Here is a 57671-nt window from a genome sequence, read left to right as displayed (position 1 = left end):
GTATTTTTCAGGCCAAAGGACATGATTATTCTTCACTTGCATTGCTAGGTGATCAGGCTGATGATGCTAAGCGTTTTGAAGGCGGCGACTTTGCCACAATTTACCTTGCACCAAAAGACTATCATCGCATTCACATGCCAATTAAAGGCACCTTGTCTAAGATGACTTATGTTCCTGGTGAACTCTTCTCTGTTAATCCATTAACAGCTGAAAACGTGCCCGGTTTATTTGCACGTAACGAGCGTGTTGTCGCTATTTTCGAAACTGAAATCGGCCCTATGGCCATGGTATTAGTTGGCGCTACAATTGTGGCAAGCATTGAAACAGTTTGGGCAGGTACAGTCACACCACCAACAGGCAAAAAAGTATTCACTTGGGATTACCCAACTGAAGGCCCTAATGCATTGACGCTTGATAAAGGCGCTGAAATGGGCCGCTTTAAGCTAGGTAGCACTGTAGTGATGTTATTCGCTAAAGATGCCCTCGATGAATTTGCTACTGGAGTAGAACCAAAAAGCGTGACACGTATGGGTCAAGCTTTTGCAAAAATCGAAGACTAATCTCTAAGGTATGAATGGACAATAAAAAAACAGGGCTGTTAGAACTTCACTTCGCGGTGCTACTTTTCGGCGGCACCGCGCTGTTTTCAAAGCTTATCCCTCTTAGCGCACTCGATATCACCCTGCTACGCTGCGTTGTCGCTGCCACCGTATTAGCCTTAATCGTAAAGCTCAGTAAACAACGCCTGTCACTCAATGCTGGTAAAGACTACTTTATTGCCATAGGTCTAGGCATTCTTGTTAGTTTGCACTGGGTCACCTATTTTGCCTCTATGCAGCTATCATCGGTTGCCATAGGCATGATTGCCTTTTTTACTTATCCGGTTATGACCGTACTGGTTGAGCCTATCGTTACCAAAACAAAGCTTAAACTGGCTGATGTTGTCAGTGGCGTGGTGGTATTAATTGGTGTGTCTTTACTGATCCCGGAGGCGAGTCTAGGTAACGAGGTGACTTTAGGTATTGCTATCGGTATTTTATCTGCGGCACTATTTACAGCCCGCAATCTATTACATAAGCGATACTTTACCGCCTATAGCGGCCAGCAAGCCATGTTCTATCAGACCTCAGTTGCTGCATTCTTTCTGGCTCCATGGTTAAGTGTCGAGCTTAATACCATAGAGCAAAATGTATGGTGGTTAATTATTTTATTAGGCGTAGTGTTTACCGCTGCCCCTCATGCGCTATTTACTTCAGCATTAAGATTACTCAGCGCTAAAACGGTAGGATTAGTCTCATGCCTGCAACCTTTTTACGGCGCCATGCTGGCTTTATTCGTGCTTGGTGAAGACTTAGCAATGAAAACGATTATTGGTGGAATGCTAGTCGTCGCAACGGCCTTATTTGAAACCCAACAAAGTCACAGATCAAACCGAGCAAAAAAGAGTACATAGAGCGATTTATTTATCACGATAACTTGGCTACTATGAGCAAGTCCTTTTTGCCTTGTTCGTACTCTTATCATGCATCGTTTTTTATTACTCTTTCTGTGCTTATTCGCCTTATCCGCTAATGCGAACTCCCCACTCCAAATAGAGAAACGCCTTGGCCTGTCTCCCTCTAGTAGCGAGTCGACGCCACAAGAACAATTGAGCCTATTACAGGATAAAATTAACGATCTTGTCTTCACTGAAAATAGTGCCCGTGAACTACTGCAAAATTTTGATAAGCATAAACAAAACCTGCTCAATCAAATAAAAGATGCACAGAAGCCACTCACATCATCAAATCAAAAAGATATTAACCAACAAGCATCACTCGCATACCTACGCTTGTCGGAATTGAAAGAAGTAGAAATAAGCCTTAGTCAAAAAATCAATGCACTGATTAAATCCCATAATGAACTCCCAGATGCATTGGTAAAAGCTAGAGCTGCGCTGCAAAAGCACAAAAAAATCCGCATAGCTAAAGAACAAACGATTAATAACCAAATTTTGACGGCTCAGGGCGAACTGTACCAACAACATGTTAAGACCTTAGAAGCATTACTCGCAAGCAGCCAAAAAGAGATAGACCTTAATCAGTTACAGTTAAAGTTGGTACGTGAGCAACTCGCTCAGCAAGAACTTTTGATCGAACGCTTGAATCAACAAATCGTGCTACAGAGGCAAGCTCGCACTGAAGCGACCATTGCTGGCAGTCTTTTACCCAGTGGTAAAGACCACGACCCCGTAGCCCAAGAGCTCAGTGACAGTAACTTGCTTTATGGCGAAAGTTTAAAAAAACTGAATCACAAGATAAGCCTAGCACTGAGTCAACAAGAACAAGCCGAAGCCCTGTATCAAGCGCAAGCCATACAGTTAACCACTATTCAACAGCAGATTGGCTGGATTAAGCTCAACTCCGCCTTTGGTGAGCGTTTCTTACAGATGCTTCAAGCACTGCCTAAGCCGCCAAATCAGGATCCTGTACAGAACGAAATTGCCAATACTCGACTTGCTCGATATCAGGTAGAACAAGCGCAAACTCTTAATAGTCAGCAAGTGATAGATATTGGCGCCGATAACTCATTGCAAGCCAAACTGTTATCGTCTCAAGGCATGTTATTGCAGCAGTTGCTGCAAAGTTATGACCAATATTTAAGTGAACTGGCCGATCTTAGAGTTAGCTATGAGCAACTTAATCAGCAATATCTCACACTAAAAAGCACATTAAATGAACATCTATTCTGGGTCCCCAATGCAAACAGTATTGGAGGTCTGTGGATCACCGACTTGCATCAAAGTATCCAATGGATGCTGCAACAAGCACCTTGGAATCAGATGCAAAGCTCTTTTAACGATCAAAGCTCGCTTTGGTCTTGGTGGCTGATCCTATTTGTCGTTAGCCTTGTCGCTCAGGATATCTTAACCCCTAAGTTTAAATCCGCCATGCGCCGCGAACTCGCTTTTGTGGGTAACGTTACCCAAGATAAGTTTATTTACACCTTCCATGTATTGGTTAACTCATTTTTCTATAGCCTATTAAAACCGCTACCAATAGTACTAGCAGGTGGCATTTTCCACCTTTCTAGCCATAATTTCGTCTCCGCAATTGGCATGGGGATCATGGCCCTTGGGATCTTGTATCAACTTTATCGATTTGTGTATCTACTAGCCCTAGACAGAGGCTTATTGATCAATCACTTTAAAGCCCCTAAAAGCATTGTAAGATCGGGACAAGAACGCTTCAGACAGTTCACCATTATGGCTACCCCATTTTTTGCCATCATGGCCTTTACTGAGATCATCGATACTTCATTGGTTCGAAACAGCCTAGGCCGTGGTGCATTTATCATTTTCTGTTTAATGCTGTTTTGGTTTTACAAAGATATGCTCAGCCTATCGAACAAACAAACCACTCCCGAACACAGCAAAAACAAAAAGCTCATTCAAAAACTCTTGTGGGCCATGTTAATCATTATGCCGCTTGCCTGTGCAGTTCTAGCATTTCAGGGCTATTACTACACTGCATTCCAGATGTTCCTGCAGTTGCAGCTATCATTAATTTTTGGCCTTGGTTTCCTACTGCTTTACCATCTCATTAAGCGTTGGATGTTAATTGAACGTCGTCGTATCGCCTTCGATCGCGCCAAAGCCAAACGTGCAGAAGTACTCGCGCAACGTGAAAAAGGTGATGTCGGTGTGAGTGAACAAGTCGATACCTATGAAGAACCGACGGTCGATCTGGAAACCATCTCTAGTCAGTCTTTAGGGCTAGTACGCTCATTGTTACTACTCGCGTTTCTTGCCAGTATTGTTGGTCTCTGGACCCAAACTCATACCGCACTGTTCTCATTACTTGATGGCGTCACGTTATGGTCTAGCAACACCACGATTAATGGTATTGAGCAACAGATCCCAATCACCCTTAAGTCCCTGCTGCTATCGCTAATAATCGTCGGTTTTTCGATGATGATAGCAACTAATCTACCTGGCCTTATTGAGCTAACCATTCTACAGAGGTTAGATCTCAGTCAGGGCACGGGTTTTGCTCTAACGACTGTAAGCCGTTATTTAGTCATATTATTTGGTGTACTCAGTGGCTTTTCAACCTTAGGGATGGAATGGTCGAAACTGCAATGGTTAGTGGCGGCACTGTCGGTTGGTTTAGGTTTTGGTCTGCAAGAGATCTTTGCAAACTTTATCTCAGGTTTGATTATTCTATTTGAAAAGCCTGTGCGAATAGGCGACACAGTCACCATTCGTGATTTAACCGGTACCGTGAGTAAAATTCAAATTCGAGCGACGACGATCGTCGATTGGGATCGCAAAGAGATCATCGTGCCCAACAAGGCCTTTATTACTGAACAATTGATTAATTGGTCTCTATCAGACCCGATTACACGCGTTATTGTTTATGTTTCTGTTGCACGAGACTCCGATCCTGCGCGTGTTGAAGCGGCACTTTATCAAGCGGTACAAGAATGTGATGATGCACTGCTTTCACCTGAACCTGAAGTTTGGTTTGCAGGATTTGGCCAACACACCCAAGACTTTGAAGTTCGAGCTTATGCTAAAGACATGGGTGCACGCTGGCCATTAAGACATAAACTCCACAAGCAGATTAGCAAGAAGTTACGAGAGAACGACCTAGAGCTTGCTTATCCGCAGCTTGAAGTACATCTGTCCCCTACCCAGAGTAAGGACGTACAAAGCTTGTTAAGAACCTAAACACAAGATTATTGAGAACTCGTTATGATGATATTTGCTCACCGCGGCGCCAGCGGTTATGTGGCTGAAAATAGTCTTGCAGCTTTTGCCAAAGCCGTTGAATTAGGTGCAAAGGCTGTAGAGCTTGATATCCACTTAGTCGAAGATGAGCTGTATGTATTTCATGATAGGCGCCTAGAGCCGAAAAGCTCAGGGACGGGTCTTATTGAACAATTCACTAAGGAGGCGTTAAGCTTAGTGACCATTGATGGTGAATCAATTCCAAGCTTAATCCAAGTGTTAAGCTTGCTTAACCCCCACAATACCTTAGTCAACATTGAACTAAAGGGACTAGCTTGCCTAGAAGCATTTATGGCTCTCTACCCAAAACTTCTTAGTGAACTTAAGTATGACGCTGACAAGCTATTGATCTCATCGTTTAATCATCCGTTTCTAGCGAGCTTTAAACAGCAATTTCCAGATGCGTTAGTTGCACCGTTAATCGAAGGTGTGCCACTCGAGCTCGCTCATATCGTCAGTCAACTCCATGCCTATTCAATCCATTTAGGGTTAAGTTTTACGACCCAAGAGATGGTTGATGATGCCCATAAGCGAGGTGCCAAGGTGTATGTTTATACTGTAGATAATCTTGACGATCTCGACATGCTAAAGCGAATGGGGGTCGATGGGATATTCACTAATTACCCAGACCGAGCACTGACTCATCTAGCGAAAAAATAGCGGCTCTGGCAAGCGAGACATTCGCTGATTTGCACAAAGTAAAAAAAATAAACTACACTAAAATTAACAACTTAAACTTGTCTATTGCGTTGTGCCCAGCTACCTATAGCGAAGAAAATGGTCACAAGCAAAACAAATAACCAGTGTAAGGGTATTTTGGCCATATATTGCGCTAACAATGGGCTTAAATTGATGATAATCAAACCATAGCCAAATGCATTCACAATCACAAAAATAAGTGTGCGTAGCAAAAACGAGCGCCCCGCAAAATATCGACGTAAAAAACGATTAATATCAGCGCCAAACACGACCAGACAGCAAGCGATAATTGCCGTTGAAACTTCAGCTAGCCAAGGGGTGATGAATCCGCCTAAATAGTTAAGAAATTCAATAGCATTAGATATTAGATTAGACATTGGCCAAGCAAGTTAAAACAAAGATAAATGTAGAATATAGGGAGTTAGTATGGGACACAAGCTACTATTGCTTACCAGAGAAAATGAGCGTTATCGCCAACTATTAAATTCGTGCCATCTTCCTAACACGCTCATTTTAGATGATGATCCTAAAAGTATTTTTAATGCCGATATCTGGTTAGCTGAACCACAATTGGCCGCTCCGCTGCTACCTCATGCTGCCAATTTAAAATGGATGCAATCGACTTTCGCGGGGGTCGACGCCCTGGTCAAACCTAGGCAAAGAAAAGACTATGAGCTCACCAATGTGAGAGGCATTTTCGGACCACTAATGAGTGAGTATCTGTTTGGTTACCTGCTGGCCTACCAAAGGCAGCATCGTAAGTATAAGACCCAACAGGAGCAGAAAATCTGGTTACCTGGCAGTTTTAAAACCCTACAAGGACAAACATTACTGTTACTAGGTACTGGCTCAATTGCCAAGCATATTGCTCAAACAGCCAAGCACTTTGGTATGCATGTTATTGGCATTAACCGTGGAGCTAAACCCACTAAAAGCTTTGATGAAGTTGATACTTTAGCCAACCTTAGCCGTTATTTACCCCAAGCCGATGCGGTTGCGAGTATCCTCCCCAGCACACCTGAAACACGAGGCGCACTAGACAAGCATACCCTGTCGCTCCTCAAAGAAGAGGTCGTGCTATTTAACCTAGGTCGCGGAGATGTACTGGATTTAGACGCGCTCTATCAACAGTTAATTTCGCACCCTGAGCAACAGGCGATTCTCGATGTATTTAATCAAGAGCCTCTGCCAGAAGAGCATCCAATTTGGTCCCTGGACAATGTTATCATTACACCGCATATTGCGGCGCCTAGCTTTCCTGAGCAGGTGGTAGAGATTTTTAGCAAAAACTTCCACAAGTGGATAAACGGCGAACAGCTTTCCCATAGAGTGCACTTTGAGCGTGGTTACTAATTAACGTCCAGTGGCGCACAAAATATGAGCAATACGGCAACCATAACAATAATGTGAGCTAAGCACGCTTTTTAATAACTGGCTTAGATGAAATGACCAATATCTATATCTAGTCGTTATTAGCATTGAGAATCATTTCCATTTATACTTCGGGCCATGTTCGATTTAGAGATGATATTCCATGTACGTTTGTCTTTGCCATGCAATCACTGATACCCAGATTAAAGAAGCTGTTAGCCAAGGTGACTCTTCTTTAGCTGACGTTAAAAGGCGTCTTGGTGTGGCTGATCAATGTGGGAAATGTGCCAAGATGGCGACGCAGATCATCCAACGACAAGTTGATATCGAACCGAATTTCTACGAAGTCGCATAAACACGATTCATAAAAAATGCAGCCAATGGGCTGCATTTTTTGTTTAACGGCTAGATAAATAAACCCTAAATTACAGGCTCTCCGTCTCCTAGCTCTACGCTATCAACACGTTGCAAGCCACGCGGTAACTTAGCACCACGGCGGCCACGCTCACCACGATAATGCTCCAAGTCACTCGGCTTTAAGGTTAGCTTGCGCTTACCAGCCCACAGGGTAACCGCAGTATCTTCTGGGATCACATTCAAATGCAATAGCAGTTCTTCACGGCTCTTAGCTCGTTCGCCAGGGATGCCGATGATCTTATTGCCTTTACCTTTAGAAAGCTGAGGTAGCGCATCAAGTGAGAACAGTAACATACGGCCCTCATTGGTAATCGCTAATATCGACTGTGCCTTTGACTTATCCACCTTCTGTGGCAACAACACCTTAGCATTAGCTGGCAAGCTCAGCAGCGCCTTGCCCGCCTTATTACGCGACACCATGTCTTTGTTGGCACAGATAAAGCCGTAACCCGCATCAGAAGCTAATAAGTAGCATTGCTCCTCATCAGACAGAAGCAAATGCTCCATGGTCGCTCCAGGGGCTAAATTAAACCTAGTTGTAATAGGTTCCCCCTGAGATCGTGCTGACGGCAAGGTATGGGTTTCGGTGGCAAATGCCCTACCAGATGTGTCAATAAACACGCTCGGTTGATTACTGCGCCCTTGAGCAGAGCGTAAGAAGCTATCGCCTGCTTTGTAAGATAAAGTCTGACCATCAACATCATGGCCTTTAGCACAGCGCACCCAACCTTTCTCAGACAGCACAACCGTAACAGATTCTACTGCGACCAACTCTTGCTGAGTTAGCGCTTTAGACTCTGTACGCTCAACGAGTGGCGAACGACGCTCATCACCGTAATCTTCACCGTCTCTGATAAGTTCTTTCTTGATCAACGTCTTCATTCGACGCTCAGAGCTTAACAATAATTGTAACTTGTCACGTTCCTCTTCAAGCTCGCTCTGCTCACCCTTAATCTTAAACTCTTCAAGCTTTGCTAAGTGACGCAATTTCAAATCTAAAATAGCATCGGCTTGCTTATCTGATAAATCAAATCGAGAGATCAATTCAGCTTTAGGATCATCGTTATAACGAATAATCTCAATCACTTCGTCGATATTCAAAAATGCAATCATCAAAGCATCTAGAATATGTAATCTCGCTAAAATTTTATCTAATCGATATTCTAAACGGCGTTTAACCGTCGTCATTCTAAATGTGAGCCATTCAGTTAATAGCTCTAGCAAGCCTTTAACTTGCGGACGACCATTTAGCCCTAATACGTTAAGGTTAACTCTAAAGCTTTTCTGCAGATCGGTGGTGGCAAACAGATGTGCCATCATCTGATCGCAATCAACACGATTAGAACGTGGCACTATGATAAGACGAACAGGATTCTCATGATCAGATTCATCACGTAGATCCGTCACCATAGGTAGCTTTTTAGCCTGCATTTGCGCCGCTATTTGCTCTAAAATCTTGCCACTACCCGCTTGGTGAGGCAAGGCGGTAATAACGACTTCACCATTTTCTACCGTATAAACAGCGCGAGCCTTAATCGAGCCTCGACCCGTCTGGTAAATTTTAGCGATATCGGCAGCAGGCGTAATAATTTCAGCTTCGGTCGGATAATCAGGCCCTGGTACAAACTCCATCAAGCGCGCTAAATCGGCTTTGGGGTTATCTAGTAGCTCTACACACGCGCCCACCAACTCTTTGGCGTTATGCGGTGGAACGTCAGTTGCCATACCAACGGCAATACCAGTAATACCATTAAGTAAGATATGCGGTAAGCGTGCAGGCAAAACCAGTGGCTCTTTCATGGTGCCGTCAAAGTTAACGCCCCAATCAACCGTACCCTGTCCTAGCTCACTGAGTAATACTTCTGAAAACTTTGACAGTCTCGCTTCGGTATAACGCATCGCCGCAAATGACTTAGGATCATCGGGCGCCCCCCAGTTACCTTGACCATCAACCAACGGATAACGGTACGAGAAAGGCTGCGCCATCAATACCATCGCTTCATAACAAGCACTATCACCATGAGGGTGATATTTACCTAAAACGTCACCGACTGTACGAGCTGACTTCTTATGCTTAGATTGAGCCGATAAGCCAAGCTCACTCATTGCATAGATAATGCGTCTTTGAACGGGTTTAAGTCCATCGCCAATATGTGGCAATGCACGATCCATGATGACATACATGGAATAGTTCAGATATGCCTCTTCCGTGAAGCGGCGTAGAGGCATTTGCTCAACGCCATCAAGGCTTAAATCTATCGCATCACTCATTAATCATTATCCTGTGACTGATTTTTTGCTGAGTCTCTATAGAACAAACGGTAAATATTGCCCTTTAGATCATCAGAAATATACATAGCACCATCGGGTGCAGTGACCAATGAATATGGTCTAGCGACGGGAAACTCTCCGTCTAAAAAACTCACTACAGTGCTTCTTTTGCTAACTTGGCCATCGTTAATCTCTAACATAACCACTTGATAGCCCACTTTACTTGAACGGTTCCAAGAACCATTTTCGGCAACAAACATCTGATTATGAAAACGTTCAGGGAACTGTGTACCACGATAGAAATGCAGCCCCTTAGCGCCAACATGAGCGGGTAACTCGTAATTTGGCGCAACCACTTTTAAGTTTTTAGGCTTATCATATGCGGGCTCTATAATGTCGGTAGCATGAATATATGGGAAGCCAAAATGACTTCCTTTGCGTTCAACTTTATTAATCTCATCCGGTGGTAGGTTATCCCCCATCCAGTCACGACCATTATCAGCGAACCAAAGCTGCTTATCTTCAACAGACCAATCAAAGGCAAGTACCTTTCTAACACCCGTAACGATTTGCTCACTCGCACCAGTTTCAATATCTATCGCCATAATACTGCTGTAGGGCGCTTCTGATTCGCACACATTACAGGGGGCTCCAATAGCAATATATAACAGCCCATCTGGGCCAAATTGCATGGCACGGCGGCTTTTCTTACTATTGCCCGGCAAGCGGTCGTAAACTTCTTTCGGACGTCCCGGCCTTTTTAGTCGAGACTCGATTTGATTGAAGCGTAAAATACGTCTCTGTTCAGCGACATATAACGCACCGTTATGAAATGCGATCGCCTCAGGATAATCTAAGCCTTTCGCTATCGTATAACGTTTGTCTACACGCCCGTCGTTATCGGCATCAACCAAAGCGGTAATAGTACCGTCTCGATAAGAGCCGACAAACAAAGTGCCTTTGTCGCCTATCGCCAACTGCTTAGCATCACCAAGATTGGAGGCGTATAAGGTTAAACCAAAGCCTTTTGATACAGTGATCATCACTGGATCGGCCGCTAAGGCACTACAGCTAAAAATAAAGTGAGCGCAAAGCAGCGACATCCCAACAGCTATTTGATTTCGATAGTTTTCAAACGTCATTATTATTCTTTTGTCTGATTAAAATCACAAACTACCGATTAGAGCAGGGCAAGATCACCCTTAGTCTCTAACCAAGTCTTTCTGTCTCCAGAGCGTTTCTTGGCTAAAAGCATATCCATAAGTGCCATTGTGTCATCGGCATCATCTATGGTTAATTGCACTAATCGACGCGTATTTGGGTCCATAGTGGTTTCACGTAATTGCAGCGGATTCATCTCACCCAATCCCTTGAATCGTGTAACTTGGACTTTTCCTTTCCGTTTTTCTGCGGTAATTCTATCAAGAATACCGTTTTTTTCCGCCTCATCGAGGGCATAAAATACATCTTTGCCGATATCGACACGAAACAGTGGTGGCATAGCCACATAAATATGTCCCAGCTCCACCAACACTCGATAGTGCTTCATAAAGAGCGCGCACAACAGTGTGGCAATATGCAGACCATCCGAGTCCGCATCAGCAAGGATACAGATTTTACCATATCTCAACTCTGAGATATCCGCACTATCTGGGTCACAACCAATCGCCACCGAAATATCATGTACTTCTTGCGAGGCTAATACTTGTGAAGCATCGACTTCCCAGGTATTTAAGATCTTACCACGTAGCGGCATAATCGCTTGAAACTCACGATCACGGGCCTGTTTTGCACTACCGCCCGCAGAGTCACCTTCCACCAGGAACAGCTCGCCGCGCATTGGGTCTTGGCCACTACAGTCCGTTAACTTACCCGGCAAAGCTGGGCCTGAAGTAATACGCTTACGCGCCACCTTCTTTGCCGCTTTCAATCGCTTTTGTGCATTATTAATACACATGTCAGCCAAGGCTTCTGCTTGCTCTGTATTGGTGTTTAGCCAGAGGCTAAATGCATCGCGTACGATACCCGATACAAACGCCGCACACTGCCTGCTAGACAGTTTCTCTTTGGTTTGACCGGCAAACTGCGGATCTTGCATCTTAATTGATAAAATAAAGGTGCTTCGATCCCAAATATCTTCAGGAGTTAGCTTAATGCCACGCGGCATCAAGTTACGAAACTCACAAAACTCACGCATAGACTCAAGCAAACCTTGCCTAAAGCCGTTTACGTGCGTACCGCCAAGTGGGGTTGGAATAAGGTTTACGTAACTTTCATTTAGGTAGTCACCACCTTCAGGTAACCATGTAATCGCCCAATCTGCAGCCTCTAAATTACCAGCAAAGCTACCGACAAATGGCACTTCAGGCAGTGTAGGCACGCCATTGATAGACGATTTTAAGTAATCTTCTAAGCCGCTTTCATAAAACCACTCTTGGGTTTCATTAGTTTGCTTATTAACAAACTTAATCCGCAGTCCGGGACACAGTACCGCTTTGGCTTTAAGTAAATAAGTCAGCTTGGAAATCGAAAAATTGCCAGAGTCAAAGTAGCTAGGATCTGGCCAAAAATGAACACTGGTACCGGTATTACGACGACCACAGGTACCCGTTACATGTAAATCTTCAACTTTTTCACCGTGCTCAAATGCCATCTCATAGACTTCAGCATTACGTCTCACGGTTATTTCGACGCGACTTGAAAGCGCGTTTACCACTGAGATCCCCACACCGTGGAGACCCCCTGAAAACTGATAGTTTTTATTGGAGAACTTACCGCCCGCGTGCAGCTTAGTTAAAATCAGCTCAACGCCTGGGATCCCTTCTTCAGGATGAATATCAACAGGCATACCACGGCCGTCATCGGTGACTTCCAGGGAATTGTCGGCATGCAAAATAACGTCGATACGGCTGGCATGCCCAGCTAATGCCTCGTCGACACTATTATCTATGACTTCCTGTCCTAAATGGTTCGGGCGCGAAGTATCGGTATACATACCGGGGCGACGTTTTACAGGGTCGAGTCCATTTAGGACTTCAATAGCATCTGAGGTGTATTGGTTTGTCATGGCACACATATTTTTATGTTATTCAGGCCATGTTGCGGCCCTACGGGTCTATTTGTCAAGAAAACAGATATTCACAGATAGAAGCAAGCTGGGCCTCATAACCAATAAAGCTATGGTCCCCATCCGGTTCTATTAAGAGCTTACAGCAGTGATATTTCTGCACGGCCTGTTTATAGTCGAGCACTTCATCGCCTGTCTGTAACAGCACATAAAAGCGATCTGGATTTAATATTGCGGGCGTATTGTAACGCGCGACGTCTTGCTTATGTTCAGCAACGACTTGGTAGGTCTCATCCGTATAGGGATTGTACTGAGTGCCAATGAATTCATCAAACAGTTCGAACGGTTTTACCGCAGGATTAATTAAAACTGCGCGTCCACCGTAAGTTTCTGCCAAATAACTTGCGAAATATCCGCCTAACGAAGAGCCAATATAGGTTAGAGACTCTCCCTCAGCTTTGGCTTTTTCAATAATATCGATCAAAAGTGCCATCGCTTCTAGCGGTTCGCTGGGCAGTTGCGGCTGTTGAAAATTCAGCTTGGGGTGATGTTGCGCAATAAAACGCGCGGTAACCACACCTTTGTCAGAAAGGGGAGAACTATTAAATCCATGTATATATAGCAGCATACTTCCTCACACTGCGGTTTTTCTTATCTAATAACCGCCAGCATCTTTATCGGGTGAAAATGTTTCGCCAGGTACCCGGTAAACATTAGTCAGAATGCTACCATCGGATTTAAGCTCCAGCAAACGGTATCCCGGTTGCAGTGCATCAAGGGCAAAGTATGGAGACTTGGGCTTAAACTGGATGCAGGTCGATGGGGTTGCCATCAGTTTAACGGCACCATGAGGACCTTTATGCTCAGTATCGATAGTTTGATGAATGTGCCCCCACAACAAACCTTTTACTTGAGGATACTGGACAACTCTTTCAATGAAGTCGCTGCCATTATCCATACAGTGTTGGTCAAGCCAGGTGCAGCCAGCAAGAACCGGATTGTGATGCATAACAAGTAAAGTATGACGTTCAGGCTCAGCCGCTATCGCGCTATCAATCAAGCCTAACTCGGCAGTGGACATATGGCCACCAGGGCGCCCTCTTACCGTCGAGTCCAACATAAGGATCTGCCAATTTCCAGCCAAAATACGCTTTTGACCAAATACTTTAGGCCCTTGCATATGTAGATTCATGATCCGTGGATCATCATGATTACCGGGAAGATAATGGCAAGGGAGCCCTAAAGGAGAAATAGCATCGACAAAATTGTGATACGACTCATTGGAGTAATCTTGACTAATGTCACCGGTTGCCAGCATGAAGTCGGCAGGATAGTTTACAGCTGAGATAGTATTAAGTACTGCCCCAAGACTTTGAGCAGTATTAACGCCGAGTAGCTGAGCTTCGGGATCGGCAAACAGGTGAGGATCTGTGACTTGCACGATTCTCACACTCTTAGCTTCAGTAATTGAATAAGAGATAGCCGTCTTTAGCAAATTAGTTACCCAATAATTAGATCAACTGACAAATTTAGTTAAGTTATCAATCTTCAATAACTCTTCTAGAAAAGCATTGACTTGGTACTTTTCATCCCGATGATGCATATGCATATTTGGATAATCATACACTGGTCGCAATTGGTAAATCTGTTGACTAGTTAACACTTCTGCTAATTTAGCATCATGGTAAATGCGCACAGAAACTTTAGGCGTTGAGATCAGCTGATGGTTACCGATGCAGCGGGAGATCTGTACCAATTGAGTGTATTTGGTATTTTCTAGCAAGCAAACATCGAGCTGACCAAACTCGCCTTTTACCCGCCATTGCATGCCCTCTGACGGTTCAAGGGTTAGCCAGCGCTGAATGTGCATATAGTTACGCCCACAAAGCGCCAAAAACTGACTGACATTAGGCTGATATTTTTTATTTTTTGCAAAGACGATATTTGACACGACTACATTCCAACACTTTCTCGTTAATTGCTTTAATACGGCGGTTTATCGTTAATCGACTTGTTTAGTGGATTATTTGGTGATTGTTTGATAATTAAGTTGCAACCAGAGCAAACCTATTACCGTAGAGGCGTTATCTATTCGTCCCTCTACCACCATGTTATACGCTTGCTCGCGACTGACAACATGCACCCGAATATCTTCATGCTCTTCATCTAGACCGTGAAGCCCCGTCGCATCTGCGGCGCACACTTTAGCCCAATAAAAGTCAAAACGCTCGCTCGTTCCACCCGGACTTGAAAAGTATTCATTAACCTTGCTCATACTCTGAGCGGTTAATCCGGTTTCTTCTTTTAACTCTCGATGCGCTATATCCATTGATGTTTGACCGCTATCAATCATCCCGGCCACCAGCTCAAATAACCAAGGTGATTTAGCACATTCAAGTACCGGAATTCGGATCTGTTCGATTAATACCACTTGGTCGGTAATGGGGTCGTAAGGTAGCACCACTACCGCATGACCACGCTCAAACACTTCACGTGACACCTCAGCGCTCCAGCCCCCGGCAAACAAGCGGTGTTTAAAGCGATATTCATCCATTTTAAAGAAACCTTTATACAAGGTTTTCTTACTGAGAAGCTCTACGTCGTTGCGATTAAAGGTACTGTTCATTTTTCATCCTAAACATACTTGTTTATAAAGGTATTTATGCCACAATAAATTCAAACAAAAAAATTAATACTATGATGAAAGCAGTACTAATCATAACGATTAAAAACTGTTACACTTCTGAGTTGACTTAGAATTTGTAGGTTTTTACTATTTAACCACTAAGTTTAGATGTATTGGGAAGCGTCGGGAAGCGCAAACCGTCTTACTTTTAGTTTTATAGGTAAGGCAAAGCTAAACATAACAAGTTAAATTCGCTCCTCAATGGAGAATTTTGTCTAAAAAGGACAGCAAATGAAATTCAAGATCCGTTCTCTATGTGCCGCACTGACACTTGCAGCTACCGCACAAGCAGCTAATGCTGATGACCTTCTACAAATATATCAACAAGCATTGACCAGTGATCCAATTGTGCTACAAGCTCAAGCCCAACGTGATGCTTTGTATGAACAGATTGAAGAAAACCGTGCGCCACTACTACCAACCATCAGTGCAAATGTAGGTTACGACAAAGCATGGAATGACCCGAGTGCTGACTCAAGTGGTATTGTTGGCGGCATAACGCTTAATCAAGTGATTTACGATCACAGCGCATGGGTAGGCTTAAACCTAGCCGAAAAAGCCGCTTCTCAAGCAGATTCTGCTTACGCATCGTCGCTACAGAGCCTTATTATCCGTGTAACTAACGCTTACTTTGACGTGTTAACCGCTATGGATGACTATGAGTTTCAAGGCGCAGAAAAGCGTGCTATTGGACGTCAGCTAGAGCAGACTAAACAACGTTTTGCTGTAGGTTTGACCGCAATCACTGACGTACACGAAGCACAGGCTCAGTATGACTTAGCTAACGCGCAAGAAATCCTAAGCCAAAATACCCTTGCTAATAGCTACGAAGCACTACGTGAAATTACAGGTATTGATCATAAGAGCATCGATATCCTAGATATGAATCGCTTTTCAGCAACAGCGGTTGCACCAGCATCTTCAAATGATTGGATTAAGATCGCAGAAACCAACAGCATTGACTTGATGACAACGCGTATCGGAAAAGATATTGCAGAAGAAACCATCACGCTTTATAAAGCGGGTCACATGCCATCACTAAGCTTAAATGCCGGTTACAATAAAGGGATTGAACAAAAGCCTGCCATGAATGGTAGTGACCAGTTTGATAACGGCACGGTTGGTGTAACACTGAGCATTCCTATTTTTGAAGGTTTCAAAGTCTCTTCACAAGTTAATCAAGCACAGTACCAATACGTAGAAGCAAGCGCAAAACTTGAGCAGACGCACCGTCAAGTGGTTAAAAATGTACGCAATAACTTTAACAACGTCGGCGCTTCTATCAGCTCTATCCGTGCTTACGAGCAATCAGTGATCTCTTCACAGAGTGCACTACAGGCCACTGAAGCTGGTTTTGAAGTCGGTACACGTACCATTGTTGACGTATTGAACAGTACACGAAACCTATATGACTCAAAGCGTAAGCTATCTGACGCACGTTATGGCTACATCAACTCTATTCTAGCGCTTAAGCAAGCGGCTGGTACATTAAACGAAGATGATGTTGCTTCAATTAACAATGGCCTTACTGCTCCTGTAAAAACTCAGTAACTCGTCTTGTTAAACATAAAAAAACCGCCAAATGGCGGTTTTTTTATGTGCGATTCTTAATAGTGATTAGTATTAAGAATCGCTGGAATTAGAATGCTAAATGATTAGAATACGAGTTCAACACCAGCAAAGTAACCTTTAAACTGCATGTCAGCCGTTACGCCATCGAAACCATTAACGTCAAACTTAAAGTCACGGTAACCGGCGCGAATACGGTAATCTAATGCTGCACCGTCAAAATTCCAGCCAAGGCCGACAGAGTAATCATAAACGCTAGACTCATCAACGCCCATCATTACATCAGCAAAACCATAAAGACCAAGACCTGGAACACCAACCTGCGCGTCGATATAACCCATTACAATGCCGCTATCGATATTTTTTTGAGAGTTTTCGCGGCCATTATTAGCACTGTTATTGACGCGGAACTTACCGTCCATCTTCTTATAAGCCGCACCTAAATCAAGCGCAACGATATCGTTATCTAAGATCTCGTAGTAAAGCACGAAATCGGTATTGCTTAAATCAGTGTCAGTAGTCACCACGCCAGTGTATATAGGGTCACCAAACTTAAAATTCGTGACATCCGCACTGCCATCAGCGCTCAGGCTATTTTGTCTAATCTTCACATTTGGCACTAGCGGAATTGGATGCTCAACAGCAACCCAGATGCTTCCTTGCGAAGAGTCTTTATAATTAAACTCTTGCTGCGGTTGACCCTTCTCAGCAAAAGTTCCATTAGTATCAGCCTTCCAGTAGTCGCCACCGACTTTAAAACCTAAAACAGTAGCAGCCTGAGCTGAAGTGCCCACAAATGAACCTAATAGGGCACATACCAATAACGTCTTTTTCATAGTTAACCTTGAGTCAATAAGTTAGTTAGATCGATAACCGCAGCATTTGCGCGGGAGATGTAGTTTGCCATCACTAAAGAGTGATTAGCGACAACCCCAAATCCAGAACCATTAAGGATCATTGGGCTCCAAACAGGTTGTTGTGTTTCTTCTAGCTCACGAATAATCTGACGCAGACTAACTTGAGCATTTTTCTTTTCTAGTACATCGGCAAAATCGACTTCGATAGCCTTCATGAAATTCAGTAACGCCCAGGTGGCACCACGAGTCTCATAAAAAACGTCATCAATTTCCCACCAGCTGGTTTTGATCTCTTGCGCATCATAGCCAGGTGTAGATTGTCTGGCAGAACTATCGCCTGATAGATCGGTATTTAATCGCTCCTGCCCTACGCTTGCTGATAACCTTTGCGACATACTGCCTAAACGCTTTTGCACCTCTTTAAGCCACTCATTGAGGTTATCGGCGCGAGCATAAAACTGCGCATCAGGATTTTCAGTAGCCGTCATGCGAGCACGATAAAGCTTGAGTAACTTTACAGCGTCACGGTACTCACTCTCAGCACTAGGGACTAACCAACTTGTGTGCTCAATATTCAGTTTTGAATGCGCCGCTAGTAGATCTTTGTCAGCCGTTGATTGTGACTGTGAACGACTAAACTCTTTGCGCATGATCAACGCAAGATCTCGCGTTTGCTCAATGGCTCCAAATTCAAATGCAGGCATGTTATCCATAAAAATAGCAGGAGGAGTCACATCATTTGACAGCCAACCACCAGGCTTATCCAACAAAGCTTCAATAGTCAAAATCAATGCGCTCGTTGTTGCATAACCAATAACATTGTCAACACTCTGCTGGTTATATGCGTTTTGCTCAATCGGTTCAGGCTCAACACTCCACCAGACACTAATCAGATAACCAATCAAAAAAACAACAATAACGGCTGCTAAGACTTTCTTCCATGTCACTTGCATTTGACTTGCTCCTTAGTGGTGATGATGCTGATGAGCACTATCGCTTGGTTTGGCTTGTTTCTTAACGGGTAAGCTAATCTTCTGCTTTGTTCCATCTGCAAATTTAAGCGTCATATCAACGCTAGAATCGATAACTAACGGCGCAACTAATCCCATTAGCATAATATGATTTCCTGATTCAGACAGTTCGAGGCGTCCATGAGAGTCTATGTCAAAGCCATCAACTTGACGCATTTTTATCATGCCATCTTCTTCTATTAGCGTGTGTAATTGCGCTTCTTTAGCAAAGGGAGCATCGACAGCGACTAAGCGAGTCGCATCACCATGATTCTCAATAGTGATATATGCTGCGCTGTTCGGTACGGTTGCAGGCATAGCGCGTACATAGCCATCAACGAGTACCACTTGCGCATAAGTTGTAAACGACAAACAGCTCAAAAGAACAAGGTTAAACAGTTGTTTGAATATTAGCTTCAATGTCTTAAACTCCATGTAAACCCAATTCGTAAAATGAGGACATAACGAATGAGCACGATTCAGGTTAGGGACGATAATGGGGTACGTATTATTACGTTTAATCGTCCGGATAAGCGTAATGCGCTTAACCTACAAATGTATACACAGCTAACAGAATACCTTATCCAAGGTGAGTCGGACAATGAAATTCGAGCCTTTATGTTTCGCGGTCAAGCAGATTGTTTTACTTCCGGTAATGATGTTGCTGACTTTTTACAAAATAGTGGTTTAGGTGCTGAACACCCAGCTTTTCGCTTCCTATTTTGCCTGTTAGAACTTAAAAAACCTGTCGTTGCCGCCGTAACCGGTGCAGCCGTTGGTATAGGAACGACCATGCTACTGCATTGCGATTTAGTTTATGCCGATAACAGCGCTAAATTTCAGCTGCCTTTTGTGCAACTGGCTCTCGTCCCTGAAGCGGGTGCGAGCATGTTACTCCCACAAGTGGTAGGGCAAGCAAAAGCAAGCGAGCTGTTGATGCTAGGAGAAAGCTTTAATGCCGAACAAGCACTGTCTTATGGATTAATTAACGACATCATCGACAATGAAAGCATTTTTGATTTTGCTTTTAATCGTGCCCAGAAATTAGCGGCCTTGCCGCCTATATCGCTGCAAACAACAAAAAAATTGGTACGCTATAACAAGGATGCTGTACGAATACAGATGGAAAAAGAGCTTATAGAGTTTGAGGCGAGACTTGCAAGTGATGAGGCTAAAGCTCGATTTGCTGCATTTTTAAATCGTTAATCGGTTAAGGTTTAAGATTTATTGCGCTTAGCTTTAATATGTTTAGCTTTAATGCGCTTGCTTCATCCAGTAGATACGGATGCTAATTATCAATGTTAGCATCCGTGTTTCATGGGTATTATCACCGGATAATGACAATGCAGCTGATAACAAATTATGGTGATGCCTTTCGAGGGGGTCAGCACTCTCATTCAATTTTCCTCTTGCTCACTATTTTACACACTGGCATCAACATGGCTTTTCCCATTTTGGTAGCACTAAAGCTAATACAAAATAAGTAAGCAACCCCATAGCTGGATTACAAAATATAGCTACAGCACAGACCACTCGGGTCCACATGCAAGACCAATCAAACTTATCAGCCATTGCCGCTGCCACACCACATACTAATGAACGTGGATCTTTTAATCGATCAACAATATCACCCATAACAAACTCCCTTTTCTACTAATCTTCTAATTTGTGCCACTCTAGTGAACACACTAAACAAGCAAACATAACTAAACTAATCACTGGCAGTAGTAGCAATGCTATAAACTGAGCAAAGAACCACATGATTAATCCTTAATGACAGCACTTGTTACTAACGGCTTATCATTGTTTGTTGCAGTTAACTGCTCATTCACTAATTCATGCTCACTGCCTAAATCGAACATCATTTCAGACATTTGAGATTGGATAGACAGACTTAATTCAGTTTGCGCTTTACTCATCATCTCTTGCATCTGCGAAGAAATATTCTTTTCGATGTTGTTAGCCACATCGGTAATGATTGAGTTTTCAGCCTGAGCAGTGGTGCTTGCCGCTAGAAGTACAGCTGTGAATAGAGAAGCTTTAACAGTTTTCAATACAGTAGAATTAAACATAATGGATTCCTTTTCGAGTTTCACCTAGTTGTATGGTTCTTAATTACGTAAGAGCTAATTACATCGTAACTAATTACATAATAGTTAATTACATAGTAACTAATACAAGCTGTGTGCCAACTTTACAAAAATCAAATAACAATATGTTTTTAAAGGGGAATAACCGTAAAAGGCAGTTTTGTGTGGATGAGTAAAATTCAAACAATAAAAGATATTAGTGAAACTCACCAAGCGCTGGTGAATTTCACTAAATTGAATAATTACAAGCTAACGATGTCGTCCATAGCGGCTCGAGCTTGAGTGATAACCTCAATCCCAGCCCCTTGTTTGTGAGCATTTTCGCTTATATAACGGCGCCATATGCGTGAGCCCACCTCACCTTGGTAAAGACCAATAATATGGCGAGAAATATGGTTAAGGCGACCACCTTGCTTAAGGTGAGCTTCAATATAAGGCAGCAATCTTTCTAACACGTCATCACGGCTAAGTATCGGAGAGTCGATGCCACATAGCTTTTGATCGACTTCGGCTAGCATATATGGGTTTTGGTAAGCTTCACGGCCAACCATTACACCATCGAGATGCTGCAGATGTGTCTGACACTCTTCTAGGGTTTTAACACCACCATTGATACTGAGATTTAACTCAGGATAATCGCGCTTAAGTTGATACACGCGCTCATAATCTAAAGGCGGAATTTCGCGGTTCTCTTTTGGACTCAACCCCTGAAGCCACGCCTTACGAGCGTGAATAATAAATTCTTCACAGCCAGCAGCTTTTACTGTATCGATAAACTGCGTTAAAAACTCATAGCTATCTTGCTCATCAATACCAATACGTGTCTTAACAGTGACTGGAATATCTACCACCTGCTTCATTGCCGACACGCACTCGGCGACAAGTTCTGGCTCAGCCATTAAGCAAGCACCAAAGCGACCATTTTGCACTCTATCCGATGGGCACCCAACGTTAAGGTTAATCTCATCGTAACCACGCTCGGCAGCAAGCTTGGCACAAGCCGCTAGATCTACCGCATTTGAGCCACCCAATTGCAACGCCAACGGATGCTCTTCTTCGTTATAAGCGAGGTAATCGCCTCGTCCATGTAAGATTGCACCAGTCGTTACCATCTCGGTATATAGCAGGGTCTGAGAAGACATCAAACGCGCAAAATAACGATAATGCCTATCTGTCCAATCAAGCATTGGAGCGATTGAAAAGGTACGATTGATTGGTCTAACTGACATAAACTATTTATCCAACTCTATATAATGACTTATCTCACCGGAATCTAAGGGAGTGTCTATTTAGTAAAATACTCGCTCCCTAAACCCGCCGTGATAGATACCAGATTGAACAAGGTTATCAAGCAAGAAAAAGCAGCTGAAATGCAACAATGGCGCATTATAGCACTACATCGCGAGTTATAATAAAGCCCAGCAGCTAATGATTAGTGACTCATGGTTCTAAGCGCTATTTATGCGACGTCACAATATAGGACTCTAGTGTCTGTTGCAGCCACAAGGGAGCAACCACCCTTTTATCAATAGAACGTTTAAGCCATAAATAAACGGTGGGATGAGAGAAGCCTTCCAGTAGATACTTATCCTGGCTGAAATCGATTTTACTCGCATGTAAGCCTTTAATATTTGATAAAAAATCTACAGCCCCCTGCACGCCAATAATCATAAATGCATCGGAATTTAGCAGACTGCTTGCCGCACTGCCTAAGTCTGGCGCGGTAGCATATACCTGCATTGGCTTTCCTTTCGCCTTAGCATAAACCCCTATCGGGGACTTATTGGCAGGAAATGGCATTGTCACCAGCTTAACCATGGGGTAGTCAATCATCTTGTCGATAGTCGGTGCATCCCAAATAGGATGCTCAGCACGCGCAATGAGATGGCCACCCCGGTGCTGAATAATCGACTTTGATAATAGCTCTTTTCTCGTTGATGGCTTAAAGCAAATTGCCGCATCGACTTCACCATCTACAAGCTGTTGCTCCGTATTTTCTGACCAAGCAACCGTCGAAATAGTAAAGTTAGGGTTGATACTATGCAGAGCGGCTTCTCTAATCACCTGCTGGGCTAACCCTATTTCTAATTGAGGCACCGTACTAATCACCACGGGGGGCTCTGCCACTGTAATACGACTAATCGCAGCGGTTTCTACCGAGATCGTGCATGAGATCATTTCAGAAAAGCAGGGGTATAAGCTATGAGTCAGCTCTGTAGGCACCAGTTTATTATTCTTACGGATAAATAATGGATCATCAAATACCTCTCTTAATGCATTTAATGCGCGGCTGACTTTAGGCTGCGATAACCCCAGCGCATTAGCGACATCCTTGGTGCTATTTTTAAGGTAAAGCTGACATAAAATTTCAAGTGCACCAATATTGATACTAGATAACTTTTTCATTATAACCTCCACTTTCTGAGGCCATATTGGTTTGTATATACGCTTGGATCTCGTGGCCAATCCAATCTGGATAAGTCGTATTTTTTCGCATTTGCGTTAAGTAGTAGTGATAGCGACCGCTTCTTTGGTTAATCAACTCGCTAAGGCCGGAGCCGAGTTTCAACCCACCAATATTGCCCCGTTGACATAAAAATTCAATGGAATCTCGATGACATAAAAGTGCTACCGCATTGCTTTGCTCCAGTTGCAGCATTAGATCGGCCAGCAAACAAACCTTTCCCACCACGTCTAAATCCCTTGCACTATCTAAGGCATAACTCTCTAGAGGGTCAATCGCATCATAGTGCTCGTCGCCAGAAAAACTCATATATGGATAATCAAATATGTCCTCCACTTGCAGGAGCTGACCAGAATTCAGTAATGGGTGTTCCCGCCTAGCAACCAGCATATAAGCGTCTGACTTCGCGATTAAACTAGAGGTCAATTGCTCTGTATTATAAGCGCTATAGGTCACAGCGATATCCACATATTGCTGCTTGATAAGTTCAGCAACATTGCTAGTACAAGGCTTAATATGAAACAGATAGCTTTGCCGTTCTTGAGTCGCCCTTTGTTGCAGGTGCCGCAAAAGGTTGAGAGATAATGTGGGCGGACAAGCAATAACCACCTCACGCGTTCTCGTGTCATTACTGCTAACATCTATACTCTCGCACATTTTCGCTAATTCAATCACGCGCTTCATTTTAGGATAGATTTCGTTAGCTAAATCGCTTCTCTCAAACCCTTGCTGCTTACGTATAAATAAGGGCGAATGCAGTGAATGCCTTAATGACTTTAAACTTCGACTGACTTTGGAGCTAGGAACACCTAAGGTTTGGCTAACCGTCGTGGCATTGAGTGATTCATACAATAGTACAAACACTTGAATATCAAATAAGTTATTAGCGTTTAGCTTGTTCATTTACCCTCAAATCAATCTCTTAGATTTACGTCCTAGATCCATTATTAATTAATCTAAACCAATCATTAACGCTTAGGTATACACTCCATCCATATTCGCGACACCAATATTAGTTAATACTCAATTTTGTGACCTAAGTTTAAAATTTCACACCCCGTGTAAGCCTCAAATTCTAGATTTGCAATATGTGAATTTTACACTTTCACATTTCAATATTAAGAACAAACAACCAACTAACAACCCAAGAGTAAAATCAAACACCAAAAACCAAACAGCAAGGCAGTGGCAAAGCCTAATTAAAAACCATCAAGCAGATTTAAAGACCAACACCACCCAAGCTAACTAAGTGATCAACTTCATATCAAATTACCACCCATAGCAATAACATTTTAGCAACCAAGAGTGGTTACCTTTAAGGAACGTATGATGATGATAACGAAAAGAAAAGCATCGTTAGCTCTATTGATTAGCTCTGCATTGCTAATCTCTGGCTGTTCAGATGGTGAAGACGGTAAGAATGGTGAAGATGGGGCACCTGGTGGTGGCGGAGAGCCGGGCACGTCAGGGCTGCATATCGACATGGCTGCAGATGCCATCGCCACAATCAATAACGCAAATTATTCCGACGGTATTATTAGCGTCGATTTTGAACTTGAAAACAAACAAGGTGTTGGCCTTTACGGCCTCAGTGCTGATAATCAATTTCATGATTTCCGCTTCTCTCTTGCCCAGCTTAAAACCAATGATGGCTCTGATCTTAAACAGTGGATCTCACTGTTAAATGAGACCACAAATGATGCTGGCACCACCTTTGAACAAGGCTTCGAAAAATTAAAGGATTGCGCTGAGTGCTTAGTCGACCATAAAGATGGTACCTATAGCTACACTTTCAATACCAACCTCACAACCGTAACCGATCCAGCAGGCGTAGTATTCGACCCCGCTTTGACTCAACGTATAGCGATTGAAATGCAGTTTGAGTATGACTCAGGCCATGAATTAGCAGAAAATGCCCACTATGACTGGCTGCCAGCCACAAATAGTACTGAGGGTGTTGAGACTCGTGAACTGGTCACACTAGAAACGTGTTATACCTGCCATCAGCCAGACAGTTTAAAAGCTCATGGTGGACGCCGTTTAGATATGGAAAACTGTCAGTCATGTCATAACGGCATAGTGTCAGACCAAAATGATGTGTCTGTTGAGCTTGGCCATATGGTGCACGCTATCCATATGGGACCAAATCGTGAAGGCAAAGACGCCGAAGGCAATGTCATCCCTATGCCTTACACCATTGCAGGTTACGGTGGCGATCACGCCTTTGACTACCCTGCATTCCCAACTAAGCCCTTTATGGACTGTGCGACTTGTCACGTGGAAGATGACACGCTTGCAGATAAAGACTTATGGTTAGCCAACGCCAACGCCAACGCGTGTACGGGCTGCCACACCGACTCACCTGCACAACATAAATCAGATAAAAACCCAGAGCTTGTCTGTACAGACTGCCACAGCGCCACTGTACATACCGATCATAAGAAACCTTATGAGGCGGCTGAAAACTACAGTGTTGAAGTCAGTAATGTCAGCATTAGCCCTGCAAACTTGATTGAATTTGACGTGAAAATAATGGATACAGCTGGTGCACTCGTCACTGAAGATGAAGTCTACAAGCAAGGTTATAGCAAGCCTTATATGGTTGTAAGCTGGGATGTAGAGAAAGACTATCCAGATTACAATCAATCTCCATACAGCGAGCGCCGTATCGACTTAAAAGATGATACTAAAGCCACTTGGAATACCGACAACACAGTCAGTGTTGCGGTAACCATGAACTTCCCAAGCGATATTGCTTCTCGCTCTTTAGAGGTTCTACCGGTCCTAAAAGTATGCTTCGAAGAAGGTAGTGAGACCCGCACAGATTGCAGTGCAGATAACGCCTACCCAGCTTATGTACAAACCGATGCTTACCGAGCGGTATTAAGCGATCCTGATGCGGTTGTCGCAGATAGACGATCTATCGTAGACACTGCGACGTGCTTTGGCTGTCACAGCAAAGAGTTCTACCATGATTCAAATGGCGTGAACTGTATTGCTTGTCATACCAATGATAAAAGCCTCAAAGGGAATGGCGAAGCTAGCAATGGCGTCGCACTACTGAAATCAACCAACTTCATGTACAAGGCGCACAAAGCTGAAGGCCATGATAATGGTCACGGTGGAAGTGGCACAATCCTTAAGACAGATTGTACGACTTGTCACTCAGCTGTTGAGGGTTGGGGTGGTCTAGCTTATGGCTTTGAATTAGGCCGTAATGCCGGTCAAGCCCACACAGTTCCTAGCACTCAAAGCCCAGCAGCCGATGAAACGGTTGAGACTTGGTACGCCTCTTCTGATGCCGCTGCATGTATGAGCTGTCACCAGAAATACCTGTCTGATGCTGCCATGTCACATATTAGAAGCAATGGTGGTTACTTCGGTGCCAATAAAGATGCTGACCACATTGTTGATGTGAATGATGCGGGTAATGCTAAGGATGCTAAAGAAGCTTGTGCAACCTGTCATAGCCCACAGAAAGTCATGGAGCATCATGGATTTAGCTTATAGCTTTATCGTGTAAATTCTTATGCAAAAAACTGAGGTGCTAATTAGTCCCTAGCACCTCAATAAGCTCCATCCCTGCAAAAGTCAAAGGCACCTCAAGGTGCCTTTTTTGCATGTTTTGCATATACAGCCAACAAACCTTGCGGCTCGCTTAAAAAGGCTGGTTGACCATGATCCAGAATTGATTCGATTCAGCGCTAAAAGCAAGCTCAGCACGCACCACTATACTTTCAACTTCAAACCGAGCACCAAAGCCTGCAGACCACTTTAAGTCATCATGCAGTGCACTGGCGCTAAAGTCATCACTCACCTGCCCCGCTTCGGCAAATGCCACCCACTGCCACCAAGGCACATCATATAAGTTAAATACAGGCCATTCTTGCAGCGGCTGCCATCTAGGTTGGACGCGATATTCGGCGCTGTAAAGCACAGCTGAACGGCCTGTATAACGCTTACTCGTGTAACCACGCAGACGCTCAAAGCCGCCTAAACTAATACCGGCAAAACTTGGTGGACGATGATAATCACCTTGCAGTTCTGAAGTCCAAGTCGGGGTATCGGCTAAATAAAAGTTAAACGCTAAAACTTGTTGTCCAAACCATTCATTAGAGTCGATTGAAACAAACGCGCTTTGATCTAACTCCCAGGTGGTCCAGCTATTGCGCGAGCCACTACCAAAGTCACGGGTCACCTTAAAGCTGGTTTGCCCCCCCTGGGTGCTGTTTTTCCCGTTATCACGGTTATCCCAATCAAGCTCAACTGCCAGCCCCTTGGCTTCATCAGGCAAAAATTCATAGCCTTCGAGTTCACGGCTATGGGTAAAAGGGCTGAACTTAATACTGGTGACACCGGATTCCAACGGGTTCCAACTCGTTTCACCTCTGGCACGACCTAGACTGCGCACAGCACCTTGACTACCTCGACCAATAGGCAATATATATCTGGCATGAAATTTAGTGAATGCCTCATCACCAAGCGTGATTACCCGCTCAGTATCGCCATAAGGCGCGGCTTGCTCTGGCACGTAATAGACGCCCTCTTTAAAGCGAGCCTGATACGTTTCTAACGAGAATAACCATTGGTCAACAGAGGGGAGCTGAAAGTCATTAAAACGCAGGTAGCTGACCCAGCTGTTGTTAGTGCTATATACACCAATGCCCAATATCGAAGACTGGATCTGCCCAGCGTGTTTGAGGACTCCTGCACCACCAAAAGCGGTACTTAAGCTTTCACTCGAAAACACGAAAGGCACGGCAGCAAACTCAGCATTATAATCAGCTATTGTTTGAGGGCTCTCTTGCTGTGATGAGCCAGGCTTATTCTGCTGTTGGCGTTTTGCCTTTGGTGTAACAGCTTCAATAATTACTGTTTCTTCACCGGATTGGCGTGCACTGCTTTGTTCTGCTGTAGAGGCTGCGATGGCCCAAGGCGACATAAAGCCTAGAGCTGCAATTGTACAGAGTTGATTCGTTTTCAATTTAAGACATCTTCTACTGCAACGGGCATCCAGCCTCAAATTGCAGCATCACATAAGTTGATTATTTGCTCAGTCTAGGCAAACTGCGACTCTTGGAGTCAATTTTGTTACAAGCTCGTAGGCGATAGTCCCTATATGCTCTGCCACCTCCTCTACTGGAAGGTCTTTCCCCCAAAGCACTGCGTTATCACCGACACAATCTTTAGCATCAGCGCCAAGATCCACCGTCAACATATCCATCGAAACACGACCAACAATAGGCGCTAATCGGCCATTAATTAATACTGGCGTACCGACAGGCGCGTTTCGTGGATAGCCATCTCCATAACCGATAGCAACCACGCCTAGCTTAGTATCTTTATCAGCAGTCCAATAACTGCCATAGCCAACTGGCTGCCCGGCTTTATGCTCACGTATGGCTATCAGCTGTGACACCAACTCCATCGCAGGAATAAGCCCATGCTTGGTACCCAGGTCGCCCACAACCGGTGACACACCATACAGTGCAATTCCAGGGCGGATCCAATTGGCCTGGCTTTGTTGCCAAAACAATGCCCCTGCAGAGTTAGCTAGGGTGCGATCGCCAGGTAAGTCTTTGGTTAGTGCATCAAAAGTGGCTAATTGTGCTGCGGTGTAAGGATTATCAGGCTCATCAGCGCAAGCAAAGTGGGTCATCAAGTTAATTGGCTTAGCGATGTTGTCACAGGCTAATAAACGCTGATAAAGCTGATGGAACTCGTCAGGTACAAAACCTAAGCGATGCATGCCAGAGTCGACTTTCATCCACACTGTGACAGGTTTGCTTAATGTTGCCTGTTCAAGCATTTCGATTTGTGATTCGTGATGAACCACAGTCTCAATATCATGCTCAACTAAGGTGGCTAAATCGGTTGCGCGAAAAAAGCCTTCCAATAATAAAAGCTTAGCTTTAACACCGCCAGCACGAAGCGCTAGGGCTTCTTCAAGACGCGCCAATCCAAAACCATCGGCATTATCTAAACATTGAGCCACGTTAAGTAAGCCATGGCCATAGCCATTAGCCTTAACAACTGCCATCACTTTACTTGACGGGGCAAGTGTATGTAGCCGGGCCAGATTATTCTTTAATGCGTGGCGGCTAATTTCTGCTCGTGGGAATGGTTTCAAAAGTAACCTTGTTCTATCTAATCTAAACATAAGAGCCTCATTGAGGCTCTATTGTAGGCAATCATGGTCGTAAAAGACCTTTATTGACGATAATTAATCTTCTTCGAATTGCGGACCGGCGTAATTATCAAAACGTGAGAATTGACCTTGGAAGGTTAAACGCACACGCCCAATGGGGCCGTTACGTTGCTTACCAATAATGATCTCAGCAGTGCCTTTATCTTCAGAGTCATTGTTATACACTTCATCTCGATAAATAAACATGATCAAATCCGCATCCTGCTCAATCGCGCCCGATTCACGCAAATCCGAGTTAACTGGGCGTTTATCGGCACGTTGCTCCAATGAACGGTTAAGCTGTGACAATGCAACCACTGGAATTTCTAGCTCTTTTGCCAAAGCTTTAAGTGAGCGAGAAATCTCTGAAATCTCTAACGTACGGTTATCTTTAAGCGCCGGAACCTGCATCAACTGCAGGTAATCGATCATGATCATCGACAAGCCGCCATATTCACGTGCGATTCGTCTAGCACGACTTCGAACGTCGGTCGGGGTTAAACCTGAGCCATCATCGATGTACATTTTACCTTGCTCAAGCATGATCCCCATCGTTGAAGACACGCGCGCCCAATCGTCATCATCTAGCTGACCAGTACGGATTTTAGTTTGGTCAACGCGGCCCAGTGACGCCAACATACGCATCATGATCTGTTCTGAAGGCATCTCCAAGCTGAAAATAAGCACGGGTTTGTCTTCGTGCAGTGCAGCTTGCTCACACAAGTTCATCGCGAAAGTGGTTTTACCCATTGATGGACGCGCGGCGACAATAATCAAATCGCCTGACTGAAAGCCAGCCGTCATTTTATCTAAGTCGCCAAAGCCACTCGAAACACCGGTTACACCATTACTTGGGTTATTGTAGAGCTCTTCGATTTTATCAACGGTCTTCTCAAGAATAGCTTTAATGCCTTCAGGACCTTCATTGGCATTGGCGCGCTGCTCAGCAATTTTAAATACTTTGGTTTCAGCTAAATCGAGCAGCTCGCTCGAGTTACGCCCTTCAGGGTTAAACCCCGCATCTGCAATCTCGTTAGCAACTTTGATCATATCGCGAACAACAGCACGCTCACGCACAATGCTGGCGTAAGAAAGAATGTTACCCGCACTTGGGGTATTCTTCGCAATTTCACCTATATAGGCAAAACCACCTACATCTTCGAGTTGGTCTTCAAGTTCTAGCTGCTCAGATACCGTGATCAAATCGATGGGTTGACCCGCGCTGACTAACGATTCCATCGCAGTAAAAATCGTACCATGAGCACGAGAATAGAAATCTTCCTTTACAACAGCTTCAGCCACTCGGTCCCAAGCATCAGAGTCCAACATCAACCCACCGAGAACCGATTGCTCAGCTTCAATTGAATGCGGTGGCATCTTCAGCGCGTCCATCTGAAGATCTCTTGGCTTCTCTTTGCCCTTAAAGGTGCGTTGTTGTGACATTAAATCTCCAAAATTCCAACGTTTAAGCAAAATGTGGTATAAAACTGGGGTCAGGCAAAGCAGGCATTTAACATCTAACGACCTGCAACTAAAAAAACACTATAACAATATTAAGGAAAGCACATGCGCAATGCATTGATTGCCGCCATCGCTCTATCGTCAGGGATGCTGCCATCAGCCGTAGCATTGGCCGATGAAGGACAATGGCAACCCTATCAAATGCCGTCTATCGCCGATAAGCTCAGCGAACGTGGCATCGATATTCCAGCTAAACAGTTAGCGGACTTAACTAGCTACCCAATGAACGCGGTAGTCGGACTGGGCTATTGTACCGCCAGTTTTGTTTCGCCCCAAGGCTTAGTTGTGACAAACCATCATTGCGCCTACAGAGCTATTCAATATAACAGCAAAAAAGAGCATAACTACCTTGCTGATGGCTTTTTAGCGACCAGTAAAGACAAAGAACCAACTGCTGGCCCAAATGAGCGCCTTTATATCACTGAAGCGGTTACCGATGTATCAGCGCGAGTAAAAAAAGATATTGGTGAAGACCCACTTAAGCGCTATGAAAACATCCAAGCTAATCGCAAAGCGTTAATTAAAGAGTGTGAAAGCAATGATAATTATCGCTGCTCAGTGCGAAGTTTCCACAACGGTTTAGAATACTACCTCATTAAACAGCTTATTATTCGTGACGTACGCCTAGTATACGCACCACCAGAAAGCGCTGGGGCATTTGGCGGTGATATCGACAACTACGAGTATCCTCGCCACTCAGCTGATTTTACCTTTTTACGTGCATACGTAGGAAAAGATGGTAAGCCAGCAGCCTTTGCTGAAGACAACGTACCTTATGTGCCAAAAAGCTATTTAAAGGTTAATGCTGACGGCGTTAAAGCGGGTGACGGTGTATTTGTTGCCGGCTACCCAGGCTCAACCAGCCGCTACCGTTTAACTAGCGAACTTAAGTTCGCTAGTGACTGGCTATATCCAACGCTTGCGACTCGCTATCAGCTGCGTATCGATACTATCGAAGCCATGAGCGCTAATGATAAAGACGTTAAAATCAAATATGCAGGCACGCTTGCAGGCATGGCAAACCGCATGAAGAAGTACAACGGTTTGTTAGATGGCTTTAAAGCGACTGACATTGCAGGTATTAAGCAAGGCCGTGAAGATGATTTCAGTGCGTGGCTTGCAAAAGATCCCGAGTATCAATCATTCCAAGCTCAGTTTGATGAGCTCGAAACCTTGTTAGTTGAGCAGCGCTTGCTGCGCCAAGGCCGTTATTACTTTGAAAACGCCCAAAGCAGCACACTGTTGTCGACGGCAAATAAACTATATCGTTTAGCTAAAGAAAAGCAAAAAAGCGATGCCGAGCGTGAAGAAGGTTATCAAGAGCGCGACATGAAGATGTTTAAGGCTCGCCTTAAGCGCTTAGACTCAAGCTTTGCGGTAAGTGTTGATAAGACACTTTGGATGCAAGACTTAGAGGCTTATTTAGCTCAAGACAACCGTGTCGCTCAGCTCGATGCCATGCTGAATGAAGGCGATAGCGATGTCAGCCTAAGTGAAAAACTTGATGCACTCTATGCGCTGAGCTCGCTAACCGATAAAGATAAGCGTATTGCCTGGATGGATGCCGACGCAACAGAGTTTGAAACCAGTGCCGACCCGTTTATTCGTCTCGCAGTCGCCCTGTACGCTCAAAACATGCAGGCCGAGAAAGATGCTAAAACATTGGCAGGTAAACTATCAAAAGCTCGCCCTGACTACATGAAGGCTATTATTGCTTATAACAAAGCTAATGGCTGGCCAGTATACCCTGACGCCAACGGTACGCTACGTATCACATACGGTATGGTTGATGGTTACCAATCAACCGATGCGCTTTATAAGCAGCCATTTACACGCTTAGAGGGTATTGTTGCCAAGCATACAGGTGAAGAGCCATTTAATGCGCCAACTAAGCTATTAGAAGCTATTGAAGCAAAGCGTTACGGCACACATGCAGTCGAAACTATATATCAAGATCCCGCGTCTTGGTTATGCCGCCTATTCTCCTGCTTAGATAAGCCTGAGAGTTTTGGTTCTGTGCCCGTTAACTTCTTATCGAGTGTTGACACCACTGGTGGTAATTCTGGCTCACCGGTATTTAACGGTAAAGGCGAGCTAGTCGGCCTGAACTTTGACTCAACTTATGAAGCGATTACTAAAGACTGGTTCTTTAACCCAACCATCACTCGCGCAGTACATGTCGATATTCGTTATATCCTATGGATGATGGATGAGGTCGATAACGCACAAAACCTGATTGAAGAGTTAGATTTAGTGAACAACTAATCCGGTGCCATTGCACACTTAAAAGGCATATGAGCTACGCTTATATGCCTTTTTTATTTGCACTGCGACTCATGCTCTACCTTCTGCTTTCCTGCTATGCCATTTTCCAGACATAAAAAAAACACCGCACTAATAAATTAGTGCGGTGTTTCAATTAAAGCATTTGCTTAGCGCAAATTATTAAGCTTCTGCAACTACAGAAAGTTTAACGATTGCTTTAACTTCAGTGTGAACTTGAACTTCAACTTCGAATTCACCAGTAGTGCGGATAGCACCTAGTGGAAGACGAACTTCGCTCTTAGCTAGTTCAACACCAGCAGCTGTAACTGCATCAGCGATATCACGGTTGCCAATAGAACCGAATAGCTTGCCTTCGTCACCAGCTTTAGAAGCGATAACAACAGACTCAAGTGCAGAGATTTTCTCAGCGCGTTGAGTAGCAGCAGCTAGGTCAGCAGCTAACTTAGCTTCTAGATCAGCACGACGTGCTTCAAAAACTTCAGTGTTAGCAGCGTTAGCAACAACAGCTTTACCTTGTGGTAAAAGGAAGTTACGTGCGTAACCCGCTTTTACTGAAACTTGGTCACCCAAGTTGCCTAGGTTAGCGATTTTATCAAGTAAAATAACGTTCATTTTATATTCCTCTAAATTAATGCAGTATTACTGATGTAAATCAGTGTACGGCAGTAGAGAAAGATAACGAGCACGCTTGATAGCGCGAGCTAGTTGACGTTGATATTTAGCATTTGTACCAGTGATACGACTAGGAACAATTTTACCACTTTCAGTGATATAGTTCTTCAAAGTAACGATATCTTTGTAATCGATCTCGGTAACGCCTTCTGCAGTGAAACGGCAGAACTTGCGACGACGGAAATAACGTGCCATGTGACAGTCTCCTAAGTTTTCAATTCGACATTTTCAGCGTGTAAAACCAAGCGATTTTGACCATTTCTGCTCTGTTGCAGATTAATGAAGCCTTCTACTTGTATTTCAACGCCGGCTGTTAGGTTTTTTGAAACGCTATTAAAGCGTTCTCCACTTAATACAACTTGGATTTGGCAATAAACGTTGCGGAGCATTTCTGCTTCATAACGCTGCGATTTGTGTTCTAACATCACTACCGTGTGGGCAATGCCTGCTGGACTATCAAACTGCCTGGAACGCGTAATGGTTCCTGCTAATACCAAATTGTTCGTGGTCAAAAAAACTTACTCAGCAGTGTTTTCAGCGCTTTCTTCTACTTCTTCAGTAGCTTCTGCACGAGGTGCACGCTCTTCAGATGAACGACGTGTGTCGCGCTCGTCTTTAGCTTTAGCCATTGGAGATGCTTCAGTGATGGCAGCTTTAGTACGCATAACCATGCTACGCAAAACAGCGTCGTTGAAACGGAAAGCTGTTTCAAGTTCTTCAACCGCTTCTGCAGTAGTCTCTACGTTCAAAAGAACATAGTGAGCTTTATGCAATTCGATGATTGGGTAAGCCAATTGACGACGGCCCCAATCTTCTAAACGGTGGATTTGACCGCCAGCTTGGGTAAGAATACCCGTGTAACGTTCGATCATACCTGGCACTTGTTCACTCTGATCAGGGTGAACTAAAAATACGATTTCATAATGACGCATTTTTTGCTCCTTACGGTTATCTAGCCTCGTTGTTGGCTCAGTCAGACCTAATAGAGGCAAGGAACTAATTAAAGTGACTGAATTAAGCCGCGGAATAGTACATAAACTCAAGCCAGAATTCAAGTAATAACTTAGCCTAGGCGTTAGCTATTTACACCCAATGATTAAATACACCAACAAAGCGCATAAGTAGCGGCTAACTCTTAGCTGTTACCGGGCTATCTCAGCTTGTGTTGTAGGATGAAAAGTGTAAGCAATCTAGTTTGCGTGCAGGCTGATTCTAGGTATTATGTCGCTACGACAAAGTAATGATCTCCAATTAGAAACACACCAAGAATAAGAATAATGCTAAAAACTCTCATTGTTGTAATTGCGCTAATGTTCTCGCAGGCGGCCTTCGCCCTCGTGCCACCAGACTACCAAGAGCCTCCTAGCGATCTGACGGCGGAAATTGAAGCGGGCTTCCAGCTCAATACCGGTAACACCGAATCCAGTAGCTTTAACGGCAGAACCAAATTGGTTTACGATACTAAGCAAACTCGGCAAGAGGGAACAGTTAAAGCTTACTTTGCTGCAGACGACGAGAAAACAACCGCAGAGAAATATGATCTTCAGTTGCAGTCTAACTATAAAGTTAATGGTGGTTACTTTTTTGGACGTGGTGACTTCACCTGGGATCAATTTGGTAGTTACACCCGTATAGCAACGGTTTCGGGTGGTTATGGTTTCGACACGATTAGCACGTCTAAAACTAAACTAAGTTTAGAAATCGGTCCTGGTTATCGTTATAATTTACCGATAGCAACTGATGACGCCCCTAATCCAGAAGCCTCGAAAGACATCATTTTGCGTACAGCGGCCAAATTTGAGATGAAACTACAAGAATACACCAGTTTAAATGCCGATCTAATCGCAGAGACAGGTGAAGACAATAATACTCTCACCCTAGATTTAGGCTACAAGAATACCCTATTTCAAGACTGGGCATTTAAAATCGGCGTTAATGTAAAATATACTCAAGTGGTACCTGAAGGGTCAAAGCAAACTGATACTATCACCGTGTTTAATCTACTCTATACCTTCCAATAATAGTCGAGAGCCTCTAGCCGTTATAGGTTCTATACCAGACATTGCATACTTGATTAAAAATGATTTTCGTTTAGAAATACTCAGTCCATTCACGCTTATGAGAATGCTTTCTTGATACCAAGTTTGACTTCAGCTTTGTTCATTGAACAAAATATCGATTGGAGAATGACTCGGTTAAACTCATTTACTCATCAATAATCCTCGACTTAAAACCTAAATGGCTCTACATCTTTTCTATTTAGTGAGATTGCTATTAAGATCGAATTAAAGGTAAACGAATTTCCATCGCTGCACCTTTTAAAGTTTGACTGTAAGAGATGTTAAAACGGCCATGTTGCCAACTGCAAAGTTGCTTGACGATCACAAGGCCCAAGCCAACCCCCTTATAATGTCGCTGGCTACCTAGCTGTAATTGGTTAAAAGCTTGAGATAGCGCATCTATTTGTGTCTGCGTCATACCGGGTCCATCATCTTCAACGAGCAAACTAAGCTGCTGATCCCTTATGGCGATATGCACAACAGCCTGACTGCGAGCGAAACGTTTAGCATTGCCAAGTAAATTTTGCACCATTCGGCTAAAACTACGCTCATCTATTATGGCCAAGGGTAATTCACAATTACATCGGATTTCAACCTTAGATAAAGGCCTGACTCTTTCAATACACTGATTGACCAGCATACCTGGTGATAACTCTTCCGGCTTAAATATTGGTCGGCAATGTTGCAGCTCAGCATAAGTCAGAAACTCTTCAACCAAGATCTCAAGCTCAATCGCATCTTGCAATAGGCTTTGCTTTTCATGTTGCCATTGAGAAGTCTGTGGCCAAGCTTCGACAGTAAATTGAATACGAGCGAGTGGCGTTAATAATTCATGTGACACCGCATTGATTAAGTCTCTTTGCATCGTCATACGCTTATTGAGCTCTGATGACATATGATCAAAAGTATCGCCAATCTCTTTGATCATGCTCGATGATGGCAGTGACAGTAAGGCATTAAAATTAGTTGAACCCAGTTTGTAGCATTGTTTGTTGAGTTTATTTAGATCGAGGAATAGTGGCAAAAATATGAGTAACACCGCTAACGCGAGCAATATATAAAAGCTAAGAAACCATAATAAGCGGCTCTCCTGTTGATGACTGCGGGTAATAGGCCCTAACACCTGAACTTGACTCTCATTGTTAGCTAAACGGTAAAAAACATAGTCTTGATTGATATTAACTAATGACACCATGCCCTCATCTCTGAGCTGAGTTAGCAAATGAGCTGGCCAGTGTAGATCCTGTAATGTTTGTGTTTGTATGTTGACTTTATCATTTTGAGTTGCAAATAACTCAGCAATAAGCGCGTGCTCTAATGGGTATAGTTGTGAGCGTGAACGCTCTTCTAACTCAAGAAACCAGCTAGTGATCCCGATAAAAAATGAAAGAGTAAGCAAGAGGATAAGGTATAAGCGAAGCATGATGTTTATTGTTGCCATTCTTCTGGAGCAAATAAATAGCCTTGCCCCCATATTGTTTTTATCTTTGTAGGAGCTTGGACGTCGTCACCTACTTTTTTGCGTAACCGACTGATCCTGCCGTCGATAGTCCGATTCATCCCATCATATTTTCTACCGACGATCGACTTGAACAAGGAATCTCGTGAAACGATACTCCCTGCATGCGAGGCAAGTTGGTTAAGTAAATAATACTCCGAAGTAGTTAGCGGCAGTAAGTTACCCGCTAGAAATACCTGCATATTGACACGATCAATCAGTAAACGGCCAAAGTGCAAACGAGTGCCACTGGATATTTTATCGCTCTTATCTCGCAACCGCGCATTGACTCGAGCCAGTAAAATAGAAGGAGCGACGGGCTTCACCATATAATCATCAGCACCAAGATTAAAGCCATTGATCTGATCAAGCTGACTGGCACGCGCCGTCATTAACAGAATAGGCCCATGATAGTCATGGCGTACTTGACGACATATCTCAAAACCATCGCCATCGGGGAGCCCTACATCAAGTAAAAGCAAATCATACTGGCCGTAAAACACTTCGTTAATGGCAGATACACATGAACTTATTTGAGTAACATCGAAATGATGATTAATTAGAAACTTTGTCACTAAAGATGCCAGTTTCAGGTCATCTTCGACATAAAGAATATGCTTTTTTTTCTCGGACATTAAAATAAACTCCAGGCGATGCGACGGCGAGGTTTCCGTTTATGCGGTCGATAAACTTGTAACTCTGCTTGGTGTAGAACCTGTACATTGGTTTGATGGAACAGTCTAAATTTAATCGACTTGGCACTCCTCACCTCGAGAGTGACCTGATGTTCTGTCGGCAGCTGGCAAATAGCATATATTGAATCTCCATTTACATGTAAACACAAGGTCCCATCTGTGTTTATTCGCCAGGATAAGGTCACTTGTGTGGTACAGGGCCCTTGCTCCGTGACACAACTCACAGGCGAAATACGGAATTGGTCCTCTCGCCCTTCAGCGAAGCCTTGTTGCATTGTTATCAATATGAAATAAATCATCACCAAAACGCGTAGCATGTTAGTAACTCCACGCTATGCCAAAGTACATAGAAAACACCTGGTCATCATCGACTAATGAGCTGTCCGCGATACCATCACCTAGCTGCTGATAATTAAAATCGGATATAAAAGTCCAATAAGTTGACCAAGAATATTGATATTTAATATTGATACTGACATTGGTTGAACTCTCTGCTTGATAGTAACCAAAGCCAGCATCGAAAAGATCTTGCTCAGAAGTACCATAGTAATATTGAGTAAGCTCTTTATTTTGATATTGTAATTCAGAGCTTAATACGATTAGGTGATGCTTAAAACTAAACGGACGTTCGATTCTAAAAAAACTTTCATGGCCATTATGGTTAGCTGTGACATCTTGAAACCAAGAAAGTGACCAACGTAAGTCATGCCAAGTATTAGTGTATTCAAGGCCTGCCATATAAGATAAGTTTCGCGAAGATATTTTATCTATATCACCTCTAATTTTTATGTTGTCGCTAACCGGAACTGAACTTCCTCCCGATGGTGGTAAGCCCATTGGAGGCTGTCCACTTAATACTGACACTATTGAACTGATGCTGGGGTCGGTAATAAAGTACACTCCATCGCGATTAAAACGCGACATCAGAGAGATGGTGCCAAAATTAGAATCGACAGGTGTCCATACCAGCTCGGTATTAACTAAAGAAAAATCCCCATCGAAGTATTCTATTCTGGGAACGATAACCAGCGGAATATTCTTGCCTTGATAAACAGGATTAGTGATAACACCAAGGCCAACAGCTGCACCTAAATACCAGCCTTCCTCTACCGAATATAAATTCTCTGATGAATGTGCCAAAGTAGAAGTAGGTAACGCTAACAATGTGATTACCATTAACCTCGAAAATAGGTGATACATAGGCTTTAAAATACCCACAGATAGTTAACAAAATGTTACAACCAACAGCAGAAGGTACACGTAAATAAACATCTACCACAACTAAAAAGTGTGTAACTTTGTATCTACTAAGTTAATAATAAGAAAGTCCGGGCAGAGCCCGGACATAAGGAAAGGTTAGCGACGACGATAGAGCAGTAAAGAGGAGAGCATTAATAATAGCCAGCCTGATAGTGCGCCCCCCGAGCTTTCATCACTTTCTGCAGGGGGTTCCTCCGCATTGGCTTTGGCGTTAACTATCACAGATACACTCGCGGTAGCCGTTTCACCAACCTTATCGCTCACAGTCACCTCAAAACTATGAGAACCAATGGCTAATCCCGTTACCGATGGACTCACCGATGTCACGTCAGATATCACCCCTGGGCCATGCCATAAATAAGATAGGCTATCGCCAGCATCTATATCACTACTTGCTGAGGCATCGAGTGTTACCATATTACCTTCGATTATCGTGATATCACTATCAGCAACCATGGCCACTGGCGCATCGTTGACATTGGTATAAGTGAGAGTAACCGTATCACTAGCAATATCGAACTCACTCTCATTATCTTTAACCATCACAGTCACGCTAGCTGAACCAGTATAGTCCTCCTCAACTGGCGTAATGTTGACCGTGCCGCCCGATGCATGTTCTGATATATTGACAATAAACAGGCTTTCATCAATGTTGACTGCAAGGTGATTACTCACCTTGTTAGCATCGTGATACAGTACCTCGAAGCTTGCTGTTTCCCCCTCTGCTACGGTTTGATCATGGAGATCATTCATCACGATATTTGCCGTAACTTCAACCGATACCGTTTTAACTTCTGCCATTGCTCCGGCTAGCGAGTCAGTGAAAACCAGTTCATGGGTCTTTCCTGCGGCCGCTTCACGAATATTCGCAGAGAAAGTAACATCAAACCCTGTTTGCTCTGGGCCAGTATAATCCATGCACACGGCAAGGTTGTTAGACAACTTATGCTCTAAGTCATTGAATGCATATGAATCACCTTCGAACTTTTCGAACGGGGTATCATAATTAACAATCAAGCCAAAATAGTTATGGAAACCGATACTCCCCTGACCATCTGTTTGATTTAAATTGTTATAACTAAATACCATCTCAAAATCGCCTGGATTATAGCTGATATTTGTACGAATAAAGGTTTCGAAATCTACATTATGCCCTTCATTACCATAACCTGTACGAGTGACATTATCCCATTCGATTAACATATATTCTCTATCATCGGTATAGCTCACAGAGACACCAGACATCTCTTCATGACGGTTATCACCTTCGGCGTGCAGATAGGTCGTTTTATGATCTCCAATCCAATAAGGAGCAATGACATATTTACCCGTAGATTGACCTGGATAAACCTCTTGTGGAAATTCAACGTGGTTATAAGGCATATAACTGTCATCGAATTGTATAAAACCAGCAGGGTTTATTTTTACTGAAGTGAATTTATTCACACCAAAAAAAGGAATATGTAGCGAATCATCATCGGTTTCGAGTAGATCTTTTAACTCAAAACGGAACCAATCGTCATAATATTCTCCTTCCAATCCTTCGATTGGACGCCAGCCGTGTTCGCTTAAGTTTACATAGTCATATTCAGCACAGTAAGGATCATCCTCACTGGTGGTAATAACATAATTACGCTCAATATCAAGACCTGTTTGTTGCGTTCCTACCAGTGTTAATTGTTGGCCATTAAGTTCAGGAACCATCGGTGTATTAGATGATGACTTAATACTATCAGGAATAATTTCAAATCCTACAGGCATAGAAAGATCGATTGCAAACTCACGGTCCTGACTGGTCAAATTGGCAAGATAGCTAATCTTAAAGTCGATAATATCACCCGACTTCACACGATTTTTACTAACCTCAAAACTAATCGCTTCGTCTTCTTGCTGTATCAAGATAGGTACAAACCCAATATTATTAAAGTCTTGAGGATTAGACCCAACCTCGAACCCACCAAAATACATATCACCAACATTCATATCTTGAATATCATATTGCACTTTAATATCGTAAGCTTGATGGCCATTGGTAGAACTCGGACCCGTCGCAACCAGGTTTTGCTTATCGTCGCCGACCATCGCAGAGACAAAACTAAGATCTCGTTTTTCATCGCCCCATAATGTTGATGCGAATACGGCCCAATAATTACCGGCTTGAGGGTCAATTAAGGCGCAAAAGTTATCACTTTCGTAGGCGGACGATAGACAGATCATTTCGTCTTCTTGTGCTACACCATCACCATTACTATCCTCACCTAAAAAGATCGCGAATCCATTCTTATCTTCACCTGTTGTATGTACAGCTAATAATTTTTGATTTTCAGTAACTGTGTATAGCTCAGTATGAGTATGCTCACGATTCAATTCATCGAATGGGTTATCCACTCCTGTTGTTAACTCTATGGTTTTAGGGGTTGCTTTTACCATCCCATAGCTACGAGTAGTAAACTCTGTTGTTTCTTTAGTTTGAATACCTTTGAGAGTAAAGGTCCCCGAAGAGCGGTGTGCATTTACAGCCACGAAATCAGGCAAGCCATCGGCACTTGTATCTGTCCAATAAGGCAGACTTGTTGTTGGAATAGAGCTATCGGTTGGCGTCAGTACAATACGCCCCTGGTTACCAAAAATATCTTCACCAACAAAGCCAGAGTCAATATAGGCATTACGTTTTGCTTTGATAACGATAGCTTGCTCTTCCCCCGCTGCTAGAGTGAAATCCGATGGAATAATATCAATCTCGTAATTACCACGAATACGCTCATGAGTCGCACTCCAGCTGCCAGTTTTAGTGGCTTTAACTGTGCGTAAAAAACTGCATTCTTCATAGCAGTCTAAATTCACCATATAAGCCGTATTTAGGTTACGCATGTCGCCACCTAAATCAGGGTTGGCTTTTTCCATATTTTCCATACTTTCATCTAGCACTAAACCCGCATTGATGGCCGCCACTGCGTCTATTTGACCATTGCCAATATCTTGTAATTGGGATTTCTCTTTGTAATCTATATTTTCATGCTCATATTGACTCCCCCAAGATGGCTCATAAACATCTTGATTAGCAGTGCTGATCATTGCCGATTGTAATTCCATTACCGACCACTGAGGATTGCTCTTAGCAATAAGTGCTGCGATGCCTGCAATATGAGGTGTGGCCATTGATGTTCCTGAGATATTAGCCCAGTCACTGGCACCTACAGAGCTCATCCCTAGCAATTGTTGATCCGCAAATGGCGCGTACACTTTCACTGCTGGCGCTGCAATATCCACAACTAACGTATTGAGTAAAAATGCAGAAGGGCCACGAGAACTCGCTTGATAGCTAAATGTTTCGTCAAATTGTGAATGGTTCACCGAAGACTCTGTGATCGTCACTTGATGATCTGTCGTCCCCCAACTATCTAACCAAGAGCTAATGCGACCACCATCACGAGAACCAATAACGATTCCAGGTAAAGAGAGCTGCCATTGAGAGTCAGCGCCGTTATGCCAGTTTGCTACAATAACGCCACCAGCACCTCCAGCTTTTACATTGTCAGATATATCCAATGGCGTCATGGTCGTACCATATACCATACTGCAAAGAACGATTTGATCTGACGTGAATGTATCAACCGCAAAAGCTTGCTCACATGCACGTTCATCATAATACATAGGCTGCACAAGCGGCCCTGAAATACTTCCGGATAACGAGCTCCCCAAAGGGTCTGGGTAGGCTTCTCCTACATAATTAGCAAAAGGATGATCACCATAATCTGAGCTGGCACTGAAGTTGGTGACTAAACGGGAAAGCGTACTTAACATGTTAGCCGTAGTCCCACCAACAGTTGTTATCCAAGGTGAGGAATTACTCGCTGTAAACTCAAAACCTGAATTACCTGCCGCAGCAGCAACAAAAATGCCATTATGAGCCGCGTTTAAAAAAGCGGTCTGCATTGGCCAATAGTAAGGGTGATCTGCACCAGCGCCTAATGATGCGTTAATAACGTCAACACCATCAATAATTGCATCCTCAATGGCACTAATAATTGCTTCTGTGGGGCAGCCTCCAACAGCTCCACATACTTGATAGGCAATTAAATTAGCATGAGGGGCCATTCCAGAAACCTGTGGAAGAATATGTTCCGTTTGCTTGCCATCAGACTCTGTTTTCATCTCAGGCACTGTAAAAGGGACATCATATAGAATATTTCCGACAGCTGTGCCTGCAGTGTGTGAGCCATGACCATTATAGTCCTCACCATTTTTGACAATATGGTGGGGATACTCATCAGTTATTTCAGGATAAGAGTAAACGCCGACTAACTTGCTATTACATAAGCTAGCATTTGTGACGCAATCCCCTTTATAAATACCGTTACCATAGGGGTTAATGATTTGATAACCATCATCACCTTTGTCTGCAAATGATGGATGGTCGCTATTGATACCAGTGTCAATCACACCAACGATGATTCCCTCACCTTGGTTCGGCATCAACACACCATCGCCAGCCCAGATGGCACTCGCCCCTGTTTGTTCTGCGGTATTATTGGTACTTATTTTATAGTCAATGGATCGAGAGATATGTTTTACACCCGCGACATCCGCAAGTTGTTTGGCTTGTTCTTGCGTCATCTCAACGCTAAATGCATTTAACGCAATTGAAAATGAGCGCTTCATCTGTAAGCTTAAACTTTTTTGTGCAGAAGCATTTTCGAGTAGATTTTGCTGCTTACTTTTTAGAAAGCTGACATATGACTTTACTGTAGAATGATTTAGGTCGATCCCTTTTCCTGTGCCACTTCCAATCATTTTTTTAAATTTATTATTGGTAGCTACGAATCCTTTTACGCCACCTTGATAAGAGGAAACAGGGGCATCGCTCAACTGAACAATATAGGTGTGCACACCTGTTATGCCTCTTTCTGCAACAAATATCTTATGCTGCTTTTTTATATGTTGATTAACTTTACCAGAAAACTTGGTTTCAATGCGGGGTTGGACCGCGAGAACGGACTGTTCAATTGACGGAGCTATCCTGTCAACCAGAGGATTGGCTGTTGCAGCAACGCCCGCTGTATATAAGGCTGACAGTGTAACCACTGTGAGTGGTTTGACTTTAAACATGTTACCACCTTTCATTTTGTTATTTAACGTATTGGCTTTTGCGTAAGCTCGTCCTTTGAAAAAAGGTAGTTGAGACAATCAACGCATCCACAACATACTATTAACAATGAGAAAATGTCGTCCGAAAGTGTCTTGAAATGTACCAAAGTGTACCCAGACTCAATCGAGCCGAGCTTGTGTTGAATAGTGAGTAAATTTTAGGCATAAAAAGTCATAAAGCAACAGCGTCATGACATGCCAACACATTGTTATATATAAAAATTTAAACAACAGCTAGACTAAAATCAAAAAACACAGGCTTATGAATAATTTAGGGGGAAAGGTGAGTGAGAGTGAATTAAAGGGTAACGGATTAAATTCAGACAAGACTAACTAGATTATAAAATTTCCCTGAATAATCATCGACACCAGCAAAAATGGCGCGGCGGACTCATCTACCGTAGTAGTATCAGGAGGTACTTCGATACTGACTTGAGTTCTTCTAGGACAAGGTATAACTCCACCCCCTCCTTTTATCAATAACTAAAGCTAGGTAAGGGGCATCACACCATTAATCATGCCTATCCACATTTATTCGTAGGTAACAAAGAAATATAACTGCGAAAAGGTCAGCCGTGGCTATTATTTTGGACGTGTTTATTTTACCTGAGATGAATATGGAAGTTATACCCACCTTGCAACGGTTTCTGCTGGTAATGCCTTCGATGGCATTAGCCCTTCAAAACGGTCTGAGTTTTGATACTGGTATAGACAGTCGCAACAAAGAGCCTGTTTCACATCAGCATGCTGCAGATACGAAAATGCCGATACTTAAAACAATATCGGCATTAAATCACTCAGTACGAGTTAAACATTCATTTAACTTGTTACGCTAATCGTTGGCGTACCGCTTCAAATAAGCAAACGCCAGTCGCAACTGAAACGTTTAAGCTCGATACACTACCCGCCATTGGGATCGACACTAATGTATCGCAGCTTTCACGAGATAAACGGCGTAAACCTTTACCTTCGGCGCCCATCGCGATTGCTAGAGGGCCTGTCAGACTTGCTTGGTAAATCTCACAATCTGCTTCGCCTGCTGCGCCGATGATCCAGATACCTTTTTCCTGCAAGCTACGCATAGTGCGCGCAAGGTTAGTCACTTGATATAACGGCACCACTTCTGCTGCGCCACAAGCCACTTTACTGACAACTGGCGTTAAGCCCACTGAGTTGTCTTTTGGCACAATAACGCCATGTACACCTGCAGCATCAGCATTACGTAAACATGCGCCTAAGTTATGCGGATCGGTAACACCATCTAGAATCAACAAAAATGGTACTTCAGTTTTTTCTAGCATCGCTGACAAATCATTGTCACTCAGAATTTTTGCCGGCTTAACCTTGGCAACAACGCCTTGATGTTGGCCACCGTCAGACTTCTCGTCTAATGCTTTGCGAGAAGCGTACTGTACTGACACGCCCCACTCTGCAGCCATTTCAAGAATAGGAGTCAGTCTCGCGTCATCACGACCTTGAAGCACCCACATTTCAATTACACGCTCAGGGCTGTTTTTAAGTACCGCTTCAACTGCGTGTAGTCCAAAGGTCATATCTTGCTTTTTCATCTATTTCTTACTCGCTTTACGCTTGGCTGACTTAGCTTTATTTGCTGAAGATTTTTTTGCCGAAGCTTTTGTCTTTGTCTTGTTAGCAGCGCTGCTGCCGCTCTTATATTTACCGCTGCTAGACTTAGCGCCTGAGCGGCTCGGCTTGCGTTTCGCACCAGACTTAGATTCAGAGTCTGAACCACCGTCCGCGCCTTTGCCACTTGAAGACTCACGCTTAGAGCCAAGCTTTGCACCTTCGCGATTAACTCGCTCACGGGCCGTTAATGGCTTAGTTGGTCTACGACGTTTACCACCTGCTGAGTCACCTTCCATCATCAAGTCAATTTGACGGTCATCAAGATTAACCCCGGCAACTTTAACCGTTACCATATCGCCAATTTGATAAACCTGACCTGAGGCTTCGCCCACTAAACGTTGGCGCATATTATCGTATTGGTAATAATCACTGCCTAGACTTGAGATATGCACTAAGCCGTCAATAAACAGGTCATTAAGACGTACGAACATGCCAAAATGCGTTACAGAAGCAATAACCGCTTCAAATGTGTCACCGACATGGTCTTGCATAAACTCGCATTTAAGCCAGTCATTGACATCACGAGTGGCCTCATCGGCACGACGCTCTGTGGTTGAACACTCTTCACCAAGCTTATCAAGCTCTTCAATCTTATAATGATAACCACCATCAGCAGTCCACTGATCAGTTAAATTACCTTCTTGCTTAGCAAGTAGATAACGGATCACTCGGTGCAGTATCAAGTCAGGATAACGACGAATTGGTGAAGTGAAGTGTGAATACTCCTCTAATGCCAAACCGAAATGCCCTTCATTATCCGGGGTGTAAGTCGCTTGGCGCATAGAGCGCAGCAACATCACCTGAATAAGCTCGGCATCGGGTCTGTCTGCAATTTGCTCCATCACCGCTTGGTAGTCTTTCGGCTCAGGCTCTAGGCCACCAGCCATTGTTAAGCCACGCTCTTTAAGGAAGTCCTTAAAGTTCGTTAGCTTTTGTTCTGAAGGTGCCTCATGCACACGGTATAACACTTCACCTTTGTGCTTTTTAACAAACTTAGCTGACGCAACGTTGGCTAAAATCATACATTCTTCAATGATCTTATGCGCTTGGTTACGGTTACGCGGTACGATCTTGTCGATCTTACGTTGCTCATTAAAAATAAATTGCGTTTCTGTGGTTTCAAATGCAATGGCACCACGCTCTGCGCGAGTTTGTTCTAATGTCAGGTATAGCGACTGTAATGTCTGTAGGTGCGGGAATATCAGCTTGAGCTTATCGCTCACCTCTCCACCTTCAAGCATATCGGCAACCTGGGTGTAGGTTAAACGCGCATGTGAATGCATCACTGCTGGATAAAACTTGTAACCTGATAGCTTACCTACCGCCGAGATGGTCATCTCTGCAACCATACAAAGACGGTCGACTTCTGGCATCAAAGAACACAGACCATTAGAGATCTTCTCTGGCAACATAGGGATAACTTGCGATGGGAAATACACCGAGTTACCACGGGCGCGAGCTTCTTTATCGAGTGCCGATTCAGTGCGAACATAATGGCTCACATCTGCAATAGCCACCCATAAACGCCAGCCACCAGACTTTTTCTTCTCAGCGTAAACAGCATCATCAAAGTCACGTGCATCTTCGCCATCAATCGTAACTAGCGGTAAATGACGCAGGTCGACGCGGCCCTCTTTGTCAGCCTCGGTCACTTCATCAGGTATTTTACGTAGTTTTTTCTCAATCAAGCTAGACCAGGTGTGAGGTAGGTCGTAATTGCGTAGCGCAATCTCAATCTCCATCCCCGGCGCCATCTCTTTTCCTAGCACTTCAGTCACTTTACCTGCGGCTTTGACATAACGACCCGGTCTGCGTGTAAGCTCAAGTACCACGATATCGCCTTGACGCGCGCCTAAACGATCTTCTTCAGGGACCAGAATCTCTTGCGTAATGCGGCGGTCATCGGCAATCACAAAGCCCATGCCAGCGTCCAAGTGGAAACGGCCAACTAAAGCAGCGCTGCGCTCTTCCACTAAACGTACAATACGCGCTTCACGGCGACCTTTACGGTCGACACCCGCTTTTTGTGCAAGAACTCGATCACCGTGGAAATACATCAGCATGTCACGGTTATTAATATAAAGGTCGTCACCGCCTTCTTCTAGCTTCAAGAAGCCAAAGCCGTCACGGTGGCCAATAACGGTACCGGTTAGCAAGTCCATTCGTTCAGGTAAGCCATATGCTTTGCCGCGGGTAAAAACAAGCTCACCATCACGCTCCATCGCTCTTAGGCGACGACGAATAGCTTCTAGCTGTTCTTCACCTTCAATTTTTAAGGCTGTGGCAATGTGTTCACGGGTTAACGGGGACGTTTGCGAGCGCAAGTATTCCAAAATATACTCGCGGCTTGGGATAGGGTTTTCGTACTTCTCTTGCTCACGCTTAATATGCGGATCTTGTATCATTCATTTTCCAAATTATTGACATGACCTCTACTGGGGCATGCTTATTGTGGCGTTCTAAGGTGCTCTTTCTTTGCCCTAGCAACTGCGCTGGGCGGCATCTTTGCCTCTAACACCTTTAACAAATTAATTGCTTCGGCTTGCGTGGTTTCATCGCTAAACACTTCATTGTAAAGCCAATGAAAACCCACTTCGTAATCACGAGGACTACCATAGCCCTCACCAAATAACCGAACCAACATCATGCGAGCAGGCAGATCACCTGTCGCGGCAGCTGGCAATGTATACTGCACAGCGCGTTGTTTATCTTCGATGACAAATTTACCATCGTGATAATACTCAGCCATTCTAACCATGGCTTCAGCACTCCCCTGCTCAGCAGAGGTTTTTAACATAGCGATCCCACGCGGCGGGTTGGCCTTTACGCAGATCCCATAGTTGAGCATTTCCGCCCAAAGATACTGATACAAAGGCTGCTTTAGCACCTCAGCCCTTGCTTCAATATCCTGCACTATCTGGCAGTCATCACCTTTAACTTGCGTTAAATAACGTTTGCTCCGAATTAACTCAACCAGCTGCTCCTGAGTATAAACATCAACCGCCTTAGGAGTCGCAAAACTTGGTAAAGATAATATAGACAAAATTATAATCAATGCATAACGCAGCATAAGGATTCTCAATGACAATAGGGTTAATCTAATAACGTGTTATCAAGTGACCAATATTAAAGGATTACTCGAATATACTCTATTTAATGTCATCGGCAGTATAACGTATTTCTTGAGTACCGCTTTAGAGGAGTCAATAAAAAGGCCGCTAATTTGCGGCCTCTTGTTATTAACTAAACGGATTCACTAGAATCATGGTCTCGTTTCTATCCGGACCCGTTGAGATAATATCGATTGGCGTTTCTAACAACTCTTCTAGACGCTTAATGTAGTTCAATGCTGCTTGTGGCAGTTGCTCTACAGAAGTCGCACCAAAAGTTGATTCGCTCCAACCAGGCATAGTTTCTAGAACTGGAGTAACCAGCTCATAACCTTCAGCCGCTAGCGGTGTTGTCGTAGCAACAGTTCCATCTGGATACTGATAGCCAACACAAATCTTAACTTCTTCTAGTCCGTCTAGAACGTCTAGTTTAGTTAAGCAGAAACCGCTTACGCTGTTGATTTGAACTGCGCGCTTCATCGCAACGATGTCTAACCAACCTGGACGACGTTTGCGACCAGTAGTTGCGCCAAACTCGTGACCCTTAGTACCTAAGTAGTCGCCGATTTCGTTTTTCAATTCTGTAGGGAAAGGACCAGCACCAACACGTGTGGTGTAAGCCTTCATGATACCCAGAACGTAATCTAGATGACGAGGACCAAATCCAGAACCTGTTGCAACACCACCAGCAGTAGTATTAGAAGAGGTTACGAACGGATAAGTACCATGGTCAATATCTAGTAACGTGCCTTGAGCACCTTCAAATAGAATTGGTTCGCCAGCTTTACGTGCCTGATCAAGTAGCTCAGATACGTCAGTGCACATGCTCTTCAAGTAATCAGCAATCGCGAGAGCATCTTTCAATGTCTCTTCGTAATCAACTGCGTCGCACTTGTAATATTCAGTCAGCATGAAGTTATGGTAAGCCATCACTTCTTTTAGCTTAGTTGCAAACAATTCTGCATCAAACAGATCGCCTACGCGTAAACCACGACGAGAAACTTTATCTTCGTATGCTGGACCGATACCACGACCCGTTGTGCCAATTGCATTATTGCCGCGCGCTTTTTCGCGAGCAATATCAAGAGCACAATGGAATGGTAAGATCAGAGGACATGCTTCAGAAATTAATAAACGTTCCTCTACAGGTACGCCACGCTCTTTAAGCATGTTAATTTCTGTCATCAGAGCGTCAGGTGCTAGCACCACGCCGTTACCAATAATGCACTTAACATTATCGCGTAAGATCCCTGATGGAATAAGATGAAGAACGGTTTTATCGCCATCAATTACTAAAGTGTGACCCGCATTGTGGCCACCTTGGTAACGAACGACATATTTAGCCTGTTCGGTAAGAAGATCGACTATCTTACCCTTTCCTTCGTCACCCCATTGGGTGCCGAGAACTACAACGTTTTTGCCCATTATTTGCTGCACGGTAGTGGTTAAAACGGGATTTTAGCAGATCTATAGGGGCGGTAGGCAAGTAATTTATGAAAAAATAATCAATAACACCACACCAACAGTGACTAAAGAACCACCTAACCTTCGCAAAAGTTGCTGATTTTGATTGGAAATTTCTTTTAAGTAGGCCCGCCAACGATTTGGAAACAAAAGTGGCCCAATTCCTTCAATAATTAACACAAAACCCAATGACATCATGATTAACTCAAAAGACATAACAATGTGTTCCTTAGGGTGAACAATCTAGCGGATAAAACCGCAATAAAGTACTTAAACTAATCAAAAGCACTTCGGAGCCAAGCTATCAAACGAATACCTATTCTGTATCAAGATCTACTCGCTCTGCGAGAATTTAACGCTGCAGAGGCTGTGTTATTAGTTGCGTCTCGGTAACAGCTCCTGCGTTACTCTACTCCCTATATCCATATAGTCGTGCATTTATGGCATTCGCAGCGCCTGACCATCCAGATAGGGAGGAAATCTCTTATGTATGTAGAGAACATACAAGACCATGCTATTCGCAACAAGTGAAGAGACCTTTAAGCCTGTTAACACAACATCGTAAGCAGTAAAACTCGCCATTTAGAAGTGTTTTAGCTGCTTATACCAATTGCACTAAGTATCTGTTCATTCAGTGGGAGGAAGCAAGCATTCTACCCGCCATTGGCCTTGAATTCGTTCGCCAACAAACACTCTTAAGTAGCTGACATTATTATACGGATTGGTATAAGCCCTAAAGCACTCGTGACAAGCTAGCACTTAACGCTTTTCAAGCTAACTGTTATAGCAAAATAAAGAGACACCATCAGCGATGATGGTAAATGTTAGGCAATAAAAAGCCCAGCATATAGCTGGGCTTTTTGAATTCTGAAAGCGAAAATTAACGCTTAGAGAACTGTGGCTTACGACGTGCTTTACGTAGACCAACTTTCTTACGCTCAACTTTACGAGCATCACGGGTAACGAAACCAGCAGCACGTAGAGAAGGACGTAGAGACTCGTCAAGTTCCATCAACGCACGGGTAATACCGTGACGGATTGCACCTGCTTGGCCAGTGTTACCACCACCCTTTACAGTTACCATGATGTCTAACTTCTCAGTCATTTCAACTAGCTCTAGAGGCTGACGAACAACCATACGAGAAGTTTCACGACCGAAGTATTCGTCTAGAGGTAGCTTGTTAACGATAATGTTACCAGTACCTGCTTTAGCGAATACGCGAGCAGTAGATGTTTTGCGACGGCCAGTGCCGTAGTATTGAGTTGCAGCCATTGCTATAATCCCGTTTAGATATCAAGTACTTGAGGTTGTTGTGCAGCGTGGTTATGCTCTGTACCAGCGTAAACTTTAAGCTTACGGAACATGGCACGGCCCAATGGACCTTTAGGTAGCATACCCTTAACAGCCTTTTCGATAATCATTTCAGGCTTATGAGCTTGTAGCTTCTCAAAAGTGATCTGCTTAATGCCACCGATGAAACCTGAGTGTGAATAGTAAACTTTGCCTTTAGCTTTGTTACCAGTCACAGCAACTTTATCAGCGTTAATAACGATGATGTAGTCACCAGTATCTACATGAGGCGTATACTCTGGCTTGTGCTTACCACGTAGGCGAGAAGCGATTTCAGTAGAGATACGACCCAAAGTTTTACCTTCGGCGTCAACGACGAACCAATCACGAGTGACTGTTTCTGGTGTAGCAGTAAAAGTAGTCTTCATTTACAAAAACCCAATGTTAAAATTCTGTCTCACATGCTTATGCCATTATTGGCAAAAACACAAAAAATGCCATTCCCCGCCCCTTCGAGCAAAGAATTAGGCTTTACAACTTCCACCTAAATGGTGGATAACGAGGGCAGGTTGCGGATTATAGACAAAGCTGAGTTAAAAATCACCTGTTTTTTTAGTTTAATTCTTATCAGTTTTAAATCATTGTTGGCCAACGCTTGCTCTATTTCAAAAAACGTTAACCTACTGTTTGCCGCTATCCGCATATCAAGGGCACTCGGTCCAAAAACGTGCCACATTGTCTGTCTCTACTCGGTTATTTTTAAAGAGTTTACGCTATTTAGCTGATTTACCTTTAGGGGATATGCTCTAAAGCAAGATAATCATGGGATTGCATCTCTGTTAGCCTTGACCGACAACGCCTAAATTCAAAGCTAAGTAAACCTTCTGTATAAATGTCTTCTAGTGATACCGCCGATGAGATAATCAACTTAACATTACGCTCATAAAACTCATCCACCATGGCTAAGAAACGACGAGCAATATCATCTCCAGTCAAATGCTCACCCATCTGCTCAACATTACTGAGTAATACCGTGTGGTAAAGTCTGGCGACTTCCATATAGTCGCGTTGACTTCTTGGGCCATCACATAACGCTCTAAAGTCGATAAGCAAGACGCCCTGAGCTTGCTGACGTATATCGATCACTCTGCCGTCAATTTCTAATCCTTGGGTCGAGACCTCTGACTCTGGCGCTAACTTTTCAAAGTACTCATGCAAATTCTGCTCAGCTTTCGCATCAAGCGGTGAATGGAATATTTCAGCTTGCTCTAACGTTCTTAAACGGTAATCAACACCAGAATCGACATTTAATATATCGCAGTGCTTATTAATAGCCGCAATAGCGGGTAGGAAACGCGCGCGCTGCAATCCATTACGATACAGCTCATCAGGTATAATGTTAGAGGTCGCAACCAATGCTACCCCTTCTGCAAATAGTGATTCACATAAGGTGCCGAGCAACATGGCGTCTGTGATGTCTGAGACAAAAAACTCATCGAAGCAAATCACTTGGTATTGTGCCGCCATCTTTTTAGCGATGATAATCAGCGGGTCTCTTTGACCCTGTAGCTCGGCAAGATCAATATGTAATTGGTGCATAAAGCGATGAAAGTGTGCCCGTAACTTTTTATCGCCCGGCAAAGCATCAAAAAACGTATCCATAAGATAGGTTTTTCCGCGCCCTACTCCGCCCCACAAATATAAGCCTTGAACTGCAGGCTTGTGTTTTTTACTAAAAAATGAAAACAGACCGCCACTCTTTAGTGGGTGAGAATTTAAAGCAAGCAGATCATCATAGACCCGTTGTAACTGTTTTACGGCTTGTTCTTGTGCAGCGTCATGTGAAAAGTCATCTCGGGTTAAGTCTTGTTGATAATGCTGCCAGGGGGTTAATTGCGACACGTAAATCATTCTCTATATTGTAGGGGTTACACACAAATCAACTCAATGTGAGCCGTTTGACGTCTTTTTATGCGTAATATACTAGCACGCAACAAAGCCGCAATGCATATCTGCCCTATACACGTAAATCGCCCAATATTTATAGGAGATTGATACAAATCAGCTCTACTCTGCTAAACATTGATCCGTATGACGATTTATTTTTAGTGGATTCTTCAGTAAACAGTACCACGCTAGAAAGCTGCGATGTATATTTGGCAGCATCAACATCATATCAGTATATTTAGGAGTCTATATGGAGTGGGCATTAACCCTTGCCGCGTTTGTGATTGGTGGCGTATTCGGCTATCTAGGCCATACTTTATTAGCCAAAAATAATCGACATAAAAACAATAATGAACAGTTAGAGCAAACACAGCTTGAACTAAGCCAGTATAAACAAGAAGTATCAGATCATTTCGATGACCACTATAAACAGCTTGCAGAGCTGAGCGCACAACTAAACCGAGTTAACCAGCAGTGGAATGCATCAGCTAAGCTGTTTACCTCTCCGGCCACAGACAAACAACTACCAGAATTAAAGCTACTGTCTGCTGACAAAGGAAAAGATATCGATAATCAAGCAGAGCTGCTTGAAGAACCACAGCCTACCCTTGCCTGAGATTGTGGGGATAAATTAACCTTTATTAATAATTGATGAACTTTTTGATACTCACTTGAGTCCGAAACAATATGAATGAAAAGCTCTTTACGTATCAGCGTCTAGCGCAGCACTTATATTGAAGAGCCATTCAATTTAGTTTTGAAAAATTGGAGTAATATTTAAATGAAGACAAAATTATCCTTACTTTCAGCAGCGATATTAGGCGCAGCACTGACATTGGCCCCAGTGGTTTCCCAAGCCGCTATTCCCTTGGCCGTTAATGGGCAAGAGTTGCCTAGCTTAGCCCCAATGCTACAAAAAACAACACCTGCAGTTGTTGCTGTGGCAGTGTCCGGCACCCATGTTTCTAAGCAAAAAGTACCTGATGCTTTTCGCTATTTCTTTGGCCCTAATGCGCCACGCGAGCAAGTGCAGGAGCGCCCATTTAAAGGCTTGGGATCAGGGGTAATCATTGACGCAGACGAAGGCTATATCGTTACCAACAACCATGTAATTGAAGGTGCAGATGAGATCCTTATAGGCCTGCACGATGGCCGTGAAATAGAAGCAAAACTGATTGGCGCCGATGCCGAATCTGACATTGCCCTGCTGCAGATCAAAGCTAAAAACCTTACAGCGTTAAAGCGTGCTGATTCAGACGAGCTGCAGGTTGGCGATTTTGCCGTAGCCATTGGTAATCCATTTGGCCTTGGGCAAACCGTCACCTCAGGCATTGTCAGTGCCATGGGTCGAAGCGGCCTCGGTATCGAAATGCTAGAAAACTTTATTCAAACCGATGCTGCAATCAATAGTGGTAACTCAGGTGGCGCCTTAGTTAACCTTAACGGTGATCTTATCGGTATTAATACCGCTATCGTCGCTCCCGGCGGCGGCAACGTGGGAATAGGCTTTGCCATTCCCGCCAACATGGTGAACAACTTAGTCGAACAAATTATTGAACACGGTGAAGTACGCCGCGGCGTTCTCGGTGTTATGGGCCAAGATTTAACCAGTGAGCTAGCGAAAGGTTTTGGTATTGAAACTCAGCATGGCGGCTTTATTAATGAAGTTATGCCTGACAGTGCTGCCGATAAAGCCGGTATAAAAGTCGGCGACATTATCGTTAGCGTTAACGGGCGCAGCATTAAAAGCTTCCAGGAGTTACGAGCGAAAGTGGCGACTATGGGCGCGGGTTCAAAAGTTGAGTTTGGCCTTATTCGTGACGGAGACGAAGAAACCGTTACTGCGATTCTTGGTGAATCAACTCAATCTGCTGAGGCAGCAGCTGGAGCCGTACACCCAATGCTACAAGGGGCTAAACTTGAAACAAGCAACTCCTCTGGTGTTGAAATTACCGATGTCGCTCAGGGCTCACCCGCAGCTGCAAGTGGCTTAATAAAGGGCGATGTGATTGTTGGCGTCAACCGTACTAAAGTGAAAAATCTAAAGGGGCTTAAATCGGCACTCGAAGATCAAAAAGGGTCTGTCGCGTTAAAAATTAAGCGCGATAACACAAGTCTTTATTTGATCCTTAGATAGTCATCACTATGTCTGTAACAAACAGCCGAGCGTAATGCTCGGCTATCTTTTTAGCATTTAAAACGCATTATCATTGGGTACTAAGTACAAGCTAGTACAAACATGTTAATATAATTCATCTTTTCAGCATTTACTCTCAGACATGATCATCAAAGACGCTCTTATATATGTCGGTAAAGCCATTATTTTTGGCCTTATCATGGCTGCAGTTATTATTTTTGTTTTACCACTGATTACCGGCCAGAGCTTAACCAACGGCATTACCAGCCGAGTCTCCACAAGTAGCAACGAACTGTCTTTCTCTAAGGCGGTGCGCAGAGCAGCACCTGCTGTCGTCAATATTTATAGTCTGAGCATCGATCAATCTAAGCCGTTAAATCCTGGATCCCTTCAAGGATTAGGTTCTGGCGTGATCATGAGCTCTGAAGGCTACATATTAACGAACTACCATGTCATCAAAAGAGCCGATGAAATCGTTGTGGCTTTGCAAGATGGCAGAAAATTCACCTCTGAAGTGGTTGGTTCCGATCCTGAAACCGATTTAGCGGTACTTAAAGTTGAAGGTGATAACCTTCCTGTTGTACCTGTGAGCCTAGATATCCCGGCTCGTGTTGGTGATGTCGTACTGGCTATTGGTAACCCATACAACCTAGGACAAACCATTACCCAAGGGATCATCAGCGCAACGGGTCGTAACGGTTTGAGCTCTGGGTATTTAGACTTCTTGCAAACCGATGCAGCCATTAATGCCGGCAACTCAGGTGGTGCACTCATTGATACCGCTGGCCAACTTATTGGTATTAACACCGCAGCCTTCCAGATTGGTGGCGAAGGTGGTGGACACGGTATTAACTTTGCCATCCCAATTAAACTAGCCCACAGCATTATGGGTAAGCTGATTAAAAATGGCCGCGTTATACGTGGCGCACTTGGCATTAGTGGTGAAGCCGTCGGTCCGGTTATGGCGCAAATATTAAATATCCCCGATCTAACGGGTGTCGTGATTACCGAAATTGACCCTAATGGTCCTGCTGCAAAAGCTAAATTACAGCCTCGCGATGTGATAACCAAATATGAAGGCGAGTCTATTCCCGGCGTAGAGATGCTGATGGATAGAATTGCTGAAACCACACCGGGTAAACAAGTGATGATGACCGTTATTCGAGAGGGGAAATCCTACGAGGTCCCTGTCGTGATAGGCGAAAAGCCAGTTCACTATAATTAGGTTCTAGGTCTGAGAATTAGCAGGTTCTAGGTCTGAGAATTAGCAGGTTCTAGGTGCTAGGTGCTAGGTGCTAGGTTCTAGGTGCTAGGTCTGAGAATTAGCAGGTTCTAGGTGCTAGGTGCTAAATTCTAGGTTCTAGGTTCTAGGTGCTAGGTGCTAAATTCTAGGTTCTAGGGAGGGTGTAACAGATTCTGTGTAACTGCAGTTTTAGTTAATATGTTTCACAAGTCTGTCTTCAAACTCAATAATAA

At 43.8% G+C, this 57671-nt stretch carries 51 protein-coding genes (1 of these 51 running past the window's edge); 15 read left to right on the top strand and 36 right to left on the bottom strand.

Annotated features, from left to right (window positions below; all coding sequences use genetic code 11):
• The 4 genes from asd to ACVBIK_RS14180 form a co-directional block, all read left to right on the top strand.
• Positions 1–560, top strand: partial view of an archaetidylserine decarboxylase gene (asd, locus tag ACVBIK_RS14195; protein ID WP_447159584.1) — the 3' portion only. The gene continues 304 nt to the left of window position 1, outside the view; only the last 560 of its 864 coding nucleotides appear in the window; its start codon lies off the left edge, out of view; the stop codon is at positions 558–560.
• Between the two features lie 14 nt (positions 561–574).
• Positions 575–1453: a DMT family transporter gene (locus ACVBIK_RS14190; protein WP_447169939.1), complete on the top strand. Its 879-nt coding sequence runs from the start codon at positions 575–577 to the stop codon at positions 1451–1453.
• Between the two features lie 69 nt (positions 1454–1522).
• Positions 1523–4711: a mechanosensitive ion channel domain-containing protein gene (locus ACVBIK_RS14185; protein WP_447164493.1), complete on the top strand. Its 3189-nt coding sequence runs from the start codon at positions 1523–1525 to the stop codon at positions 4709–4711.
• Positions 4712–4735: 24 nt separating this feature from the next.
• Positions 4736–5431 (top strand): glycerophosphodiester phosphodiesterase, encoded by a 696-nt coding sequence (locus tag ACVBIK_RS14180; RefSeq protein WP_447159587.1) that lies wholly within the window; start codon positions 4736–4738, stop codon positions 5429–5431.
• A 71-nt stretch (positions 5432–5502) separates the two neighbouring features.
• Here ACVBIK_RS14180 and ACVBIK_RS14175 read toward each other — a convergent pair whose 3' ends face one another.
• Positions 5503–5847 (bottom strand): DUF3392 domain-containing protein, encoded by a 345-nt coding sequence (locus ACVBIK_RS14175; protein ID WP_447164494.1) that lies wholly within the window; start codon positions 5845–5847, stop codon positions 5503–5505.
• A gap of 49 nt (positions 5848–5896) precedes the next feature.
• On the opposite strand from ACVBIK_RS14175, the gene ACVBIK_RS14170 reads away from it, so the two are divergent.
• Together ACVBIK_RS14170 and ACVBIK_RS14165 are read left to right on the top strand one after the other, a co-directional pair.
• Positions 5897–6823, top strand: coding sequence for a D-2-hydroxyacid dehydrogenase (locus tag ACVBIK_RS14170; RefSeq protein WP_447159589.1), 927 nt, complete (start codon positions 5897–5899; stop codon positions 6821–6823).
• 181 nt (positions 6824–7004) lie between these two features.
• Positions 7005–7196 (top strand): bacterioferritin-associated ferredoxin, encoded by a 192-nt coding sequence (locus tag ACVBIK_RS14165; RefSeq protein WP_447159590.1) that lies wholly within the window; start codon positions 7005–7007, stop codon positions 7194–7196.
• 65 nt (positions 7197–7261) lie between these two features.
• On the opposite strand, the gene parC is transcribed toward ACVBIK_RS14165, so the two are convergent.
• From parC to nudF, 7 genes are all read right to left on the bottom strand, one after another.
• Complete coding sequence (parC, locus tag ACVBIK_RS14160; RefSeq protein ID WP_447159591.1) at positions 7262–9529, bottom strand: DNA topoisomerase IV subunit A; 2268 nt, start codon at positions 9527–9529, stop codon at positions 7262–7264.
• The gene (locus ACVBIK_RS14155) at positions 9529–10632 is read right to left on the bottom strand and encodes a PQQ-dependent sugar dehydrogenase (RefSeq protein WP_447159809.1); all 1104 of its coding nucleotides are present in this window, start codon (positions 10630–10632) and stop codon (positions 9529–9531) included. Before ACVBIK_RS14155 ends, parC begins: the two co-directional genes overlap by 1 nt.
• Before the next feature lie 77 nt (positions 10633–10709).
• Positions 10710–12596: a DNA topoisomerase IV subunit B gene (gene parE / locus ACVBIK_RS14150; protein WP_447159592.1), complete on the bottom strand. Its 1887-nt coding sequence runs from the start codon at positions 12594–12596 to the stop codon at positions 10710–10712.
• Between the two features lie 55 nt (positions 12597–12651).
• A complete protein-coding gene (locus tag ACVBIK_RS14145) occupies positions 12652–13224 on the bottom strand; it encodes a YqiA/YcfP family alpha/beta fold hydrolase (RefSeq protein ID WP_447159593.1) in 573 nt (190 codons plus the stop codon).
• A 27-nt stretch (positions 13225–13251) separates the two neighbouring features.
• Positions 13252–14091: a 3',5'-cyclic-AMP phosphodiesterase gene (gene cpdA / locus ACVBIK_RS14140; RefSeq protein ID WP_447159594.1), complete on the bottom strand. Its 840-nt coding sequence runs from the start codon at positions 14089–14091 to the stop codon at positions 13252–13254.
• A 21-nt stretch (positions 14092–14112) separates the two neighbouring features.
• Complete coding sequence (locus tag ACVBIK_RS14135; RefSeq protein ID WP_447159595.1) at positions 14113–14547, bottom strand: DUF1249 domain-containing protein; 435 nt, start codon at positions 14545–14547, stop codon at positions 14113–14115.
• Positions 14548–14619: 72 nt separating this feature from the next.
• Complete coding sequence (gene nudF / locus ACVBIK_RS14130; RefSeq protein WP_447159596.1) at positions 14620–15222, bottom strand: ADP-ribose diphosphatase; 603 nt, start codon at positions 15220–15222, stop codon at positions 14620–14622.
• A gap of 291 nt (positions 15223–15513) precedes the next feature.
• On the opposite strand from nudF, the gene tolC reads away from it, so the two are divergent.
• Positions 15514–16833 (top strand): outer membrane channel protein TolC, encoded by a 1320-nt coding sequence (gene tolC / locus ACVBIK_RS14125; protein ID WP_447159597.1) that lies wholly within the window; start codon positions 15514–15516, stop codon positions 16831–16833.
• A 104-nt stretch (positions 16834–16937) separates the two neighbouring features.
• Here tolC and ACVBIK_RS14120 read toward each other — a convergent pair whose 3' ends face one another.
• Genes ACVBIK_RS14120 through ACVBIK_RS14110 form a run of 3 tightly spaced genes read right to left on the bottom strand, consistent with a single transcriptional unit; the run spans position 16938 to position 19153 of the window.
• Positions 16938–17687 carry a TIGR04219 family outer membrane beta-barrel protein gene (locus ACVBIK_RS14120; protein WP_447169938.1) on the bottom strand — a complete coding sequence of 250 codons (750 nt, stop codon included), beginning with the start codon at positions 17685–17687 and terminating at the stop codon, positions 16938–16940.
• 2 nt (positions 17688–17689) lie between these two features.
• Positions 17690–18661 (bottom strand): DUF2333 family protein, encoded by a 972-nt coding sequence (locus tag ACVBIK_RS14115; RefSeq protein WP_447169937.1) that lies wholly within the window; start codon positions 18659–18661, stop codon positions 17690–17692.
• A 12-nt stretch (positions 18662–18673) separates the two neighbouring features.
• A complete protein-coding gene (locus ACVBIK_RS14110; RefSeq protein WP_447164496.1) occupies positions 18674–19153 on the bottom strand; it encodes a copper chaperone PCu(A)C in 480 nt (159 codons plus the stop codon).
• A gap of 33 nt (positions 19154–19186) precedes the next feature.
• Between ACVBIK_RS14110 and ACVBIK_RS14105 the strand changes: the two genes are divergently transcribed.
• The gene (locus ACVBIK_RS14105) at positions 19187–19924 is read left to right on the top strand and encodes an enoyl-CoA hydratase-related protein (protein ID WP_447159601.1); all 738 of its coding nucleotides are present in this window, start codon (positions 19187–19189) and stop codon (positions 19922–19924) included.
• Positions 19925–20152: 228 nt separating this feature from the next.
• On the opposite strand, the gene ACVBIK_RS14100 is transcribed toward ACVBIK_RS14105, so the two are convergent.
• From ACVBIK_RS14100 to ACVBIK_RS14080, 5 genes are all read right to left on the bottom strand, one after another.
• A complete protein-coding gene (locus tag ACVBIK_RS14100) occupies positions 20153–20353 on the bottom strand; it encodes a PspC domain-containing protein (protein WP_447159602.1) in 201 nt (66 codons plus the stop codon).
• A 128-nt stretch (positions 20354–20481) separates the two neighbouring features.
• Entirely contained in the window at positions 20482–20790 is a 309-nt protein-coding gene (locus ACVBIK_RS14095; protein WP_447159603.1) for a hypothetical protein, read from the bottom strand.
• A 260-nt stretch (positions 20791–21050) separates the two neighbouring features.
• Positions 21051–22037 carry a tRNA dihydrouridine(20/20a) synthase DusA gene (gene dusA / locus ACVBIK_RS14090; protein WP_447159604.1) on the bottom strand — a complete coding sequence of 329 codons (987 nt, stop codon included), beginning with the start codon at positions 22035–22037 and terminating at the stop codon, positions 21051–21053.
• Between the two features lie 226 nt (positions 22038–22263).
• Entirely contained in the window at positions 22264–23214 is a 951-nt protein-coding gene (locus tag ACVBIK_RS14085) for a LysR family transcriptional regulator (protein WP_447164498.1), read from the bottom strand.
• On the bottom strand, positions 23198–24175 hold the full coding sequence (locus ACVBIK_RS14080) for a LysR substrate-binding domain-containing protein (protein WP_447169936.1): 978 nt from the start codon (positions 24173–24175) through the stop codon (positions 23198–23200). Before ACVBIK_RS14080 ends, ACVBIK_RS14085 begins: the two co-directional genes overlap by 17 nt.
• Before the next feature lie 426 nt (positions 24176–24601).
• On the opposite strand from ACVBIK_RS14080, the gene ACVBIK_RS14075 reads away from it, so the two are divergent.
• Positions 24602–26782, top strand: a complete 2181-nt coding sequence (locus ACVBIK_RS14075; protein ID WP_447169935.1) for an OmcA/MtrC family decaheme c-type cytochrome — start codon at positions 24602–24604, stop codon at positions 26780–26782.
• A gap of 148 nt (positions 26783–26930) precedes the next feature.
• Here ACVBIK_RS14075 and ACVBIK_RS14070 read toward each other — a convergent pair whose 3' ends face one another.
• The 3 genes from ACVBIK_RS14070 to dnaB all read right to left on the bottom strand — a co-directional run bounded on the left by ACVBIK_RS14070 (position 26931) and on the right by dnaB (position 30902).
• Positions 26931–28256, bottom strand: coding sequence for a hypothetical protein (locus tag ACVBIK_RS14070; RefSeq protein ID WP_447169934.1), 1326 nt, complete (start codon positions 28254–28256; stop codon positions 26931–26933).
• 69 nt (positions 28257–28325) lie between these two features.
• A complete protein-coding gene (gene alr / locus ACVBIK_RS14065; protein WP_447169941.1) occupies positions 28326–29402 on the bottom strand; it encodes an alanine racemase in 1077 nt (358 codons plus the stop codon).
• 93 nt (positions 29403–29495) lie between these two features.
• Positions 29496–30902, bottom strand: a complete 1407-nt coding sequence (gene dnaB, locus ACVBIK_RS14060) for a replicative DNA helicase (RefSeq protein ID WP_447159609.1) — start codon at positions 30900–30902, stop codon at positions 29496–29498.
• 123 nt (positions 30903–31025) lie between these two features.
• On the opposite strand from dnaB, the gene ACVBIK_RS14055 reads away from it, so the two are divergent.
• Positions 31026–33245, top strand: a complete 2220-nt coding sequence (locus tag ACVBIK_RS14055; RefSeq protein WP_447169933.1) for a S46 family peptidase — start codon at positions 31026–31028, stop codon at positions 33243–33245.
• Positions 33246–33425: 180 nt separating this feature from the next.
• Here ACVBIK_RS14055 and rplI read toward each other — a convergent pair whose 3' ends face one another.
• Genes rplI through rpsF form a run of 4 tightly spaced genes read right to left on the bottom strand, consistent with a single transcriptional unit; the run spans position 33426 to position 34870 of the window.
• The gene (gene rplI / locus ACVBIK_RS14050; RefSeq protein ID WP_012278732.1) at positions 33426–33878 is read right to left on the bottom strand and encodes a 50S ribosomal protein L9; all 453 of its coding nucleotides are present in this window, start codon (positions 33876–33878) and stop codon (positions 33426–33428) included.
• A gap of 27 nt (positions 33879–33905) precedes the next feature.
• Entirely contained in the window at positions 33906–34133 is a 228-nt protein-coding gene (rpsR, locus tag ACVBIK_RS14045) for a 30S ribosomal protein S18 (protein WP_005497284.1), read from the bottom strand.
• 11 nt (positions 34134–34144) lie between these two features.
• Complete coding sequence (gene priB, locus ACVBIK_RS14040) at positions 34145–34450, bottom strand: primosomal replication protein N (protein ID WP_447159611.1); 306 nt, start codon at positions 34448–34450, stop codon at positions 34145–34147.
• Between the two features lie 6 nt (positions 34451–34456).
• Positions 34457–34870: a 30S ribosomal protein S6 gene (rpsF, locus tag ACVBIK_RS14035; protein WP_447159612.1), complete on the bottom strand. Its 414-nt coding sequence runs from the start codon at positions 34868–34870 to the stop codon at positions 34457–34459.
• 345 nt (positions 34871–35215) lie between these two features.
• Between rpsF and ACVBIK_RS14030 the strand changes: the two genes are divergently transcribed.
• Entirely contained in the window at positions 35216–35959 is a 744-nt protein-coding gene (locus tag ACVBIK_RS14030) for a DUF481 domain-containing protein (protein WP_447159613.1), read from the top strand.
• A 253-nt stretch (positions 35960–36212) separates the two neighbouring features.
• Here the strand turns inward: ACVBIK_RS14030 and ACVBIK_RS14025 are convergent, their stop codons facing one another.
• The 5 genes from ACVBIK_RS14025 to ACVBIK_RS14005 all read right to left on the bottom strand — a co-directional run bounded on the left by ACVBIK_RS14025 (position 36213) and on the right by ACVBIK_RS14005 (position 44560).
• Positions 36213–37439 (bottom strand): sensor histidine kinase, encoded by a 1227-nt coding sequence (locus tag ACVBIK_RS14025; RefSeq protein ID WP_447169932.1) that lies wholly within the window; start codon positions 37437–37439, stop codon positions 36213–36215.
• Positions 37427–38131 carry a response regulator gene (locus tag ACVBIK_RS14020; RefSeq protein WP_447169931.1) on the bottom strand — a complete coding sequence of 235 codons (705 nt, stop codon included), beginning with the start codon at positions 38129–38131 and terminating at the stop codon, positions 37427–37429. The genes ACVBIK_RS14025 and ACVBIK_RS14020 overlap by 13 nt, the downstream gene beginning before the upstream one ends.
• Positions 38131–38466, bottom strand: coding sequence for a DUF3019 domain-containing protein (locus ACVBIK_RS14015; protein ID WP_447169930.1), 336 nt, complete (start codon positions 38464–38466; stop codon positions 38131–38133). The genes ACVBIK_RS14020 and ACVBIK_RS14015 overlap by 1 nt, the downstream gene beginning before the upstream one ends.
• A 43-nt stretch (positions 38467–38509) precedes the next feature.
• On the bottom strand, positions 38510–39367 hold the full coding sequence (locus ACVBIK_RS14010; RefSeq protein ID WP_447169929.1) for a MipA/OmpV family protein: 858 nt from the start codon (positions 39365–39367) through the stop codon (positions 38510–38512).
• Between the two features lie 180 nt (positions 39368–39547).
• Positions 39548–44560 carry a S8 family serine peptidase gene (locus ACVBIK_RS14005; RefSeq protein WP_447169928.1) on the bottom strand — a complete coding sequence of 1671 codons (5013 nt, stop codon included), beginning with the start codon at positions 44558–44560 and terminating at the stop codon, positions 39548–39550.
• Positions 44561–45174: 614 nt separating this feature from the next.
• Between ACVBIK_RS14005 and ACVBIK_RS14000 the strand changes: the two genes are divergently transcribed.
• Positions 45175–45435, top strand: a complete 261-nt coding sequence (locus tag ACVBIK_RS14000; RefSeq protein ID WP_447169927.1) for a hypothetical protein — start codon at positions 45175–45177, stop codon at positions 45433–45435.
• Here the strand turns inward: ACVBIK_RS14000 and rlmB are convergent.
• The 8 genes from rlmB to zapE all read right to left on the bottom strand — a co-directional run bounded on the left by rlmB (position 45427) and on the right by zapE (position 54013).
• Positions 45427–46167 (bottom strand): 23S rRNA (guanosine(2251)-2'-O)-methyltransferase RlmB, encoded by a 741-nt coding sequence (rlmB, locus tag ACVBIK_RS13995; RefSeq protein ID WP_447169926.1) that lies wholly within the window; start codon positions 46165–46167, stop codon positions 45427–45429. The two genes, ACVBIK_RS14000 and rlmB, sit on opposite strands and share 9 nt — an antisense overlap.
• Positions 46168–48651: a ribonuclease R gene (gene rnr, locus ACVBIK_RS13990; protein ID WP_447169925.1), complete on the bottom strand. Its 2484-nt coding sequence runs from the start codon at positions 48649–48651 to the stop codon at positions 46168–46170.
• 41 nt (positions 48652–48692) lie between these two features.
• Positions 48693–49316: a tetratricopeptide repeat protein gene (locus ACVBIK_RS13985; RefSeq protein ID WP_447164504.1), complete on the bottom strand. Its 624-nt coding sequence runs from the start codon at positions 49314–49316 to the stop codon at positions 48693–48695.
• Between the two features lie 169 nt (positions 49317–49485).
• Positions 49486–50781, bottom strand: a complete 1296-nt coding sequence (locus tag ACVBIK_RS13980; protein WP_447159617.1) for an adenylosuccinate synthase — start codon at positions 50779–50781, stop codon at positions 49486–49488.
• Positions 50782–50847: 66 nt separating this feature from the next.
• On the bottom strand, positions 50848–51036 hold the full coding sequence (locus ACVBIK_RS13975) for a DUF2065 domain-containing protein (protein WP_447159618.1): 189 nt from the start codon (positions 51034–51036) through the stop codon (positions 50848–50850).
• A 664-nt stretch (positions 51037–51700) separates the two neighbouring features.
• Positions 51701–52093, bottom strand: coding sequence for a 30S ribosomal protein S9 (rpsI, locus tag ACVBIK_RS13970; protein WP_249000655.1), 393 nt, complete (start codon positions 52091–52093; stop codon positions 51701–51703).
• Between the two features lie 14 nt (positions 52094–52107).
• Positions 52108–52539 carry a 50S ribosomal protein L13 gene (gene rplM / locus ACVBIK_RS13965; protein ID WP_012278742.1) on the bottom strand — a complete coding sequence of 144 codons (432 nt, stop codon included), beginning with the start codon at positions 52537–52539 and terminating at the stop codon, positions 52108–52110.
• A gap of 364 nt (positions 52540–52903) precedes the next feature.
• A complete protein-coding gene (gene zapE / locus ACVBIK_RS13960) occupies positions 52904–54013 on the bottom strand; it encodes a cell division protein ZapE (protein WP_447164505.1) in 1110 nt (369 codons plus the stop codon).
• Between the two features lie 295 nt (positions 54014–54308).
• Between zapE and ACVBIK_RS13955 the strand changes: the two genes are divergently transcribed.
• From ACVBIK_RS13955 to degS, 3 genes are all read left to right on the top strand, one after another.
• Entirely contained in the window at positions 54309–54674 is a 366-nt protein-coding gene (locus ACVBIK_RS13955; RefSeq protein WP_442529498.1) for a ZapG family protein, read from the top strand.
• A 165-nt stretch (positions 54675–54839) separates the two neighbouring features.
• Positions 54840–56195 (top strand): DegQ family serine endoprotease, encoded by a 1356-nt coding sequence (locus ACVBIK_RS13950; protein ID WP_447159620.1) that lies wholly within the window; start codon positions 54840–54842, stop codon positions 56193–56195.
• Between the two features lie 142 nt (positions 56196–56337).
• The gene (degS, locus tag ACVBIK_RS13945) at positions 56338–57420 is read left to right on the top strand and encodes an outer membrane-stress sensor serine endopeptidase DegS (protein ID WP_447159621.1); all 1083 of its coding nucleotides are present in this window, start codon (positions 56338–56340) and stop codon (positions 57418–57420) included.
• Positions 57421–57671: the final 251 nt, after the last annotated feature.

The sequence above is a fragment of the Shewanella sp. 125m-1 genome, assembly GCF_052977065.1.
This window is presented reverse-complemented; position numbering and strand designations above follow the sequence as displayed.

Bases quoted from the DNA above. Each gene is read 5' to 3' on its own strand.
- ACVBIK_RS14190 (WP_447169939.1), top strand. From the start codon at position 575: ATGGACAATAAAAAAACAGGGCTGTTAGAACTTCACTTCGCGGTGCTA.
- ACVBIK_RS14185 (WP_447164493.1), top strand. From the start codon at position 1,523: ATGCATCGTTTTTTATTACTCTTTCTGTGCTTATTCGCCTTATCCGCT.
- ACVBIK_RS14180 (WP_447159587.1), top strand. From the start codon at position 4,736: ATGATGATATTTGCTCACCGCGGCGCCAGCGGTTATGTGGCTGAAAAT.
- ACVBIK_RS14175 (WP_447164494.1), bottom strand. From the start codon at position 5,847: ATGTCTAATCTAATATCTAATGCTATTGAATTTCTTAACTATTTAGGC.
- ACVBIK_RS14170 (WP_447159589.1), top strand. From the start codon at position 5,897: ATGGGACACAAGCTACTATTGCTTACCAGAGAAAATGAGCGTTATCGC.
- ACVBIK_RS14165 (WP_447159590.1), top strand. From the start codon at position 7,005: ATGTACGTTTGTCTTTGCCATGCAATCACTGATACCCAGATTAAAGAA.
- parC (WP_447159591.1), bottom strand. From the start codon at position 9,529: ATGAGTGATGCGATAGATTTAAGCCTTGATGGCGTTGAGCAAATGCCT.
- ACVBIK_RS14155 (WP_447159809.1), bottom strand. From the start codon at position 10,632: ATGTCGCTGCTTTGCGCTCACTTTATTTTTAGCTGTAGTGCCTTAGCG.
- parE (WP_447159592.1), bottom strand. From the start codon at position 12,596: ATGACAAACCAATACACCTCAGATGCTATTGAAGTCCTAAATGGACTC.
- ACVBIK_RS14145 (WP_447159593.1), bottom strand. From the start codon at position 13,224: ATGCTGCTATATATACATGGATTTAATAGTTCTCCCCTTTCTGACAAA.
- nudF (WP_447159596.1), bottom strand. From the start codon at position 15,222: ATGAACAGTACCTTTAATCGCAACGACGTAGAGCTTCTCAGTAAGAAA.
- tolC (WP_447159597.1), top strand. From the start codon at position 15,514: ATGAAATTCAAGATCCGTTCTCTATGTGCCGCACTGACACTTGCAGCT.
- ACVBIK_RS14120 (WP_447169938.1), bottom strand. From the start codon at position 17,687: ATGAAAAAGACGTTATTGGTATGTGCCCTATTAGGTTCATTTGTGGGC.
- ACVBIK_RS14115 (WP_447169937.1), bottom strand. From the start codon at position 18,661: ATGCAAGTGACATGGAAGAAAGTCTTAGCAGCCGTTATTGTTGTTTTT.
- ACVBIK_RS14110 (WP_447164496.1), bottom strand. From the start codon at position 19,153: ATGGAGTTTAAGACATTGAAGCTAATATTCAAACAACTGTTTAACCTT.
- ACVBIK_RS14105 (WP_447159601.1), top strand. From the start codon at position 19,187: ATGAGCACGATTCAGGTTAGGGACGATAATGGGGTACGTATTATTACG.
- ACVBIK_RS14100 (WP_447159602.1), bottom strand. From the start codon at position 20,353: ATGGGTGATATTGTTGATCGATTAAAAGATCCACGTTCATTAGTATGT.
- ACVBIK_RS14095 (WP_447159603.1), bottom strand. From the start codon at position 20,790: ATGTTTAATTCTACTGTATTGAAAACTGTTAAAGCTTCTCTATTCACA.
- dusA (WP_447159604.1), bottom strand. From the start codon at position 22,037: ATGTCAGTTAGACCAATCAATCGTACCTTTTCAATCGCTCCAATGCTT.
- ACVBIK_RS14085 (WP_447164498.1), bottom strand. From the start codon at position 23,214: ATGAAAAAGTTATCTAGTATCAATATTGGTGCACTTGAAATTTTATGT.
- ACVBIK_RS14080 (WP_447169936.1), bottom strand. From the start codon at position 24,175: ATGAACAAGCTAAACGCTAATAACTTATTTGATATTCAAGTGTTTGTA.
- ACVBIK_RS14075 (WP_447169935.1), top strand. From the start codon at position 24,602: ATGATGATAACGAAAAGAAAAGCATCGTTAGCTCTATTGATTAGCTCT.
- dnaB (WP_447159609.1), bottom strand. From the start codon at position 30,902: ATGTCACAACAACGCACCTTTAAGGGCAAAGAGAAGCCAAGAGATCTT.
- ACVBIK_RS14055 (WP_447169933.1), top strand. From the start codon at position 31,026: ATGCGCAATGCATTGATTGCCGCCATCGCTCTATCGTCAGGGATGCTG.
- rplI (WP_012278732.1), bottom strand. From the start codon at position 33,878: ATGAACGTTATTTTACTTGATAAAATCGCTAACCTAGGCAACTTGGGT.
- rpsR (WP_005497284.1), bottom strand. From the start codon at position 34,133: ATGGCACGTTATTTCCGTCGTCGCAAGTTCTGCCGTTTCACTGCAGAA.
- rpsF (WP_447159612.1), bottom strand. From the start codon at position 34,870: ATGCGTCATTATGAAATCGTATTTTTAGTTCACCCTGATCAGAGTGAA.
- ACVBIK_RS14030 (WP_447159613.1), top strand. From the start codon at position 35,216: ATGCTAAAAACTCTCATTGTTGTAATTGCGCTAATGTTCTCGCAGGCG.
- ACVBIK_RS14025 (WP_447169932.1), bottom strand. From the start codon at position 37,439: ATGGCAACAATAAACATCATGCTTCGCTTATACCTTATCCTCTTGCTT.
- ACVBIK_RS14020 (WP_447169931.1), bottom strand. From the start codon at position 38,131: ATGTCCGAGAAAAAAAAGCATATTCTTTATGTCGAAGATGACCTGAAA.
- ACVBIK_RS14015 (WP_447169930.1), bottom strand. From the start codon at position 38,466: ATGCAACAAGGCTTCGCTGAAGGGCGAGAGGACCAATTCCGTATTTCG.
- ACVBIK_RS14010 (WP_447169929.1), bottom strand. From the start codon at position 39,367: ATGGTAATCACATTGTTAGCGTTACCTACTTCTACTTTGGCACATTCA.
- ACVBIK_RS14005 (WP_447169928.1), bottom strand. From the start codon at position 44,560: ATGTTTAAAGTCAAACCACTCACAGTGGTTACACTGTCAGCCTTATAT.
- rlmB (WP_447169926.1), bottom strand. From the start codon at position 46,167: ATGAAAAAGCAAGATATGACCTTTGGACTACACGCAGTTGAAGCGGTA.
- rnr (WP_447169925.1), bottom strand. From the start codon at position 48,651: ATGATACAAGATCCGCATATTAAGCGTGAGCAAGAGAAGTACGAAAAC.
- ACVBIK_RS13985 (WP_447164504.1), bottom strand. From the start codon at position 49,316: ATGCTGCGTTATGCATTGATTATAATTTTGTCTATATTATCTTTACCA.
- ACVBIK_RS13980 (WP_447159617.1), bottom strand. From the start codon at position 50,781: ATGGGCAAAAACGTTGTAGTTCTCGGCACCCAATGGGGTGACGAAGGA.
- ACVBIK_RS13975 (WP_447159618.1), bottom strand. From the start codon at position 51,036: ATGTCTTTTGAGTTAATCATGATGTCATTGGGTTTTGTGTTAATTATT.
- rpsI (WP_249000655.1), bottom strand. From the start codon at position 52,093: ATGGCTGCAACTCAATACTACGGCACTGGCCGTCGCAAAACATCTACT.
- rplM (WP_012278742.1), bottom strand. From the start codon at position 52,539: ATGAAGACTACTTTTACTGCTACACCAGAAACAGTCACTCGTGATTGG.
- ACVBIK_RS13955 (WP_442529498.1), top strand. From the start codon at position 54,309: ATGGAGTGGGCATTAACCCTTGCCGCGTTTGTGATTGGTGGCGTATTC.
- ACVBIK_RS13950 (WP_447159620.1), top strand. From the start codon at position 54,840: ATGAAGACAAAATTATCCTTACTTTCAGCAGCGATATTAGGCGCAGCA.
- degS (WP_447159621.1), top strand. From the start codon at position 56,338: ATGATCATCAAAGACGCTCTTATATATGTCGGTAAAGCCATTATTTTT.